Genomic DNA, 57,671 nt, shown 5'->3' with positions numbered 1-57,671 from the left:
AGTGGCTGCAGATTTCTCATTGTTGGCCATGCGGGGTAGCACTCCGTGGTCCGGACTTGCTCAAGCTCTAGCCCCTCCCCCTGGCGGGGGAGAGGGGCTTTAAGCATTACTGCTCGGTATCGTTAGCCGACGGCGCTTCCGGCTTCTTCGGGGTGTTGCCCAGAAAGCGCTGCAGCAGGTCACCGACGATCGGACTGGAGCCGGTCACGCCCTCGACCATCTTGCCCATGCCCATGCCGCGGGCCAGGCTGTTGAAGTAGTCGCCGCCGCCGGACACGATGTCGACCTTGGCCTTGCTGAGCGCGGCGGCCAGCACATCGGCCTGTTCGCGGGCGATCTTTTCGTTCGCCTCGATGCCGCGCACGGTCTGCTCGAAGGTCTTTTCCAGCTGCATGCGGAACTCTTCGTGGGCGCGCGCCTTGTCGCTGAGCGCTTCCAGCGAGCCGAACTTCTCCGCCAGACCCTTGGCCTCGGCTTCGAACTTGGCCAGCAGCACCGCCGCCTCGGCATTGCCGACCTCCTGGGTGGCCTTGGCCTTGGTCAGCGCGACCTGTTCCTCGCCCCGCGCCTGCGCGCTCAGCTTTTCTTCCAGCACCTTGGCCTCGGCCAGACCTTCCTTGCGCCGCGCTTCGGCCTGCGCCTCGATCACATTGGCCTGGGCCACACCTTTGTCCTGCTCGCCGCGCGCCTCGGCCGCCATTTGCTCGGCGATCACCTTGGCCTTGGCCAGACCTTCCTTTTCCATCGCCGCCGCGGTCACTTCGCGCACCCGCGCATCGGCCAGGCCCGGCGCGGCACGCTCGGCCTCGATACCTTCGGCCAGCTTGCGCTTGGCTTCGGCCTGTTTGCCGGCGGCTTCCAGTTCGGCCTGAGCCAGGATGGTGATCTCGACCGACTTGTGCTTGGCCTTGGCTTCGTCGGCTTCGGCCTGCTTGACCTGCTTAACCAGCTCTTCCTCTGCCTTGGCCTGGGCATCAAGAATGGTGACCTGCTTCAGGCGCTCGGCTTCGGAGATTTCGCGCACTTCCTTGATCCGCTCTTCTTCCACTGCCACCGATTTTTCGACCACCACCCGCTCGCGGATGACATTGGCAATTTCCTTGCGCTGCTCTTCCAGGGCGCGCTCTTTCTCGATCCGCTGCAGTTCGACTTCGCGTTCGCGGGCGACTTCTTCCAGTGCCTTGGCGCGGGCGACCTTTTCGATCTCGATCACCACGGCGCGCTGGCGGTTCTGCTCAGCCACTTCAACTTCACGCATCCGATTCTGCTCACGGATATCGAGCTGTTCCTGGGTGGCGATGCGCGCCTGTTCGGCCTTCAGCCGCTCTTCTTCCTGCACGCGCAGGGTCTCGGCCGATTCGCGCGCCTGGATGGTGGCGATCTCACGCTGCTGCTTGGCTTCGGCATCGGCCTGCTGACGCGCCAATGCCAGCATCGATTCCTTGGTCTCGACGTTCTTCTTCTGGATCGCCAGTTCCTTGTTGCGCTCCAACTCATTGGTCACCACGTTCTGGGTGGCGGTGAGCTCGGTGATCTTGCGAATGCCTTCGGCATCGAGAATATTGTTCGGATCCAGCGAGGACTTCGGCGTCTGCTCCAGATAATCGATCGCCACGTCTTCCAGGATGTAACCGTTCAAATCGTTGCCGATCACCTCGATGATGCGGTCACGGAATTCCTGCCGGTTCTCGAACAAGGCAACGAAGTCGATCTTCTTGCCGACCGTCTTCAGCGCCTCACTGAACTTGGCGTTGAACAGTTCATTGACCGCGTTCTTTTCCGAGGCGCGATCGACGCCGATGGCTTTGGCCACCTTCAGCACGTCCTGCTGGGTCTCATTCACCCGCAGATAGAAGGCAACGGTGATATCGGCGCGCATGTTGTCGCGGCAGATCAGGCCATCCTTGCCGCGCCGATCGACCTCCAGGGTGATCAAGGAGATCTTCATGAACTCCTTTTTGTGGATCACCGGCCAGACCAGGGCACCGGTGAAATGCACCTTCGGCGTGGCGGTCAGATCGTTGACGATCAGCGCGGTACCCTGCGGCACCTTGATGTAGAACATCTTCAGGATGGCAAAGAGACTCAACACGCCGGCAACGATCACGCCGCCGACGGTAATGATGAGCATCAAAGTGGTCATGTCCATGCTTGACTCCAATAAAGGGCCAGATTTGCCGGCCTGAAACTACTAAGAACGTTGAACGACAAGAAATTCGATCAGTGGTCCGTGGGGTCCAGCGATTGCTCGCCGATCACCCAATAGGCGTTGCTCGCCTCGATGTACTCAACCAGCACCACGCGCTGACCGCGCTCGAAGGTCTGATCACGACTGCGCACCTGAAGAATCAGGCCCGCACCGCCGTCATCCAGGTTGGCCATTCCTTGTTTGGCATCGACCAAGGGGCTACGCACGATGGCCAACTTGCCGAGCAAGGACACGCTGTCGATCACCGGCTGCTCGCGGAATACTGACTTCAGCGGAAACAGCAGCAGACCGGTCAGCGGCAATGACAGGAAGAATGCAATCACTACAGCCAGAACCATCCACAGCAGCCTGAAGTTGTCGGCTTCGACCTCTCGCAGGAACCAATAATCGGCCAGGAAGCTCAGAACGAAACCGATCAAACCAACGCCGAGCACGATCAACATCAGCGGCATGCCATCCAGGCCCAGCTTCATCAGCAAGGCCGACACGCCGCCGGCACCATCGCCGTCTGAGCCGATGTCGAAGTTCAGTCCCTCGATATCGACCATGCCCAGCATGGTCAACAGCATCAGGCAAAGCCCAACACCCAGAATCACCGTGAAGATCACCGTGGGAAACGACGTAACGATTTGCAAGAACAGGTCCATCGCTTCCCCCTCGCGCCTCGGCGCGCAAACCCTGAGTTAATGACAGGACGCCAGACACCGGCACCTGTGACTTCTGGCCTAGTCAGAATTCAGCCGTGGTTGGGCAGGCTCCCCGCTCCCCTGACTGCCGACGGCGGCAAACAACTTCACACTGGCTGCACAAGGATAGGCGGCCCGTCGCGTCGCGTCATTGGGCGACTGGGGGGACGGGCTTTCTAAACGCCAGCCAAACATGGCGGAATTCGCCCCTTCAGAGTCCGATTCGCCACTGCATGGCGATAATCGCCTGTAGCAATCTACTTCCGCCAACTGTTGGCGACCCGGAGAACCTAAGATGCGTACCGTGATTGCTTCCTTGATAACCGCCGCAACCCTGGCCCTGAGCCTGAGCAGCAGCACCGTGTCAGCTCAAGCCCCCGAATCCCTGCTGCCGCAATACGTGCCCGGCATCGACTACACCGCCTCGCTGGACGCACTCGATCAGCATTGGGAACTGCAGCCGCAGTTCGGCGAGTCGCGGGTGATTGCCGGCGATGCGTTCTGCCCGCGTGGCATCGAGCCGCCGGCTGGACTGTGGCTGATCGGCCGCGATAGCCAAGGCGAGCTGGAGCTGATTGCCCCCTCGGCCACCCTGCTTCCGACCGGTCACAGTGGTCGGGTTGCCTTGCGCAGCTGCGATGATCCGGAATTGCGCGATGGCCGAGTGCAGGCCTACGGCGTTCCTGCAGTCGTGTATCAGAGCCTGGCCAATGAGCACGGCAGTCTGCTGATTCACGAAGCTTTCGACGGCCCGCGTGCCGCACAGAATTGAGACCAGCCCGTCTACCTGCCGCACCGAAACAGGAGCACCATTGAGCACCATGAGCCAGATGCCCGCGCCGACTCGCAGCGAACGTCAATTCACCCTTGGCCTGTTGGCCCTGGACGGCGCCATGCTGTCGAGCCTGGCCGGGCCGACCGACATGCTGCGGGTGGCGCAGAAGCTGGCTGAGCTGCGCGACCCCGCCACCCCGCTGCGCTTTCGCACCTCGATCGTCACCGCCCGCGGCATGGACGCGCTGCGCTGCTCGGGCGGTCTGCGCATCGAAGGCGTGGTCTGCGAGCCGAGTGATCCGGATGTGCTGCTGGTGCCCGGCAGCATGCATGGCAGCGGCAGTGAGTTGATTTCCCGTATGCAGCAGCTGCAGCCCGAGATCGACCTGCTGAACGCCATGTTCCGCCGCGGGGTAAAGCTGGCCAGTTCCTGCAGTGGCGCCTTCCTGCTCGCCGAGGCCGGCCTGCTCGATGGCCGTCGTGCGACCACCGCCTGGTGGCTGGATGCGGTGTTCCGAGAGCGCTATCCGCGCGCCCAGCTCGATATCGAAAAGATGATCGTCGAGGATGGCCCGATTACCACCTGCGGCGCCACCTCCTCGGTGATGAGTTATGTGCTCAAGCTCATTGCCCGGGTCGGCGGCGAAGACCTGGCCCAGCAGACCGCGCGTATTCTGTTGATCGATCCCGATCGACAAAGTCAGGCGCCCTATATCAGTCAGGCGCTGAAGGAAAAACCGCGCCATTCGCTGGGTGAGCGGATCGAGCAGATACTTAACAAGAATCTGCACGAAAGCCTCAGCGTGGCACATCTGGCCGAACAGGTCGGGGTGAGCGAGCGCTCCCTGCTGCGCCACTTCAAGGCCCAGCTCGGCAGCACCCCGCTGGAACATATCCAGCACCTGCGGGTTGAACGCGCCAAGGCCCTGCTGGAAACCACCCACCTCAGCTTCGATGAGATTGTCGAACGCTGCGGCTATTCCGACTCATCCAGCTTTCGCAAGCTGTTCAAGCGCGCCACTACCCTGACCCCGGCCGACTACCGCGAGCGCTTCCGCCTGCGGCCGCATTAGGGTGCGCCTTGGGCGTACCGATGTCACATCAGCGCAGAGCGCCGACGACTCAACGCCTGTCTGCCTGGTTATCCGCGCGCGTTGCCGGCCCCGGTTCGGCACGCTTCGACTGCGCTCAGCGTACGCAATCCGACCTTGGCTGAGCCAGTCGAAGTGATGGCCTGAGCGTATCGAAGGCCAGCCCTGACGAGGCGCAGCCGAATCGGCTGCCCTTCCTTCCAAACCCGGCCACTGCCCGCGACACATTGAGTCTCGCCGCAGCCCACTCCAGAATGCGAGACGCTTCGCAGGGAATACAGCAATGCCCATCGCCACCCAAGGCCCCACCGCCACGGTCTACAACCAGTACCGCTCGCCGCTGCCGCCCAGCGAGTTGCCGGCGGCCACCGGGATAAGGCGGATCGCCGTGGTCGGCGGCGGCAGCGCCGGCTGGATGAGCGCGCTGTTGCTGGCCGATGCACTGAAGGGCAGCCCGGTGGAAGTGCATGTGCTGGAATCGCCAACCGTGGAAACAATCGGCGTCGGCGAAGGCTCGACGCCCTGGCTGCGTGGCTTCTTCGATCAGCTGGGTATCGAAGAGGCCGAGTGGATGCCGGCTTGTCATGCGACCTACAAGTGCGGGATCAGTTTCGAAGGCTGGTCACGCAAGCCGGGCTTCGAGCGCTATTTCCACCCATTCGCATCGATGCTGGACAACCTCACCCTGACCCAGTTCGTGCATAACGTGCACCAGCGCCTGCGTGGCGCCGATGTCTACGCCCACCCAGATCGCTTCTTCGTCGCCGCCCAGCTGGCCGAACAGGGCAAGGCACCGCGGCCGCGGCAGAGTTTTCCGTTCGATATCTGGTATGGCTACCATTTCGACGCGGTGCTGTTGGGCAAGTTTCTGCACCTAAAGGCGGTCGAACGCGGCGTGCAGTACCGACAATGCCATGTCGAGGCGGTGGAACGGCATGACACTGGGGATCTTGCCGCTCTGCTGATGAAAGACGGTCAACGCTTCGAAGCGGACCTCTTTGTCGACTGTACCGGCTTTGCCGCGGTACTGATCCAGAAGACCCTGAACACCCCGTTTATCAGCTTCAAGAACAACCTGTTCAATGATGCGGCGGTCGCCCTACCGACGCCGATCGGCGATCAGCTGCCCTCGCAGACCCGCTCGATCGCCATGCGTCATGGCTGGCGCTGGGAAATTCCGCTGACCCAGCGCTACGGCAACGGCTATGTCTACAGCTCGGCCTATTGCAGCGCCGAGCAGGCCGAGCGCGAACTACGTGAGAGCCTGGGCCTGCTCGATGACCCGACCGAGGCGCGCCATCTGAAGATGCGCATTGGCCGACTGAGCGAACACTGGAACCGCAATTGCCTGGCGGTCGGCTTATCGCAGGGTTTCATCGAGCCGCTGGAGGCCACTGCCCTGCTCTTCATTCAACGCACGGTGCAGATGTTCTGCGAGCAACTGCGCCGCGGCGACCTGTCGGAACAGGCGCGCACCGAGTTCAACCGGCGAAGCAATGAGCACTTTGAAGGCACTCGTGATTATATCGTCAGCCATTACAAGACCAACTCGCGCGGCGACACCCCTTACTGGCGCGACTGCGCCGCCAATGGCGAACTATCCGATGCGCTGAAAGAGCTGTACACGCTATGGTTGTCCGGCAAGGGGATTGCCGAGGAGGTCGGCAGTCAGCGTCTGGGCAAGGGCTATCCGGTGTTTTCCTGGTACTGCCTGCTGGCCGGCATGGGCTGTTTCCCGCCCGAGCTGCGCCCGGCCAATTCGAACGAGCAGTACTACGACCTGCGCGAGATCGACGATTTCGTCCGCCGCAGTGCAGAGAACTTTCCCAGCCAGCGCGAGCTACTGGCGGCGCCACCGCGGCGGCGTGTCGACCCCTCGTTGCAGATTTACTTCTGGTAGCCGCGGGGCATTGACGGGCTCAGGCTGCGTTGCGAAATGATCACCAGCCTGCTGTTAAGCTGCCAGGCTTTCCCCACCGCTCAATCCTATGGCCCTGGCCTACACCACCGTCAGCCGTGATCGCGAGATCGAGCAGATTCTGGCCCTGCAGGCGCTGAATCATCGCCATAGCGTCGACGCCGCCACCGCGATCAGTGACGGCTTTACCAGCGTGCGACATGATCCGGCGGTGCTGACGGCGATGAACCACGAGTATCCGTCGGTAATTGCCAAGTCCGGCGACGATCTGGCCGGCTACTGTCTGATGATGGCGCAGCGCTTCCGCGATCAGATTCCCATCCTGCAACCGATGTTTGCCATGCTCGATAGCTTGAGCTGGCGCGGCGAAGCCTTGGCCGATAACCCGCGCTGGTTTGTGATGGGCCAGGTCTGTGTGGCGCGCGAGTTTCGCGGCCAGGGCGTGTTTGACGGGATGTATCACACCCTGCGCGATGTCTACCGCGATCGCTTCGACTTCAGCGTGACCGAAATCTCGCAGCGCAATGCGCGTTCGCTGCGCGCCCATCGCCGGGTTGGCTTCGAGACTCTGCATGTGTACGAGGATGCGCAGGCCGATGATGTCTGGGAAGTGGTGGTGTGGGACTGGCGAGAATGAATCAACAGCAGATGCACGTATCACAACTGTTTATCCACCCGCTGAAATCCGCCGCCGGCCTGTCACTGGAATCGATGCTGATCGAGCCGCGCGGGCCGCAGCATGATCGGCGCTGGATGCTGATCGACGACAACGGCCGTTTTGTCTCCGGGCGCGAGCTCGGCGCGCTGGTGAAACTATCGGCGATCGGCACTACGCGGGGCCTGCAGCTGGCATGGCAGGGCGAGACGCTGCAGGTGCCCAGGCCGGCGAATGATGCGCCGCGCTACCGAGTCAGTTTGTGGAAGGATGAGATCAATGCCGCCCTGGCCGAGCCCGCCGCACATGGCTGGCTTAGCCAACGCCTGCAGCGCCCAGTGCGCCTGGTCTATATGGATGAGCAGGCGGCACGGCCGGCCGACCCGAAATACGCCGACCCCCGGCAGGAAGTGAGCTTTGCCGATGGCTTTCCCTTACTGCTGGTCAGCGAGGCGGCGGTAGAGGAGGTAAATCAGAAGGCCGGCGGAGGCATCGATGCGCGGCGCTTTCGGCCCAATATCGTGGTGTCGGGCTGCGCTGCCCATGCCGAAGACAGCTGGAAGCGGCTGCGGATCGGCGAACTCGAGTTCCACAACGTCAAACCCTGCGTGCGCTGTGTGTTTACCACGGTGGATGCCGACAGTGGCGAGCGCGACCCGCGCGGCGAACCCTTGCGTAGCTTGAAAGAGTATCGGCGCAGCGAGCGCGGCATCACCTTTGGGGTGAACCTGATCGCCGTTGGCGCAGGGCGCATAGCCTTGGGCAATAGGGTGACGGTGTTGGAGTAGCGGGCCCCGAGTAGCGGTGATCTCACTAACGGTGTTGCGGTGCGTCCAAGACGCACCCTATGCACATCGTTGCCCTGCACGGCGGCGCGCCAAGAAATCGTGTGTCCGCAGGGTGCGTCTTGGACGCACCGCCGGACCGCTTCTGCTGGTGATCAGCGAACCGCAGGCGCATTGCAGCAGGCGCTGGGCTTGCGCGCGCTCGGCAGGGTCACCAGCCAACGCATGTGTGCCGCTTTCTTCTCCATTCGCTCCACCGCGGCTTCGACTTCAGCCACCGCGATCGGCAGTTCGCTGGGCTGCGCCTCGACCACGACCAGCGCGGTGGCCGGTTGCTCGATCGGCTCGCCGAGGGCCACCACCGCCGAGACCGCGCTGGCAGCAAAGATGAGCGGCAGGGTGAAGTAGCGATTAAGACGGTTCATGGCGCTTGTCCTCTGATGGTCAGCTTGGCAGACACTGCAAGCCAGAGCAGGTTCCGTGCCAAGTCGACGAACCGAGACAAATCAACGCTTTAACGATGTCTCTGTCTTGTTCGTCTGTGTCCGGTTCGCAAATCGGACGTCCGGATCCGGATATCAGGACTACCCTTTGCCGACAATGTGACAGCTGGCCGGGCGCCGGTCGGTTTGTGCAATCGAATGCGGGCGGCTGGTTCTTTGACCCCGTGAGCGGCCACAATACGCGCTCGATCGTTCAACTTTGGTTCCGGGGAGGACTCATGGCCGCACTCAAGGAAGCCCGCGTGCCGGATATCGGCGACTACAGCGGCGTTCCGGTGATCGAACTGCTGGTATCGGTAGGCGACAGCATTCGGCGCGATCAAGGTCTCATCACCTTGGAGTCGGACAAGGCGACCATGGAAGTGCCCGCGCCGTTCGACGGCGTGGTGAAGGAACTCAAGGTCAAGATCGGCGACGAGGTGGCGGAAGGCAGTGCGGTGGCGATGATCGAAGTCGCCGACGATGACGCCAAGTCGGACGATAAGGCAAAGGCCGCCCAATCGACCGGCAAGGACTCGCCCAAGGACACATCCGACGACTCGACGAAGAAGTCTGAGCAGGCTGAGAAAGCAGAATCGCCACCGGCCAAGGAAAGCGCCAAGCCGGCCGAAGCCAGCAAGCAGGCGCCGGCGGTATCGGCGGGCCCACCGCGCAGCCCGCCGGTGAGCTTTGGCGCCGAATCGGTCGCCCCTGCTTCGGTGCCCTATGCCAGCCCGGCGGTGCGCCTGTTCGCCCGCGAGCTCGGAGTGGATCTTGGCAAGGTCAGCGGCTCAGCCCGCGCCGGCCGGATCACCAAGGAAGATGTTCAGCAGTTCGTCAAGTCGCTGATGCAAGGTGCTGCATCGGTGAGCGCAGCGGGTGGTGGAGCGGCCGGGCTCAGCCTGCTGCCCTGGCCGAAGATCGACTTCAGCAAGTTTGGCGAGATCGAGTCGAAACCGCTGTCGCGCATCAAGAAGATCTCCGGCGCCAATCTGGCCCGCAACTGGGCGATGATTCCGCACGTCACCCAACATGACGAAGCCGATATCACCGAAATGGAGGCCTTCCGTAAGGGCCTGGCAGCGGAAAGCAAGGATCTGAAGGTCACGCCCTTGGTGTTCATGATCAAGGCCGCGGTGGCAGCACTGAAGAAATTCCCCCACTTCAACGCCTCGCTGGACGAAACCGGCGAGAACCTGGTGCTGAAGAAATATTTCAACATCGGCATCGCCGTCGACACGCCGGATGGACTGGTGGTGCCGGTAATTCGCGACTGCGACAAGAAGGGCCTGCTGCAGCTGGCGGCCGAACTGGGCGAGATATCGAAGAAGGCGCGCGACAAGAAGCTCGGCCCGGCCGAGATGTCCGGCGGCTGCTTTTCGATCAGCTCGCTCGGTGGCATTGGCGGCACCGGCTTCACGCCGATCGTCAATGCACCCGAGGTGGCCATCCTCGGCGTGTCGAAATCCAGCATGAAGCCGGTGTGGAATGGTCAGGCGTTCGAACCCAGGCTGATGCTGCCGCTGTCGCTGTCCTACGATCACCGGGTGATTGACGGCGCCGATGCCGCCCGCTTCACCAGCTTCTTCGCCCAGCAGCTGACCGACCTGAGGCGCCTGCTGTTGTAAGCTTGCCGATATGAGCCCGAAGCCCGCCCCCACGGAGCCCGGACTGAGCGATCGCCTGCAGGATGCCGGCGAGGCGATTGGTTCGGGTGCGCGCTGGGCCTGGGACGTCGAGCTGCTGCAAGTCTCCGATGTGGTGCTGACGCCGGGCAAACTCACCCTGGCGGTGCTGATGTTCGTCGCCGCCTGGACCGTTTCGCGCTGGATTCAACGCGGGCTTGATAGGGTTGAACAGCGCAGCAGTGACGTCAATCGGCGCGCCGCGTTTTATGCCGTCGGCCGGGTTATCCACTACACCCTGCTGATCATCGGCGCGATGCTGGCGTTGGAGATGATCGGTATCCATGCCAGCCGCTTTGCCGTGCTGGCCGGCGCGATCGGCGTCGGGCTCGGATTTGGCCTGCAGGCGATCTTCAACAATTTCGTCTCCGGACTCATCCTGCTGTTTGATCGCAGCCTGAAGGTGGGCGATTTTGTCGAGCTGGAATCCGGCGTGCACGGCGAGGTGCGCGATATCAAGATTCGCGCCACCCGCATCGTCACCAATGACAATCTCGACATCCTGGTGCCAAACTCCGAGTTCGTCAGCGGCCGGGTGGTGAATTGGACCCACCGCGATGTATCTCGGCGCATGCGCATACCGTTTGGCGTGGCTTACGGCTCAGACAAGGAGCGGGTCAAGCAGGCGGCGCTGGAAGCGGCCGGCGAGGTGCCGTTCACCCTATCGATGGAAGGCCAGCGGGCGCCACAGGTCTGGCTGGCCGGGTTTGGCGACAGCAGCCTCGATTTTGAACTGGTGGTTTGGTTGACCGCCGAGGCCACCAAGCGACCCAGTGCGGTGCGCGCTGCTTACAATTGGGCGCTGGAAACCGCGCTGGCCAAACACGAACTGGTCATCCCGTTCCCACAGCGCGACTTACATGTGCGCAGTTGGCTGGGCAAGTCAGATGCGCCAGCCGCGACGGCGGCGGCCACCGACAGCGCTCCCCTGCTTAGCAGCGAACAGCGCGCCGAACTGGCGCGCAACGACGCGATCGACGAAGTCAAGGCGCCGCCCAGCGCGGATGAAGCACCCGGCGCCGAATCGGCGCCCGATCGCTAGCCGGCGCATCTATCAGGCGGCTGAGACTCATTTCAGCGGCCTGCTCGCGTATCGACAAGGAGCCTATCGTGGCAGAAAAACCCAGCCGTAGCACAGCCAAACTCTTGGTTCGGCAAGCCAAGCTCAGCGATGCCCAGGCAATCGTCGATCTATCGCGGCGGGTGTATGGCGATGACTACAGCTACACGCCGGAAATGGTTGCCGGCCAGCTGACCCATTTTCACCAGGGCCAGTTCGTCGCCATCTATGAGGATCTGATCGTTGGCTATTGCGCCACCTTTCGCATCGCCGAAGACATCGCGTTGAAGCCGCATACCTGGCGTCAGGTCACCGGCGCTGGCTATGGCAGCCGTCACGACGCCCATGGTGATTGGCTGTACGGCATGGAGGTATGCGTTGACCCCAAGCGGCGCGGGCTGCGCATCGGCCGCCGTCTGTACTCCGAGCGCAAGAAGCTCTGTGCCAAGCTGAACCTGAAGGGCATCGTATTTGGCGGGCGCCTGCCTGGGCTGGCGCGCAGAATCAAGCAATATGGCTCGCCCCAGGCCTACGTCGAAGCCGTACAGGCCGATCGACTACGCGATGGCACCCTGAGTTTCCAGCTGCGCAACGGTTTCGAACTGATTGGCGTGCTGCAGGGCTATCTGCCCTCGGACAAGGAGTCGCTGGGCTTTGCTGCACATCTGGTTTGGCGCAACCCCAATCGCGCCGAACATCCGGTGGTGGCGGAAGTGCAGCGCCGCGGCCATTTGCCCGATGTCGTTCGCGTGGCCACAGTGCAGTACCAGCAACGGCGAATCGCCGCCTACGAGGACTTCGCCACCCAGGTGGAGTATTTCGTCGACGTCGCCGCCGACTATGACGCCGATTTCGTCGTGTTTCCCGAGCTGTTCACCCTGCAGCTGCTCAGCGTGGAAAACAAGAAGCTGTCACCGGCCGACTCGATGCGTTCACTGACCAGCTATACCGAGCGTTTCTGCGAAACCCTGACCAAACTTGCCGTTCAGTACAACATCAATATCATCGGCGGCACCCATCCGACCCATATGCCGGAGGGCGATATTCACAACAACTGCTACGTCGCCCTGCGCGACGGCTCGCTGCATGTGCGGGAAAAGCTTCATCCAACGCCGAACGAGCGTCACTGGTGGAAGATTTCCGGCGGCGAAGGCGCACAGACCATCATGACCGACTGCGGACCAATCGGCATCATGATCTGCTACGACGCCCAGTTCCCCGAACTGGCCCGCCATCTCTGCGATCAGGGCGCGATGCTGCTGTTCGTGCCGTTCTGCACTGATGTGCGGCAGGGATTCCTTCGCGTACGCAACTGCAGCGCGGCGCGCGCGATCGAAAATCAGTGTTATGTGGTGCTGTCGGGCAATGTCGGCAACCTGCCCGGGGTGAACAACTTCGACATTCAATACGCCCAGAGCTGCATCCTCACCCCCTGCGATTTCCCATTCGCCACCGACGGCATCGCCGCCGATACCACACCGAATGTGGAAGCAGTGGCGTTCGCCGACCTACGCCTCGATGCCCTGCTGCAAGCTCGCGCCTCGGGCACGGTGCAGAACCTGAAGGATCGCCGCCACGATCTCTACCACGTCAACTGGCGGCGCTGATGGCCGACGCCGGGAAAATCCATTCGTTTGCAGACTGCGAGTTTGGCCGAGCTCGCGCTATCCTTTCGCATCGTCTACTGGAGGGAGATCGACGTGGCCAGCATTGAAGTCAAAGTGCCGGATATTGGTGATTATTCCGGCGTGCCGGTGATTGAACTGCTGGTCAAGGTCGGCGATAGCGTCAAGAAGGACCAGGGGCTGGTCACCTTGGAGTCGGACAAGGCCTCGATGGAGGTGCCGTCCAGCCATGCCGGAGTGGTGAAGGAGCTCAAGGTCAAGCTGGGCGATGAGGTGTCCGAGGGCAGTGTGATCGCCGTGCTGGACAGCGAAGCCGATGCTGCTGAGGACAAAGGCAAGGATTCGCGAACTGCTGAGCAATCTGCGAAGTCGGAGGAAAAGCGTTCCGAATCAGACGTTAAGGACACCCGGCCCTCACCCCAACCCGTTTCCCAGGGGGAGAGGGGCTCGACGCCGGCTGCCGAGGCGGCCAAGCCGTCGGGGCGCAAGGCCGATATCGAATGCCAGATGCTGGTGATCGGCGCCGGTCCGGGCGGCTATACCGCAGCATTTCGTGCTGCCGATCTCGGCCTCGACACCGTGCTGGTCGAGCGCTATGCCAGTCTCGGCGGGGTCTGCCTCAATGTCGGCTGTATTCCCAGCAAGGCCCTGCTGCACGCCGCCGTGGTGGTCGACGAGGCTGCCCACGCCAAGGATTACGGCATCAGCTTCGGCGCGCCGAAGATCGATCTCGATACCTTGCGCAGCTACAAGGACAAGGTGGTCGGTCAGTTGACCCGTGGCCTGGCCGGCATGGCCAAGCAACGCAAGGTGCGGGTGGCGGAAGGCCGGGCGCGCTTCGTATCGCCGCACGAAGTTGAAGTCGAGGGCAAGGACGGCACGCAGTTGATCCAGTTCGAACACTGCATCATCGCCGCCGGCTCGCAGCCGGTGAAGCTGCCCGGCTTCCCCTGGGACGATTCGCGGATAATGGATTCCACCGACGCGCTGATGCTGGCCGATGTGCCAAAGAAACTGCTGGTGGTGGGTGGCGGCATTATTGGCCTGGAAATGGCCACCGTCTATCGCGCCCTGGGCAGTGAGGTCACCGTGGTGGAACTGCTGGACCAGTTGATGCCGGGCGCCGACAAGGATCTGGTCAAGCCGCTGGCCGATCGGCTGAAGAAGCAGGGCGTGGCGATCCATCTGAAGGTCAAAGCGGCCGAAGTCAAGGCAGAAAAGAAGGGCATCAAGGTCAGTTTTGAGGGTGACAAGGCGCCCGAGCCGATGCTGTTCGATCGGGTACTGGTTTCGGTCGGGCGGGTGCCGAACGGCGCCAAGCTGGAGGCCGACAAGGCCGGCGTCGGTGTCACCGAGCGCGGCTATATTCCGGTCGATCGGCAGATGCGCACCAATGTGCCGCACATCTTCGCCATCGGCGATCTGATTGGTCAGCCGATGCTGGCGCATAAGGCCACCCACGAGGGCAAGCTAGCGGCCGAAGTCGCAGCCGGCGAAAAGAAGGAGTGGGTGGCGCGGGTGATTCCGTCGGTGGCCTATACCGATCCGGAAATCGCCTGGGTCGGGGTGACCGAAACCGAAGCCAAGCAGAAAGAGATGAAGATCGGCATCGGCAAGTTCCCCTGGGCCGCCTCTGGCCGCGCCATCGGCCTGGGCCGCACCGAAGGTTTCACCAAGCTGATCTTCGACGAGGACAGTCATCGGGTGATCGGTGCTGGCATCGTCGGCCCGCATGCCGGCGACCTGATTGCGGAGCTGGCACTGGCGATCGAAATGGGCTGTGAGGCAGCCGATATCGGCCACACCATCCACCCACATCCGACCCTTAGCGAATCGGTGGGCATGGCGGCCGAGGTCTATGAGGGCACTATCACCGACCTCTACATCCCGAAGAAGAAGTAGGCGCACCAAAAAAGAAAGCGCCCCGCCGGGGGCGCTTCTGGCCGTTTTACCTTGGCTTCTGTCGCGCTCTTTATCCGAGGCGTAAGGAAAGGGTCCAGCAAAGGGGCTGAGCCGGCGGCAGACGGGAGTGAGATCTGCCTGCTGTTCAGCCGCTGCCGACGCACAGGGCGACGATGGCCGTAGTGTCGGCTCTCGCCAAGCTTAAATCCAATCGATTGATTGGATTCTTGTCATTGATGCGATCAATAGACCCGACATCGAACCGCTATGGAGCGGCCTTTGACGCGGTGCGACTGGTTATACGACTGGCCACACCCGGAGCCGCCTGCCCCAACCAGACTTCGACGCGTCGGTTGCGCTGACGGCCCAGATCGTTGTCGTTCGAGGCCACCGGCGCCGCACCACCCAGCCCGCGGACCCGCGCCGGATCAATGCCGCGCTGAACCAATAGTTGCGCGACGAAATCCGCGCGATCACCGGAGATGCGCAGCGCCATGATCGGCAGCGTTTCATTGGCATCGGAAAAGCCCAGCAGGATCAGCGAGCGCCCGCGCTGCTCGGGCTGCTGCATGAAGCGCTCAAGGCGATCCAGGTCGCGCACGTTCTTGCCATCGAGCACGCTCATTCCGGTGCCGAAACGCAGGTTCAGCGACAAGCGCTCGGCCTGCTTCACCAATCGATGGTATTCCTCAGGCGCGTCCTGGCGCAGTCTGGGCTGATAGCGGCGAATCGCCTGAGAGACCAAGCCCACCGACTCCACCAGCGGCTGAGCCTGATCGCTGACGGCAAAGCGCAAAAAGCGATCGGCGATTGGGCTGCGCGGCTCCGGCGCGTACAAGTACAGGCGGCGAGACAAGGGGTAATCTTCGACCGCCACGTTCTCGACACTGGGCGCCAGGGCCTGCGCACCGTCCGATACCTCCAGCGCACGCACCCCGCGAACGCCGGACAGCCCGACGAAGCCAATCGCCAGCGGGTCAGCTGCCACCGCCTGAGCCAGCTTTTCTGTGCTTTCGTAGCGCAGGGCGCCCTCCAGCACGTCGGCATCGCCGAGCACCATGGCGCGGAACGAATCATAGGTACCGGAACGATCGTCGCGTGCATGCACGCGAATCCTGCCGCGCATATCCGCAGACAGCTGCGACCAATCGCTCAGCTGACCTGAAAATATCTGGCGAATCTGCCCTTTGCTGAGGCCACGCAGCGGGTTGCTGGGATGCACGATCAGCGCCAGGCCATCCATGGCCAGGACGATCTCCTGCTCCGCCCGGTCCAGCCCGGCAACCGCCTGCGATAGTGCACGGTCGGATGCCCTGACTGGACGGGAGGACATAGCGATGTCAGCACGTCCGGCGGCGACATCGACGAATCCGGTACTGGAGCCGTGAGCATGAATCTCAACCACGAGTTCGCTCGAACCGGCGCGTCCGATCAGCTCGATCTCTTCGAACGCAATCTCACGACGCTGAATCTGATCATAGCCTTCCGCACGCAGCCATCGCTCGACCATGGCTGGCGCCAGCGCTTCGCCGATGGTGTTTGATCCATGCAAGCGTAAGCGTTCCTGGCCACCCGCCGAGCTCACCAGCAACAGCATGCCCAACAGGCAAGTCAAGCGACGCATCACCAACCACTCCGGTGTTCAGGCATCAAAGTATGGTCAGGCATTGTGACAATTCATTGATGCCACGGCGCGGTCGCTACGTGGCTTCAGAACCGCAGTCAGAAAAGATTCACCATAACGACATGCGAAGTTGACCAAGCGCAGGCAGCCTGTTGCCAGGTGCGCAGGAGGTGCTGATGAAGCCGCTATACCGCTCGGTGTTCATCTCTGACATTCATCTAGGAACGCCGGAGTGTCGGGTAAACTACCTGTTGAGCTTCCTGCGTCAACTGAACTGCGAGCAGTTGTATCTGGTCGGCGACGTGATCGATCTGGAAGCAATGGAAAAACGTCACTATTGGCCGGCCGAACATACGCAGGTGATGCTGGAAGTACTGAGCCTTGCTCGCCGCGGCATCAAGGTTACTTACATTCCCGGCAACCACGACTGCCAGTTGCGCAGGCTCGCCGGGCAAACCTGGGGTGGCGTGGAGATCAAGCTTTGGGCCGAACACACGGCTGCTGACGGCCGTCGTTATCGAGTCAGTCACGGCGACGAATTCGATCCCGAAGCAATGGGCAAGCGCTGGCTGCTTTGGGTCGGCGAACATGCGCAGCGCTGGCTCAGCATGGCTAATCGAGCATTCAACCGATTGCGCCGCGGCCTGTCATTGCCCTACCTGCCGCTCAGCATCATTGCCAAATCGCGCGTCTCGGCTGCCCTGCACTACATTCAGCAATTTGAACATAGAGTTTCGCTTCACGCCCGTAACGAAGGGTACGATGGCCACATCTGCGGCCACATCCATTTTGGACACGTGCAGAGTTACGACGGCGTGCTGTACTTGAACGACGGCGACTGGGTGGAGCATTGCACGGCTCTCACCGAAGACCAGGACGGCCGAATGAATCTGCTGCACTGGAGTGATCACTGCACGGCAATTGCCACCGCCGACCAGGGACGTGTCGACCACTGGCAGCCCAACCCTCTGCCGTTGCGATCGCTGGCGCCGCGGCCGCTGGCAGGCTGAAACAAGCAATTCAGAAGCCTCATCGTGGCACGCCACACCGTTGATTCAGGCCTGACCGCGAAACAGAAAATACGGCACGCGCAACAGTGGCAGATACGGCAAGCGATGACGGCGCTCACTGAGCACACTCTCGCGACACGCGTCTTGCACCAGCGCCAGTCGCTCGGCGCCTAGCACTACACCGTCGTGGGCAAACCAGCGCGACCAGAACAGACGTTCGGCCAGCGAGTGCTGGGCGCGACCCGGCTCGGCCTTGGCACTCGACAGATAGAAATCAACCACCGCCAGCAGACCGCCAGGACGCAGCATGCGCATGGCATTGGCGACTACCAAGTCCGGCGCCGGCATCATGCTCAGTGAGTACGACATCAGCACCAGATCGACCGGTTGATCGGGCTGCCAGGTCACCGCGTCGCCTTCAATCAGCCTGACATTGGGCTTGTCCGCATGGGCGCGGCGCGCCTCAGCCAGCAATGGCCGGCACAGGTCGATCAATTCGAACTGACATTCGCGCTGCTGCATCGGACTGAACAGACCGACATTGCTACCGGTGCCAGCGCCCAACTCGACGACTCTTGCCCCAAGCGCAATCGGCAGTGAAGCGATCAGCTCAGAACGACCAGGCAAGAGCCGTTGTCGAAAGCGATCATAGTCAGCGGCTTGCTTGCTGTAGAAGTGTTCCAGGCGGCGCTGCTGCGGCCCGCTGTTCGGCATGCCGCGCAGCATGGCGCGCAGCACATCGAGATCAGCACGCCACCTGTTCAAGCAGGCGCATCGGCGATCACCAGTCCGGCATAGGTGTGCACGCGATCGCTGGACTGCCAGTCGTCAATGCCGTGCTCAGGAAACGCCAACAGGTCGCGCAACCGACGTTGTTCCGGGCCAACCACCACACGCTCCAGATAGCCCGGACAGGCCTGTGCACTGCGCAAGAGAATACGTGCCCCTGGAGTCGATCGACGCACGATCCATTCCCATTCTTCCTGCAAGGCTTGTGGGTGATGCAGGCCCATCCAGTCCATATGATCGAGCAGGACGAATCGCGAGATGCTGCCGCGGTGAGTGCTGAGGAAGCCGGTCACCGTGTCGGTGTGCCATTGCACCCGTTCCCACAGCCCCTGCTTGAGCCGCTCGGCATTGAGTGGTTTCAGGTATTCCGGACAGCACTCGGGCGTGTAACTGCCATGGAAATACACCCGCCAGAAATAGTTGTCGCGCAGACTCAGCTGACAGGCGACGTACTGCACAGCGTGCTGAATGAAGCCGGCCACCTTGCCGCCATGCTGCAATTCGACCAACTTGCGCTGCGCCTGCGGTACGCCCAACAGATTCATTACCCACTGCGAGCTCAACAACCGGTTGACCGGTCCGTTCCACAGCCGCGGCGCCACCTCGTGCTGATAGATCGCCGCTTGCTCTTGCAGATTCTCAGCGGCAAACATGGCATCAATGGCACAGCGCAAGGCTGGACGAAATCGGAAGTAGCGTCGGGCACCGAAGGCGGCAAAGCCGGAAAGCCCATGAAAGTAGAAGCTGCCGCGCGGCGAACTGAACCAGCGGATACGTTGGTCCCAGTAGTGCCGGGCGGGGTCACTCAAATCGCCACGCAGGGCCTGCCTGTAGACGCGCCCGGCCTTGCGATGATGACCGGCCCCGAACAACAACCAGAGGTCCTCGAACTCAAGGCGGCGCAAGGCAGTCAGTTTCAGCTCCAGCAGGGCGTTCTGCGCCGGATTCATATCCACTGCATGAATGCGCCGTGCGCCGGCCAAGGCATAGTCCAGCGCGTTGCAGCCGCCGCTGGTGATCACCAGCACCTCGTCCTGATCACTTAGCCCCAAGATGCGTCGATCGACTGCGGGGTCCTCCCAGCAGGCGTTGTAGATCAGACTGTTTCGGGTCAGCGCATTGAACACTCGCTGATCCAGTCGTTCACGCCACGCGGCCATCCGGTCGCCCTCGAATGCACGGATTCGAGACGCTAGGCCACGCCAGTGACTGCGCCGTGACCCACCGATGACCGGTGGATGACAGCAGCACATCGAATACCGGGTCAGATCAACAGCGTGCCCAGGGTGGTCACCGACAAGGCCAGCACCAAGCTGGCCGATAAGCCCGAGGCTAGCCGTGGCGGCACCTTGCGCGCCGCCCAGGCCGCTACCGGTGCGGCAAGGACGCCGCCCAGCAACAATCCACCGACGATCGGCAGCACCTGTGTACCGACCACCGGCCAGAGCAGGCTGGCGACGGTCAGGCTGACAAAGAATTCGGCTGCATTGACGCTGCCAATGGCGAAGCGCGGTGGCACGCCACGGGCCAACAGGGTGGTGACATTGATCGAACCCCAGCCGCCGCCGCCAACGGCGTCGAGGAAGCCGGCAATCAAGCCCTGCGGCGCCACTCGCGAATTGGACAGGCTGTCGGCCGATAGTGGCGTAACCGGACGCGGTCGAAAGGTGCGGTACAGCACTACGCTGCCGACCAGGGCAAGGTAGCCGGCCACCCAGGGCTTCAGCGCATGGCCGTCGATATTGCCGATTACCAGCGCGCCGATCGCGGCCCCCAACACGCCAGGCAACAGCAGGTTAAGAAACAAGCGCTTGCTGACATTGCCGAGGGCGGCGTGACTCAGGCCAGAGACCGCCGTGGTGCCGACCTCGGCGCTATGCACCGCGGCCGAAGCCAGCGCCGGCGGTGCCCCCATGGCCAGCAGCAGACCGGTGCAGGTGACGCCATAGGCCATGCCCAGCGCGCCGTCGACCAGTTGCGCGGCCAGACCGACCAGCACGAACAGCCAGAACTCCTCGCCCACGCCCATCGATGCCGCATCCAATCTTCGAGGGCCCCATGTTCTGCCCTCGCCGTATGGCGCGGAAATAACCTTTGGCTATGTTGGCCGGCTGGCCACTGACGGCGGAAACAGCCGCTGCAGCACCTGCTCGACGACCTCGTCCAGATCGTGCCAGGGCTCGACCACCAGGCTATGCTGATCACCGCGCGGCAAGCCCTGGCTGACGCGCGCGGAGGCGCGCAACACCTGGTGGAAGGCGGCCAACCTGCCTTCAAGGCGCGGCACGGGCAGGGTCAGCAGTTCGGCCTGCGTCGCAGCCGCCTCGCTGATCATGTTGACCGAGTCGGGGCTGACCCAGATCTGATCCGCCCAGGCCAGGGCCGGACCGTAGGGGTTGTCACCGTCATCGGCAGTCCACCACTGCAAGTCACTGGGCAAGGCCCGAAAGACCTCTCGCAGCCAGGTCGGCGTACGCCCCGAGCCGATGACCCAGCGACTACCGACCGGCGTGTCCGCCAGTTGCCGCAGCCATGACCCCGCCTCGTCCACGCCGTAGCGACACAGCCGGGTCGGCCCGCCAAGCAGGATCAGCTGCCGCGGTGCGTCTCGACTGCCCCATTCGGGGTGAGCCTGGCGTTGAGCGCCTAGCCAACTCAGGTTTACCGGATGCAGACTTCCCCGGGTCACCAGGGTGCGACTGTCACGATGGGGATCATGGTTCGGCTGAACACGCAGGTCCCACTCATCGCAGGAGAGACGCGGATCCAGAATCTGCACCGTCCGTGCCTGAACTCGCCGTTTCGCTATACGCGTGGCCAGAGCAGCCTGTCGACCGCAGCCGATCACCAGGCACGGACGCAGTGCATCTAGACGCTCAGCGAACGCGGGGTCAAACCCGGCCGCGCTGCCCCACAGCCAGCGCGGCGCCAACCATTTCCAAGGCAGCCGCGGGCGCAGCGTGTAATGCGACCAACCTGCACGCAGACGCTCGGCCAGGGCTTCGGCCAAGGCATCGGCCTGACGCTGATTGCCGCGACTGGGGTCTGACACCGACAGCAGCAGGCGCCGCTCAGAGGCTGTCATGCGGACCGTTCCACAGCCTTTGGCCGCGCGTTAGAGGCGCAACGCTGCGTTGCATCCATCGCCTTGGTCTCGGAGCCCATATTCAGTCACACTGCGCCCAGTATCACATGCAAACCATCTCGGCACGCCTTCGCGCACCGGTGATGGCCCACCCACGGAACCTTGCCAAGGTGCCGACACTCCGACACCTGCGTCTGCCCTGCCTGGAGAACCCAAACGATGAAAATGAAAGCCCTGTTTGCCGCCCTCAGTCTTGGACTGGCGTTTACTGCGCAGGCCGAGACCTACCAGATCGACCCCAACCACACCCAGGTGCGGTTTCAATACAGCCACTTTGGCCTGTCGACCATCGTCGGCCTGTTTACCGGCGTCAGTGGTGAAGTCAGCTACGATCCGGCTGACCCCAGCGCGGCCTCTGTCAAGGCCAGCATTCCGCTCGCCAAGGTCAACACCGGCGTGGCCGATCTTGACCAGCATCTGGGCTCAGCGGACTTCTTCGATACCGCCAAGTTTCCCAACGCAGAGTTCGCCAGCAGCAAGGTGGAGGCGGTTGGCGACAACCAACTGAAGGTAACCGGCACGCTGAAGCTGCGTGATGTCGAGCAGCAGGTGGTGCTCAATGTGCAGCTCAATGCGCTGAAAAACCACCCGATGAGCGGTCGCCCGGCGATCGGGTTCGATGCCAGCACCGAGCTCAAGCGCACTGAGCTCGGGGTCGGCAAGTACGCCCCCAATGTCAGCGACGAGGTCAAGATCGAGATCACCGTCGAGGCCACCGTGCCGAAGGCGTAGTTGAATGACGCGGCGCCCGACAGCGCTCGGGCGCCCGCTGCGCTGGCCATGTGCGGGCGAATCCACAACCCACCGCTGAGCTCGGTGTAAACTTGCGCCTGCTCTTGAAGCTAGACCGCCTGCATGACCACCGCATCCGCCGACTTGCGCCCCGCCAACGCTGAGACCATCTACCGGATCGGCCGTAGCGACTTGCCGCTGTCCTGTCCAATGCCAGACATGGCCCTGTGGAACTCTCACCCAAAGGTGTACCTGCCGATCGAGACCAGCGGCAAGGCGACCTGCCCCTACTGCGGCGCGCGCTTTGAGCTGACCGACTGACGCTGGCGGTGGCTGCACTGCGCGTCCTGCAACTACTGCCGGCGCTGGAATCGGGCGGAGTTGAGAAATCGACACTGGAGATTGCCGAGGCGCTCGCCGAGCACGGTTGCGCTTCGTTTGTTGCTTCGGCCGGCGGCCGCCTGGTGGAACCTCTGCTGGCCACGGGCAGCACCCACATCGCGCTGGACATCGGCCGCAAGTCGCCTTGGACGCTGCGCCATATCGTCAGTCTGCGGCGCCTGATCGAACAGCTGCAGCCGGACATCGTGCATGCGCGTTCGCGCTTGCCGGCCTGGATCGCCTGGTGGGCACTGAACGGCCTGCGCGGCAGGCGCCCACATTTCATCACCACCGTGCACGGCCTGAACTCACCTGGGCACTACAGCGCCATCATGACCCGCGGCGAGCGCGTAATCTGCGTGTCGGACACGGTGCGTGAGTATCTTCAGAAGCACTATCCCGCGATCGACTCGAGTCGACTGATCACCATTCCTCGCGGCGTTGATAGCAACGCGTTTCCATTCGGCTATGTGGCGGATGAGGGCTGGAAGCAAGCCTTCTTCGCCGAGTTTCCGCAACTGTTGGGCGGCCCGATGATGTGTCTGCCGGGTCGCGGCACGCGACTGAAGGGCCACGCCGACGCCATCGAATTGCTGGCTCGGCTGCATGCTGCTGGCTGTGACGCCCGCCTGTTGCTGCTCGGCGCCGACGAGCACGGGCGCTCTGCCTACCTGGAAGAGTTGCGCGAGCAAGCGCGTCGGCTGGGGGTGGCCGAGGCTCTGGCGATTTCCGCACCACGCCACGATATCCGCGAGGTGATGTCGATCAGCCGCCTGGTACTGCAGCTCTCCAACAAGCCCGAGGCGTTTGGCCGCACGGTGGTCGAAGCGCTTAGCCTGGGTCGCCCGGTGCTTGGCTTTGATCACGGCGGCGTCGGCGAATCACTGCGTCGCTACTTTCCGCAGGGCGCAGTGCCGATTGAACAACCAAGCCATCTGGCGGTGCGGGCGATTGAGATGATGCGCTTTCCGCCCAAGCTGAGCCCGATCGAGGCGCCCAGCAAACAGGCCATGCAGCTCGCCACGCTGCAGTTGTACCAGACCCTGTGCTGCCCGTTTCTGCCGGAGAGCGGCGGGTGAACGCGCTGCCGGTCTGGCTGCTCTGGGCTGCGGTCGCCGTGCTGCCGTTCGGCCGGATTGCCGAGTTGCCGATGGCATTGGCCGCACTTCTCGGACTGATGATCTGTCTGCGCACACCGGGTCGCCTGCGCAGCCGCCCCGCAGCCATGACCTTGCTGCTGTTTCTCGGTTACTGGCTGCCCGAGTTGCTGTCGGCCGTTGATTCGCTATCAGCTCAGCGTAGCTGGCTCGAGGTCGCGGTTGATCTGCGCTACCTGCCGATGCTGCTGTACTTCACCCTCGAGCTCAGTCAGGGGCAGCGCGCCGAGCGCTGCGCGCAAGGACTGGGATGGATCGTTCTGTTATGGGGCGGCGATGCCCTGCTACAGGCCAGCACCGGCCTCAGCCTGGGCGGGCAGAGCAGTCAGGACCGACTCAGCGGCATCTTCGGCGCGGAGGACCTCAAGCTGGGCCCGATGCTGGTGGCGCTTTGCCCCTTCCTGCTGGTCTCCGCCTGGCGACGCCATCCTGGCTGGGCGCTGGCCGCCCTGACCCTGGTCGGCACTGCCGTGTTATTGGCCGGCACCCGCTCGGCCTGGATCATGCTGGCGGTCGTTGTCGGAAGCCTTTGTTATGTTGAGCTGGGCGCGCGACGCAGCGCACAAGCCCTGCTCGGTATGCTGGCTGCCGGGCTACTGCTCGGCACCCTGGCCTATCAGACCTCAACCAGCTTCGCCTCGCGGATCGACCGCAGCCTGGCCGTGTTGAGCGCCGATCGCGAAGGGCTGGATCATGCCCTGGCGTTTCGCTTGCCGATCTGGGAGAACGCGGCGCGCATGGCCGTGGCGCACCCGATCAATGGTGTCGGCGTGCGCGCCTACCGCGATGTCTACGCCGACTTCGCATCGCCGGGTGATCCCTGGGTCGACTTCGCTGCCGGCAAGGGCGCCGCCCACGCCCATAACATCGTGCTTGAGTTGCTGTCAGAAACCGGTCTGCTGGGGCTGCTGCTATGGCTGGTGGCTATCGGGCTGCTGCTGCGGCAGTCACGGCAGTGCGCGCTGGCGCGGAGCAGCTACCGCAGCGCCTGGGCAACGGCGCTGATCGCCATGCTGTTTCCACTTAACACACACTATGCAGTGTATGCCAGCGAATGGGGCGGCCTGCTGTTGGTGCTGGCGGCCGGCTGGCTGGCGAGCTGGGCCGGACAGAGCCGCAGGCAACTGCCGAATCCTTCTTGATTCGGCCACTTGAAGCTTGAACATCCTGTTCAACTCCAAGTCCCGCGCGTCCGGTAAATTTGCTGGCGCGCAGGCGATTCACAGCGACTACGTCGTCGGCACGAGCAGCCCATCGATTAGCCGCTCCGCTAATACAGACTAGACTCGCCGGCCGGTCGACGCTTGAAGCGCTTGTGCACCCACAAATATTGCTCAGGCGCTTCGCGCACCATGGCCTCGATGCAGGCATTAACCCTGGCCGTGTCGGCGGTAGCGTCATCGCTGGGGAAGTCCGGCAACGGCGGCTCGACCCGCAGCACATAGCGGTCACCTTCGCGGCGATGAAAGAACGGCACCACCGCCGCGCCGGTCAAGCGCGCCAACTGATGGGTGGCGGTAATGCTGGCCGCCGGAATGCCGAAGAACGGCGCGAACACCGTGTCCTTGCCACGCATGTCCTGATCCGGTGCGTACCACAGGATGCCGCCGTGCTTGAGATGACGAATCGCGCCGCGCAGCTCATCGCGAGTAAACATGGCGGCCGCATAGCGCAGGCGTCCCCTCAGCACTTCGAACTCCATCCAGCGCTGGTCATGGGCACGATACATGCCCGCCAGTGGGGCGTGATCGCAGAGCAATCGTCCGCACAGCTCCAGGGTGAGGAAATGACCCGAGATCAGCAAGATTCCGCGCTTTTCGGCGATCAGCGCCTGCAGCACCGGCAAGCCCTCGATACGGGTCACCGCGCGCAACCGGTCGATATCACCCCACCACGCGCGCAGAAACTCAAATACCCCAACGCCCAGTGCGGCGAAGCTGTCGCGCACCCGCCGCTTGCGCTCGGCGGCGCTGAGATCAGGAAAGCACAACTCGATGTTGCGTTGCGCCGCCCGGCGGCGAGACGGCAGCAGGCCAGCGAGCAAGAATCCGAGTACGCGCCCGAGGCGCAGCTGCCACGACCAAGGCAGTCGGGCCAGCCCCTTGCCGATGAGGATGGCGCAGCGCACCGGCCAATCGGCCAGCCGGGTCGGGGGTGGTGAACTAAGCGTCGGCATGGCCGGCAAGTGTAGCTGCTTGCCCGCCGCGGGTCTGTGCTGGCTACCGTCGTGAGATTCGGCCGAGCACGCCAGTGAACACGCCTTCCGGTATCCTTCGCAGATGCGCTCTCGCTCCTGGCGCCGCCGATTCATGCGCGCGCTTTACACCCTCACCATGTACCTGGTAACGCCGGTCATCCTGTATCGCCTGGCGGCGCGCGGCTTGCGTCTGCGCGGCTACTTTTCGCGCTGGCTGGAGCGCTTCGGCTTTTTTCCACCTCCGGGATTCGACCATGCCATCTGGGTGCACGCGGTGTCGGTTGGCGAGGTCAACGCCGCAGCACCGCTGATCGATGCGCTGCGCATTCGCTACGCCAACCGCCCCATGGTGGTCACCACGGTCACTCCGACCGGCTCCGATCGGGTGCGGCAACTGTGGAAGGATCAGGTTTTTCATGTCTATCTGCCCTACGATCTGCCGGCAGCCGTCAAGCGCTTCTTGCGACGGATTCGACCCAGCATCGCTGTGGTGATGGAAACCGAGATCTGGCCCAATCTGTATTTCGAGTGCGATCGACGCAATATCCCCATCGTGTTGGCCAATGCACGGCTGTCGGAAAAATCCCTGCGCGGCTACGGGCCGGTGCGCCCCCTGGCTCGCTGGGCGGCGCAATGTGTCGAGATCGTGGCCGCTCAGTCACAGGGCGATGCCGAGCGCTTTCTGTCGCTGGGCGTGCGCCCGCAGCAGCTGCAGATCGTCGGCAACCTGAAGTTCGACATGCGGGTACCGGCAGAGATCACTGGCCAGGCCGCTGAACGCCGCAAGCACTGGGGTGAACGCCGCCCGGTGTGGATTGCGGCTAGTACCCACGAAGGCGAGGAATGGCCGGTGGTGGATGCTCATGCGCGCATCCTGCGTCGCTTTCCTGATGCCCTCTTGCTGGTCGCGCCGCGCCATCCCGAGCGTTTCAAGCCGATGTCGCAGCTGTGTCGCGGCCATGGTTTCAACACCGCCACCCGCAGCGAACAGCGCATGCCCAGTGCGCATACTCAGTGCTTCATCATCGACACATTGGGCGAGTTGGTGCCCTTCTTGGCCTGCGCCGATGTCGCCTTCGTCGCCGGAAGCTTCGACCCGATTGGCGGCCACAACGTATTGGAGCCGGCCGCTCTCGGTGTACCCGTGCTGGTCGGGCCGCACACCTTCAATTTCACTGAAGTGACTGATTTGCTGCTCGATCGCGGCGCCGCGCTTCGGGTTGCCAATGCCGAGCAACTGGCGCAGGAAGTACAGACCCTGTTTGCCGACCAGAACCTGCGCCAGCGCATGGGCGAGGCCGCCAGCAGCAGCGTGGCCGGGGCACGCGGCGCGGTGGAGCGGACCGTACACGAGATCGACGCGGTGTTGAAGCGCAGCGCGCCCCTTGGCACGGAAGCGGCGGCAGTCTAACCTTCGCGCCCTGCTGTTCAAATCTGCTTGAAAGCCCCATGAGCCTGCAAACTCAAGACAACGCCCGCCGAGGCATTCTGGCCGACCTTATTTTCGGCTCGCGCTGGATGCAGCTGCCCCTGTATCTCGGCTTGATTCTGGCCCAGGCCGTGTATGTAGTGCTGTTCGTCAAGGAGCTCTGGCACCTGATCACCGACGGGCTGGCGCTGGGCGAGCAACAGATCATGCTGATCGTGCTGGGCCTGATCGACGTGGTGATGATCAGCAATCTGCTGGTGATGGTAATCGTTGGCGGCTATGAGACCTTTGTCTCGCGGCTACGACTGCAAGGCCATCCTGACCAGCCTGAGTGGCTGAGTCACGTCAATGCCGGCGTACTGAAGGTCAAGCTGGCCACCGCCATTATCGGTATATCCTCGATCCATCTGCTGAAGACCTTCATCGCCGCCGGTTCGATCGGCGCACTACCGGTGTGCGGCAGCTTGGAGGCATACCAGGCCACCGCGGCGATACACGAGATCATGCGCGCAGCCGACGCTGCGGCCAATTTGGCTAACGTCAAAGCAGCCTGCAGCCATTTGAGCGAAGCAGGCGTTCTTTGGCAAACCATCATCCACAGCGCCTTTATCCTCTCGGCACTGGGTATCGCCTGGACCGATCGAGTGATGCATCAGTCGGGCAACGGCAAAGCAAAAGCCCAGGCGGCACACTGATTGGAACTGCGCTAAGGCGGCATCGTCGCTAGACTGGGCGGATGGATTCCTCGCTGTTGCTTGATGGGCTGAACGACGCCCAGCGCGAAGCGGTTTGTGCGCCGCTAGGACATCACCTGATTCTTGCCGGTGCAGGTTCGGGCAAGACTCGCGTGCTGGTGCACCGGATCGGCTGGTTGATGGCAGTCGAACAGGTGCCTCCACACAGCATTCTCGCCGTCACCTTTACCAACAAGGCGGCCGCCGAAATGCGCGGGCGAATCGGCCAATTAAGCGGACACGAGCACCGAGGCATGTGGATCGGCACCTTTCACAGTGTCGCCCATCGCTTGCTGCGGCTGCATTGGCGCGACGCTGGACTTCCGGAAGGTTTCCAGATCATCGATAGCGATGATCAGCTGCGCCTGGTCAAGCAGGCCATCAACAACCTGCAGCTCGACGACAAACTGTATCCGCCGCGCCAGCTCTGCTGGTACATCAACCAGCAGAAGGACGAGGGCCGCCGTGCCCGCCACCTGCAGGCCCGGGACGCACAGGACAGGCGCTGGATCGATATCTACAGCGACTACGAGGCGGCCTGCCAACGCGGCGGACTGGTCGACTTTGCCGAGTTACTGTTGCGCGCACATGAGCTGCTGCGCGAGCATCCGGCCCTCCTCGAGCACTATCAACAACGCTTTCGCGAAATTCTGGTTGATGAGTTTCAGGATACCAATGCCATTCAGTATGCCTTCGTGCAGCTACTGACCGGGACGCGTGGGCATTGCCTGGCCGTCGGCGATGACGATCAGGCCATCTACGGTTGGCGCGGCGCCAAGGTTGAAAATGTACATCGCTTCTTGCGCGATTACCCCGGCGCGCAGCAGCATCGACTGGAGCAGAACTACCGCTCAACCGGGACCATCTTGCGCGCTGCCAATGCGGTGATCGCGCGTAACGATGGAAGGCTGGGCAAGAACCTCTGGACTGAAAGTGGCGATGGCGAACCGATCCTGCTGTTTGCCGCCTACAATGAAATCGACGAGGCACGGTTTGTCGCCGAGCGCATCCGCGCCTGGATCGAGGCCGGCGGCGCGGCCAGTGACTGCGCCGTGCTGTATCGCTCCAACGCTCAGTCCCGAGCGCTGGAAGAGGCTTTGATTGCGGTCGGCCTGCCGTATCGAATCCATGGCGGGCTGCGCTTTTTCGAGCGAGCCGAGATCAAGGATGCCCTGGCCTATCTGCGACTGATCACCAATCGCCACGACGACCCTGCGTTTGAGCGCGCGGTCAATACGCCTTCGCGCGGCATTGGCTCGCGCACCTTGGAGTTGATTCGCAGCGCCGCTTTCCAGCATGGTGTTTCACTCTGGGAGGCCTGCCTTTCGCTACTGCAGGCAGGCGGACTTAGCGGCCGGGCGCGTAGCGCAGTTCATGGTTTCTGTGAGTTGATCGAGTCGATCGCCGGCGCCGTCTCTGACAAGCTGCTGGCGGAGCAGATTGACCTGGTGCTCAAGCAAAGCGGATTGCTTGCGCACTACTCAGCGGAGTCTCGCGGCACCCTGGAAGCACGGGAGGACAATCTCAACGAGCTGGTAACCGTGGCCAGCCGATTCGTCATGCCGGTCGATGAGGTGGAGCTACCCGAGCTGTTGGCATTCCTGAGCTATGCAGCGCTTGAGGCGGGCGAATCTCAGGCTGAGGCGCATGAGGATTGCGTACAGTTGATGACCCTGCACTCGGCCAAGGGACTGGAATTTCCGCAGGTGTTTGTCACTGGCCTGGAGGAAGGCCTGTTTCCCAGTCATCGCAGCGTTGAGAACGACGAACGACTCGCTGAAGAGCGACGCCTGGCCTATGTCGGCATCACGCGTGCCGAACAACGTCTGGTGCTCAGCTATGCCGAATGTCGACGACTTCATGGCAGCGACACCTTCAATCTACCCTCGCGGTTTCTGAGCGAAATACCCGGCGATCTCTACATTGCCGTGCGCGCAAAACCGCAGGTTGAGCGCCCTCAATACAGTGCACCGGCCTCTCGATTCAAAGCGATGGTCAGCAATAAGATCGGTGGCTTCTGGCAGCTCGGCGATCGTGTCCGACACATGAATTTTGGCAGCGGCACCATCATCGGCGCCGAGGGCGAAGGCGCGCATACGCGGGTACAGGTCAACTTCGATCAGGGCGGAAGCAAGTGGCTGGTACTTTCTTTTGCCAGGCTGGAAAAAGAGCCGGGCACGGCGTTGGGCTAGCTAGCCCGGAGTTCGCCATCTCGTGCAACGCCTCGAAACGCGGATCAGACGACCATGCGCTGACGCCAAAAACACAAAACCCCGCGCAAGGCGAGGTTGTGCGGCTGGCTGCTTAGGCAGCTGGATCTGTTGGTGGCTATGGGTGGACTCGAACCACCGACCCCGGCATTATGAGTGCCGTGCTCTAACCGGCTGAGCTACATAGCCAACAGAGCCGCGTATGTTTACACAAGCCTGCATCGCCGTCAATCAGTTGATGGCTGGGCACCGTGTCGACTGCTGGGGCGAATCAGCGGCAAGATTCGGGCTTTGTGTGCTGTGCACGGCGTTGACCACCCGCTTGGCATTGGCAGGATTGCTGTGTTGAACTCGCCCGGCAGCGGTATTGCACGTGCCATCGAATACCCGCGCCATGAGACTCAGCGGATTGGTGGGCCCACCAGGATTCGAACCTGGAACCAAAGGATTATGAGTTCGCTTGGAAATCAGTAAGGTACTGAAAAACAAGCGAAGGTGAGCGAAGGGAGCGGAAGCCGAAAGTAGTTTGAAATCAGAAGCTTAGCGAAGGTTGGCCGAACCGGGTCGAACTGAGCTGTGTACCGCTGCTGCACCGCCACCAACCGCGTCTCGCCCGAATCAAGTTGCCGCAGCGGTTGCGCTTGGCGCGAGGCGATTGAGCGCAACGCTCAGCGCCCGTTCGTTGAACAACCTAACCTTACGTTCCGCTGCCTCCGGATCACCACTCCAATCTCGCAAGCCCGAACTGACCGCAGAGACGGTCGGTGATACCCCCTCCTTTAATAGCCAATCCACTGTCGCAAGCAACTCCAAACCAAAAGGAGACTCGAAGCCATCAATCAGTGTTGAAGTGGCCTCCAATGCTGCAGCGTATTCCTTTGCCTCGCTCTTGAGATAGGCCTGGACCACCGCCTTGCGCGCGTCATCGAACCAGATAACGTCTTGAGGATCGGCATCCCCTACTCGTTTGTCGCAGTGCAAGTAGCTCCCATCCAGCCCGTTCAACAAATGGCGCAGCCGATCGGCGTAGGGACCATACTTGTGGGGCACGAAGCGCAGATCAAGCGGCTGGAGCCCCATTCGCTCAATATTGCGTTCCAGAAACCAAGCCAGCTTCTGGATCTCCAGCATGCTGCAATCGATGCCGAGCACCCAGTATCGACGCACCACTTCAGCGATTAGCGCGCGCGCCGGGGTCAGCTTCTCTACGCCCGCTCGTTTGGCCACGTTTTGGTACTTTTGCGTCGGCTCAAATACGAGAATCTCGCTATCCAAGCCAGCAAGCACTTCCTCGATCTGGGCTCTGACTTCGGCCCATTCCAATCCGCCGTTTCCCGCGCCCAGTGGAGGAATGGCAATGGACTTGATCTGACTACTCGTCACGAATTGCCGGAGATCCTGCAAACCCTCAATGATCCATTCAATCTTGGAATCACCACGCCAATGTTGTTTGGTCGGAAAATTAACAATCCACCGCGGGCCGTCCAATTCACTGACAGGAGTGATGAACATTTTTCCAACCTGCACCTCGTTGGCTTTGCAGGCTGCAGCGTAGAGGCGAAAGTTCTCAGCGAATCGCTCCTTGAACATGAGCGCTATGCCCTTGCCCATCACGCCGACAGTGTTGACGGTATTGACCAGCGCCTCGACGCGGGCCTCCAGCAGATTGCCTTGGGTGAATGTAATCATCGGAAGTACCATCCGGCGCGAGCATGGACAGGCAGGCTTAGGTTTCTTCGCCCGAGCTGATCCTCAACAGCGCGCTTTACCTGATCGGTGTAGCACACAATGCCAAGCAGGCCACTAATCGGCAAGTGCCGATATACCAAGGCCTCCGCCTGATAACGCTCGAACTTGGCGGGATCATCCGGATCACGTCGAAAATCCCGCGCCTGCAGCAGAGGCCAATCGACTTTGTCCAAATCTGTCAGTTCTGAGTAGAAATTGGCCCACAGGTAATAGGCGTGACTGTCCGTAAATAGGAACGGCCACCCTTGCTCTGCAACGTGGCGCAAGCTTGAAACAAGAATCAATATCTCGTCGTTGGGCCGCTTCTGAACTCCGCCCCATCCGGTGTTGATGTTGCGCAGCATCGGAGAGAACGGGGTGAAATAGAAGGGCACATAATCATTAAGGCAGCCACCGGGAGGCACCGGCACGGGGTGGTTGGCGCGCTTATCAATCAGCTCTGGATTCCCGATGCTCACCCACCCTGGCGCGACCACACCGCCGTTGCCACAGTGCAAGCCGTTATCGAGTATCCATGAGAGATTGTCAGCATGGACAATACGCCAAATCAGTGCTTTGTCCGGATTCAGGCTGGCATAGTGGTTAGCCATGCACCACCTCGGCCGTCATCTGAGCCAAGTCAACAAGCCAAGGTCGGAAGTCGCTATTTAATGCCGACATTCGCAACACCCTGACGATATGTTAAGTCCATCTGCGGATGTGAGGAGAGGACGCGATTGAGTAGACCGTCTGTAGTTGCGCCGCCATAGCGGTCTGCCAGCACAGTCCGCAGTCGAAGCAGTCGAGCGTTTGCCGTGTCCACCAACCAGGCGAATGTGGCAGCTCGGACCCGACCATATTCTGGATTGCCGAGCCGTTTATCGCGCTCTACGCCCGCCCCGATCGTCTGCCCCACTACCCAAGCACAAACGTGCGGCGCGCCTGACATCGCACCAGATTGAGCAATGTCTTGCACGTAACCGTCAGCTTGGTTCACTTCCTTGCGCGTTAGCTCGAATCCGCCCTTCTTGAGCTCAATAACAAGTACGTTCTGAATCTGCGTGAGCGTTGGATCTGCAGGATTGAAGGATTCGATGCCCGTCATCTGCCACGTGGTCTTGTCAGGCAGCACAACAATGTCGGGACGCTGTCGTTCATTGATGAACTGAGCTTCAGTGCTCTTGAAAAGCTCGCGCGCCACCGACTTCAACGTGACGTTCGAACAATATTCATGCGACTCGAATTCAGGCCCAAACAACCATCGCGAGCGAAGAATCAGTGGGTGCAGCGTATGAAGCTCGTCGGTGTGCGGGTCATCAGCCAAGCGCTGAATGGTTTCAATCACACTGATTCGACTGTCGATCTCGTCGAGAACACGAAGCGCGTCCTTGATCGACCACTCGGTGAGTAGGCGATCGAGCCCGTCGACGTCGTCAGGCGGCAATGAAGACAGCTTCTGCAGCAACGCCGCGCCGCTCTTGGTTCGTTCCAGATTGATAACGGCCTTGACGGCGGTAGCCAGAAAGTCGGGCGAAATCGTTGGGTGTTCTTGGGCGACGACCTTGGTGAATTCGGCGACTTCAAGCCGGGCGCCTTGCCCAAGTGAGGCGAGCTCCGCTCGGTTTTGTGTTAGCGCGTCCTCGGATGCCGCCTCGACAACAAATGATGCGAGGTCCTGCGCCACTTTGCCGATATGCTCAGCGGTCGCTCGATGCAGGTCTCGAACATCCTCCGTTGCACGAAACGCCGTCCAATCCTGCTCAACGTCGGACTCGAACCCTTGAGTGTCGACGATGACCTTGTAGCGGCGCGCAAAACGTGTTCGTCCATCGAAGCTTGCGACCTGCCCGATGGTCCAAGATGGCGAGCCGACCAGTCGTCCCTGCACCCAGAAAGCGATACCCTGGTGCACCGACGAGTGATTCACGTGGGTCGAGTCGATCACGGTTACCTTGGCGGTCCGGCCGTGGCCTAGCACCAACGTTTCCTCGCTGACTCGGCCTTCAATCTCGTTGAAAGACCTCTGGGCGCCATTGACGCGAATCTCGAACTCTTGATCGTGAACGAAGCGAGCGGCCAGTACGGTCAAGATTTCGTAGGCATCGGGTAGGTTGCGCGTCACGCTGACCGAGAGCCGCGTACCGCTTCCTTCGCATCGCCCGAGGGTTTCGCTTCTCAGAACAAAAGGGCTCGGCCCCGACTCTGTGCCGACGACAAAGGTAGCTAACACACCGTCACGCCAGGTTTCCACCTGGTACTCGTCGGCGAAGCACAACAAGCCATGTCGTCCTACGCCGTTGCGGCCGTATGACCGACGTGGCCGCGCATTCCGACCACGCGGAAACTCGACGTTAGCGCCCTGATGGCGGAGGCGGTCATAGCGCAACGTCATCCAGCGCTTCTTGAATTGCTCCGGTGTCATACCGTGCCCGTCGTCGGTCACGGTCAGAGTTCCGTCGAGGTGATCGGGCAGAATCAGGTCGACCTTGGATGCCCCTGCGTCCCATGCGTTGGCGACCAACTCGGTGAGTGCAACCTGCGGCACATGCGCGACTTGCCCGAGCTCGCGCAGAAGATAGTCTTCCTCGAACAGGGAGTTTTGGATGGGCTGGTCAGTCACAATCACGCCGCCTCGCGCAACAGATTTCGCAGCCGGGCCAAGGCATCGCTGACCAACCTACCGTGCGATTCGATGCTGTCGATGATTTCCGCCGGCGTTCGCTTGTCCACGGTCGCTACCGTGTTCGGATTGACGGCTTTCAGATCGAACACCGCTGCATCGATGGCAGCAGCTTGTGATTCAAGTTCACGCGCCGCTTTGTCCTTCTCGCGGATCTTTGCATCGTGCGCTTCCAGCACGTCATCGGCAGCCTTCTCCTTCTTCAGGCGCTTCAACTGCTCCTTGAGGTCCACCACCTCGGCCTTGAGCTTGGCGGCGTCATCGAGCAGGGGCTGCATCTCCTCGCTCGCCTTGGCGCGGCGGGCGGCGAAGTCGACCGTCCAGGACCAGCGGCTGTCGGCCTCCGGCGTGCCGCGCCGCGCCAGCTGGCGGGCGTAGCTCGGGAAGGGCTTGCCTTTGTTGGCTTCATCGGCCTGCCAGTCAGCGACCAGCGCGGCGGGCAGCGCGGCATCGTTCAGCACCGAGCCATCCGGGGCGAAGCCGAAATGCGCCAGGGTCAGCGGCGTCTTCTTGCCCACCTTTACCTGCGACAGGTCGTAGTACCAGATGCGCTCGGTCTTGCGGCCTTTGGTGAAGAACAGCAGGTTGGTCTTGACGCCCGCGCCGGCGGTGGAGAACACGCCGCCCGGCAAGCTGAGGATGGCCCACAGCTCGCACTCGTCCACCAGCTTGCGCTTGGTCTCAACGAAGGCACTCTCGTTGGTGCGGAACAGCAGGCCCTCGTCCAGCACGATGGCGCAGGTGCCGCCCGGCGCCAGTTCGGCGAGGATGTCCTGCACGAACAGCACCTGCGTGGCGCTGGTCTCGAACGCGAAGTTCTTCTGCGCGTCCTTGCCTTCTTTGCCGCCGAAGGGCGGGTTGGTCAGGATCACGTCGAACAGCTTGGGGGCCTTGTCGAACAGCGCGCCGTAGGTGGCACGCCGCGTCAGCGAATTACCGTGCCACAGGTTGGGCTGGTCGATGCCGTGCAGCACCAGGTTGGCTAGCGCGATGGGGAACACCAGGTTCTCCTTCTCGCGGCCGAAGAAGGTATCGTGCTTGAGCGCGTCAATGTCGGTGCTGCGGGCCTGCGTCCCCAGCTTGCGATTGATGTGCTCGTAAGCGATGGCGAGGAAACCGCCGGTGCCGCAGCAGGGGTCGTACACCGTCTGCCCGAGCTGGGGGTCCACCGTGTGCACCATCGCGCGGATCACCTCGCGCGGGGTAAAGAACTGGCCACCGTCGGAGTTCTTCTCGCCCATCTTCAGCAGCAGGTCCTCGTATACCTGCGACAGCGTGAAGAAGTGCTGGTCGTCGATGTGGTCGACGCTGATCTCGTGCACCTTGTCGAGGATGTCGCGTAGGTTGGTCTCGGAGTCCACACGCACGCGCTCCACCGCTGTCATCGTGCGGCCGATGATGCGCTGCTTCGGCGTGGCGCCGGGCATAGGCAGGTTGGTGCGCGGGTCCACGTCCAGGCTGTGCAGGTGGGGCAGCAGTTCCTTGTTGATGAAGTCGAACAGCTTGCCGTCGCCGGCCGCAAACAGTTCCTGCCGCTTCCAGCCGAAGGGCTTGCCCTCAGGTGTCTTCGGGTGCCCGGGCTTGTCGGATTCATTCTTCGGCGGGGGCGCCGCCCAGTCCTGCCAGCGGTACGGCGCGCGCAGTGCTGGCATGAAAGTCGCGCCCACGGCTTCGGCCTTCTCCTGGTCGCGCACCTCCTGCGCGTCGAGGATGCGCAGGAACAAGATCCAGGTCAGCTCCGGCACGTACTGCAGCGCACTCGCGCAGTTCGAGCGGCGCATCACGTCGCAGATGCTCTTGACGAAGGCCGAGAGCGATTGGGTGCTGGCGATGGCCTTGGGGGCTTTGTCGGTCTTCTTGGGTCGGGCCATGTTTAGTTCTCGAAGGCTTGGGCGAGCAGGCGTTGGGGCAGCTTCGCTAGTTCTGCCTGCTGTGCATCCAGCGCAGCGCGTAGGGCTGATGCCTCCTCCAAGCGCTGCTTGAGGCCGCGGACGATGCGGCGCTGGGCGTCGATATCGGGCGCGCAGACGCGGAAGGATTCCAGCGTCGGCATGTAGATCGTCTTGTGCGTCGCGCCAGTGGCGAGGTCACGCAGTTCCTTGCGGGCACGGATGAGCGCGTGCATCAGGAACTCCGGGTCGAGGGCATCGCCACACACCCAGTTTGCGAAGTCCTGACTCGTTGCCATGGGCTTGGCCATGATGACCACGAAGCCCACGGATGCCGTGCGCGAGTAGCACACCGTCCCACGCGGCAGGATTCGCGCTGCCGAATTGGCGATACCCGCTGCGTTGGTACGCAGTTGCGTGCTTTCGACCCACTGGCCATCCAGGGCACGAATTTCGGTCAGCGAGATCCACGACACATCACCGCCCCACCAGTCTGATCGCGACCGGCTCGGGGTATGGCCACTTTCGAGTCGTGCCACGTCGGTGAGTTTGCGCCACTGCCACCCGGGTGGCGGTTCGTCAAACGCCGGCGGTACAGCCACGGGCACCACTTGCGCGAAGGCTTCGCGGTAGATCGCGGCCACAAGGGCCTCGGCAGACTCGCGTTGCGCCTGAGCAGCTCGTCGAACGGTTTCCGCGTCGGCAAGCTGGGCATGAAGGCGAGCAGCGATTCGGAGCTGTTCTTCCCTCTCAACCCACGGCACTTCGAGGTTGCCCAGGATTTCGCTGTTCAAGTTCGCCTGGTTTCCGCCCCTCCCTTCCGACGACTGACGAAGCGTCGAGTACGAGAATTGGAACCAGTACTGAAGGTATTCAGGTGCGAACGCTTCAGTCGGCAAAACCGCGAAGCACGCTTGGTTTGTTGTTGCTTCGATCTCAAGAACAGCAGATTGGCCTCGCGTTTTGCCTTGACCGTACATCGCCACCAGCACGGTGCCCGGCGGGAGAAGCGGTAGCGAGCACTCGTCGAGTGCGATTCTTGATACGGCTTCTTCTGTCCTTCGAATCGGGGCGAAGTGGATTTCCCCGGTCTTTACCCACGGGATCTCTGCGGGCTTCCAGTAGCGACTCTGATCCCTCGACGGAGTCGTCCCGCTGGCAGTCGCGGCCACGTCCGAGATTCGGACAAGCCTACGCGGGAATGGAGGCGTCGATGTTGCTTCGTTCATACCCCGAACAACCTTCCCTTCGCCTCGCGCATCACGTCCATGGGCTTGCCGAGCCCACGCAGCGCATCCAGGCCACCGGCCATCATGATCTCCGGCACCTCCCAAAGCGCCGGCGTTTCCAGCGCATCGGTGCCGCCCGCCGCGAACTGGTGGCCCAGGCCCCTCAGCACGATGGCGGCCTTGGGGTCCATGCCGTCGAACCATGGCTGTTGACTACGGATGAACAGATCCCCACGCTCGGGGCGCCGCAGGGCGCGGGCGTGGTAGCCGTGGTGGCCGAAGAAGTCATAGAGGTCGAAGTCGGTCATCTGGTCAATCTCGCGAATCACCTCGGGGCTGAAGTTGTCACCCAGCAGGTGGTCGATGAGGCTGCGACGCTTCTGGGTTTCGATCCACAGCGCGCGGAACTCGTCGAGGTTGTGCGCTTCGGCAATCACGCGCTGAATCACCTCGCGCCGGTATTCGTCCACCGGGATCGGCGTGTCGCGCCCATCGCGGCGGCTGAGGATGAAGTGCCCCTGGGCGTTCACCGTTACGTACTGGCCGCTGATCTCAGCGACTCGCGGACCATTGTCTTCTTCACCGCCGGTTCCACCACCACCTTCTCCGTTGCCGCTGCCGCCACTTCCGGGCCGCGGAGGCTTGGTGATGAAGTCGGTACCGAAGAGGCTCGTGACGTCGGTGTAGTCATAGAGCCAGAACTTGTACTTCTGCGTCTCTTCGTGAATGCGCGTGCCGCGCCCGACCATCTGGTAGAACTTGATCGAGGATTGCAGGTAGCGGAAGAACACCACGGCGTTCAGCCGCTCGATGTCGACGCCGGCCTCCAACAGGTCCACGGTGCACGCGATGAAGGCGCGCTCGCCCGAGCCGCGCATCGGCTCGATCATGTTGGCGCCGTTGTTAGCGCCGCCCATGCACTTGAAGGCGTAGTGGTCCTTGGGCGTGTGGCCCCGCTCCTTGCACCAGCGCACGTACAGGTTGTTCATGTGCTGAGCGACGCGGTCAGCATGAATCTCGCGGGTGCAGAAGATGATGACCTTCTGTTCCGGCCCGCCGTTCTCGCGCAGCAGCTCGAACAGGTCGGCGCACATCTTGGGTGTGCGCAGCTCGATGAAGAGCTCGTCGTCGAAGTCCTTGCCGGTGTATTCGTCCTTGGCCAGGTCTTCTTCGGTTAGCGGCATGCCTGTCTTGATGTCCTTGACGCCAGCGGCCAGGATCTCCTTCTTCGTGAAGGTGGCGCTATCGATGCTCGCCTTTCGTTTCACGATCTCGCAGGCGGCCAGGTAACCGTCCTCCTGGGCCTGGATCAGGGTGTACTCGTACACCGGCTCGCCGAAGTACTGCCGGTTGTTGGCCGTGATCTCCTGGTCTTCCTTCGAGGCCTTGTCGGACTCCTCCAGCTTGCGCGGCGTGGCGGTCAGGCCGATGTGGATGGCACTGGGGTTGCGCCGCAGCACCTCAGACCATCGGCCCCAGGCCGAACGGTGGCACTCGTCGATGATGATGACGCTGAAAGCGTCTTCCCCGTAGTGCTCGGTCAGGAAGCTGGCGAAGCCTTCTTCATCGTCCAAGCCCAGCGTTTGGTAGGTGGCGATGTGGATGCGGGCGTTGGCCGCCGCATTGCCGCCGCGCTCGCTGCGCACGATGCGGGCGTTGTCGCCGAATGCGGCCTTGAGCTTGGTGTAGGCTTGCCCTCGCAACTCATCACGATCGCAAAGGAACAAAGCGGGTTTGGGCAACTGTCCGGCCTGGGATAGCCGCCAAAGCAAGTTGGTGGCGATAATGGTCTTGCCGGCGCCAGTGGCTAGCGAGAGCAGCGCCCGCGGCGCCTTGCCGGCCTGGCCGTCACTAATGATCTTCTCGAACGCGGCGCGGATCGCGGCATCTTGGTAGTAGCGACTTTCGGCCCACGCGGGGCTGTCGGCCTGAAACAGCATGGCGGACGCCGATCGACCCAGGTCAATACCCGTGTCCTGGCAGTAGCGTGCGGTCAGATCCGGATGCGAGGGGAAATCGCAAAACGGAGACGGGCCGTTAATCAGTTGAGTGAACCGATCATATTCGCCATATCGGTGTCCGTTGGTCGAGAACACGTACTTGACGTCAAAGCGCAGCGTATCCGCATAGCCTCTGGCCTGCTGCATGCCCTTCAAGGGGTCTTCGGCTTCCTTCTTGGCTTCCAGCACGGCAACCGGCATGGGCCTCGGTGCATCGCCGACTTGCACGCACAACAAGTAGTCGGTGCGGCCCGGTCCATTGCGGCGGCGTCCCTTGGGGCCACTCGGTTCTACAGGCGGAGGCGTGAGCACCGTTTCCAGCGTAATGCGGTCGCGGCTGACGTAACCCTTCTCGCGCAACACCGGATCAATGAGGTGGTAGCGAGTATCCGCCTCGTTCATGCTCATGCAGCGCCCCGCTCCCTGGCCCTTGTTCTTGTCGGCGCCGCAGTTGCGCCATCTGCTTTAGCAATCTTGCCCTCGCAACCCCGCGGCTTTTTGCCTACGAGGCGAATACATCGCCCTCCAAGGCACGGTAAATCGCCATGTTGATGATTCCCGCGCGGCCCTGGCCAGTTCGCTTCGCGACCTCGTCCACCTTCCGAAGCAACTCAGGCGCAATCGTCAGGGAGATTTGCCGTTTGTTCCCCTTCCGAATGCCCTTGCTGTAGGTCGCCGGGATCTCGCTCGCATCAGGCGCGCCGGCGATGAACTCCTCCGCCTTCGCATCCGTGACCCTTGGTTTACGTTGAATCGACATCGGCCTTACCTTGCGAAGGCTATCGTTTGGATATTAAAAACAGATTCCGCAAGCGTGGTCAATTCGACACAGGCTTTGGGGTCGCGCGGGGTGAGTTCGTGGACGGAGCAGCCCTGGCCACCGGCGTTGGAGAAGGCTTTCCGCCGGCGGATCGGCTGGGGCAAGTAGACGAACTGGGGCACGTCGGCAACGGCCGCGGCGGCTTCTTCGTTGTCGGCGGACAGCTCGCCGGGGTCGGCGAGGTTCAGTACAGCAAACGCCTGCAGGCCGTCGCGCAGGCTGCGGGCTTCTTCGACCAGGGCGGCGATGTCGTCTAAGGCCCAGACATCGTAACTGCGCGGGGCAAAGGGGACTACCAGCACGTCGGTCAGCGTGAGGGCGGCGCGGAGGGCGGTACTGTCGCGGCCGCCGGCGTCGATCACGATGTCGTCCCACTTGCCGCGCTGCTGCTGCACCTGGGTGCGCAGGATGCTGCCGTCGGGGTATTGGGCGCAGGCGATGCCGGGCGCCCGGCCGTTCTCGGCCCGGGCGGCGATGGCGACGGTTGCGGTGCCCTGGCGGTCGCCGTCGATCAGCCACACCTCGCGGCCGGCCAGGGCGCGAGTTATTGCGAGCTGTACCGCCAGGGTGGTCTTGCCGACGCCGCCCTTCGTATTGCCTATCGTAAGAATCATATTGTGGCTCCTATTGATATGTTTTTAATATTCTTTCCGGATGCATTGGCAGTGCTGACCGGCGCGACACTGGGCGTCATCCTGCCTGTCGCATCGCGTGCTGAAGCAATCCCAGCCAGCCGCCCGGATACATGCTTGGGGCGAGATATCGGAAGAAGTCATCACACATAGCCTCCATTCCAAGGCGGGCATCTTCGTTCTCGTTATCGATGTAGAACCGTCCCAATCGACGCAGCTCTTCGAGCAATCGTTGCCTCTGCGCAAAGCGGGCTTCCCGGGCTGCCGCCCGCCCCTCGTCCAGCGAAGTGCTCGTCATCGCTCCAGCCCCGCGCCGCGATTCCAGGCCTCGACAAAACGTGCGTTGGCTTGCTTACGGCGAGCCTGTTCGGCGCGAGCCCGACGAGCTGCCCGCACGGCGCCCGATACGATTCGCTTGGCTTCCTCCGGCGGCATCGAGCGTGCTGCCTCTGAAAATGCCTTGCGTGCCTGTGCCGGCGTCATGTTGCGGGTCGATTCGGTCTTGCTCATATCTTTGCTCCTTTGAATGGCCACGTGGCCGTTAACGAGAGAGGCCGCCGCGATCACGGCCGCGGAGCCGAAGCTCGAGTTCCTTGCGAATTTCGGCGCCGCGTTGCTTCAACTGTTCGGCCCGACTCTCTTGCATTCGTTGCCACAGCACTGAGTGCTCACGTTTGGTCTTTGCCTCTGCCAACCGACGCGCCTCGAATTGCCCGCTGGCCACTTCGGCGGCAACCTTCAATCGCCGCTGGATATCCATTTGCCGACGCGTTATCTGCTCGCGCTGTTCCTCCCAGGAATCCACGCGCCTGTTGTATTGCGCTCTTGCGCCAGGCTTCAGCGCAGCCACGCCGCGTGGCTCCTGAGGACGCGCGAGCTGGTGAGCGCGATTGGTTTGGCGCAAGGCATCTCGCCGAGATTCGAGCGCTTTTGCGGTCCGCACCGCACGGACTCGCAGCGCGGCCTCGCGCTCTCTCAACAGTCGCTTGAAAGCTTCTTCATCCGGCTGGCGCTGCGGTTCCAAGCTGTCCCAACCGCCTGCTCCCAGGGCGTGGCCAAGTGCCAACCGTGCCCGCTTGGCCAGCTCGCCAAGCTTGGTCCGGCTCCGCCCAATCCACCGCTGAAGCACACTTTCGCCGTCAAAACCCCGCCTCGCAGCAAAGTCGAGCGTGGTCTCCTTGGGGCGTTCGCGCCCCAGCGTGCGCAACAACCGCGCTCGGGCCTCTGTCGTGGTTCTTCTTCCGAAGTCTTCTACGGCCGCGAACATCGTTGCGCTTTCGCGATGTCGGGTCATGCCGACATAGGCCAAACTGCGATCCATGCCTGGCGTGGCGAGCAAGTAGGTGTGCTCAACCGTCAGCCCTTGCGCCTTATGAATCGTGACGGCGTAGCCGTAATCCACTGCCGCATATTGCGCCGCGTTCACCTGACGGGACTCGCCGCTGTCAAGGCGAACCGAAAGAAGGTCATGCTGAGCATGCTCGATTGTTCCGAGCGTGCCGTTCTTAACGCCAAGCTCGCGATCATTTCGCAAGAACACGATGCGGTCGCCACTGGCAAACTCGCGACCACCGCACTCTGCGGCAAAGCGAGCCGCGCCAGCCAGTTCGCCTCGTTCTTGCCGCACTTCTCGTATTGAGGAATTGAGCGCCAGAACTTCGCGCTTGCTGTGTGCAAGCACTATCTGACTGCCTTCGCCGCGGTCACCAGCGTAGGCTACGGCTAACGCTCTCCTTGCTGCTTCACGAGTTGCGAGCATTTGGACGTGACCACGTTCGTCATAGGCCCGCAGTCCTTCTGCGGTTGAGCCGCGCGCCAAGGATTGCCCGGCGTCTCGCGCCCACGCATGACGCTGTCGGCGAACTTCGGTGATATGCGCTGCGCCGACATGCTGCTCAATCGCGCGAAATGCAGCGCCTGCCTCAAGGGCTGCGAGCTGTTTGTGGTCTCCGAGCAGAACGACCTTTGCGCCCGCCATCTCCACGGCTTTGAGTACACGGCCGAGCTGCCGACTACCGATCATGCCCGCTTCGTCGATTACCAATACTTCGTTGCGACTGAGCCTGTCTCGACCTTCTTTCCAGGCGTACTCCAGCGAGGCCAACGTTCGGCTTGGAATTCCGCTTCCCGCCTGTAGTTCATCGGCCGCCTTTCCCGCCAGGGCGGCGCCGCGCACGTTGAATCCTTGCGCTTCCCAGGCCTCACGAGCGACCTTCATGGAGAACGACTTACCGGTCCCGGCATCGCCGACGATCACGGCCAGGCTGCCCGCCTTAGTGGCATGGCGAACCGCCGCTTGTTGCTCTTCGGTCAACGTCGCCGAGGCGCCGATAACGGCTTGGCATTTCGCCGGGGAAACGCCGTGTGCAGTGGTGGCGGAAAGCCGCTGCGCCGTGTCTGCCATCCGACGCTCCGTTTCAACCATCTCAATCGTCGAATAGCGTGCCGGCTCTCGAGTCGTCGCTGGCTCGAGCTCAATCAACCGCGGTGAGGATTCAAGCTTGGCGAGCAAGCTCTGAAACTGTGTGGCGTCATCGATGTATCTGTTCAATTCGGCTGCGATATCGCGGCGCTCGAATACTGCCTTGGTCGCCGTCAGCTTTTCGAATATCAGCTCCGGGCGCTCGATGATCTGCTGAGCCTGCTCTTGGCGGTCGATGCTGTGAAGCTCGATCCGCTCTGCATGAGCCCCGCGACGGTCCATGGCGACGGCGTTGCCGCCAATATGGCGCGTCGCCGTGAACGCGATCCCTTGCTCGTTATAGCTTCTGTCGTCGATCCGTTCGCTTCGGCCCGCACGCCCCAGCGCCTCATTCGCCAGCTCCGCCCATTCTCGGCGCAATTCGCGAATGTCCATCTGCGTGGTGCCAGTGATCCCCGCCTTCTGTCGGTCCTTATTCGCGAGTTCGATTGCGGCTTTCGCGCCTAGTTTTCCATCGGCGCCGATGCAGCGCGTGGTCGCCAGCATGTGCGCGTGAAAGTTGCGGTCATCACCTGCCTGGTCGGGAGCGTGAATGCAAACGTCCACCGCAACTCCGTAGCGGTCTGCGATTCTTTGCGCCATGCGTTGGGCCAACGTGATGCGCTCGTCTTCGTCCAGCTCATGCGGCAAGGCGATGCGCCATTCACGCGCGGTGCGAGCATCCTTCCTATTTTCGGCAGCCTCCGCCGCGTTCCAAAGCGCCTCGCGGCTTGGTTTCGGAACGCCTTGTGGAGTGATGATATCGGCCGATAGCACACCGCCCTTTCGCGTGAAGTCGTGAGCCTCGCCAGTGCGTTCATCCATCAACCGGGAACCCGAGCGATAGGCCGCGGCAGCAACTGCGCTGTGACCAGTTGCACGCGACATCGTGTAGGTAGTGAGGTGGTAGATCGCCACGATTTCCTCTTGCGTATTGCCGGTGATCGGCGCCGGGGCCTCCAGGCCAGCACAGGGTTAGCGCCAGCCAACCCGTAAGTGCGCCCTTGCTGTCGCTCGGGACTTTCAGCTGCGGCGTCTTTTCGGTCAACGGAGTTTCCGCACGTCTTAAGGATTTCCCGACGAAGGTGTCAGGAACTACAAAGCTCAGGCCGCGAAACTGGCTCCACACCACATGGAGGCAGTCGCATGGCACGAAAAAGCTTGGCCGAACGCCGGTCAGAAAAACTGGGAGAACTCGAACGCATCAAGAACGACTTGGCCCGACTGGAAAGCCAAGCAGCAGAGCGGATCGGCAAACTCGCAATTCGCGCAGGCCTTGCTGACCTCGAACTGAGCGATGAACTGCTTTCAAAGGAGTTCGCGGCCGTGGCCGCCAAGTTTCAACCTGGCGCCGGGGGCAAAGGGAAGCCTGCTGCAGCGAGTGCGCGCTCGTCTGGCGAGAGCTGAGCGAGAGTTCTCACGCATGCAAACAGACGCCAGGAAACAAGATACCCGCCGCAAGATCGAACTAGGCGGATTGGTCATCAAGTCCGGACTTGGACAAGAACCCAACGCGGTGATGCTGGGTGCAATGACGCTCGCAGCCAGGGCGCTAGCAGGCCCGCACTCGGCTGCCGTCCGTGCGCGGTTTCAGTCAGCCGGTGACTCCCTATTCAAGGATATCCATGAACCCAAGTAGCCGACGCGCTCAAGCACTTTCAATCGCACTTCTCGGATGCACCATTGCAGCCAACTGCGAAGCGCTGCCGAGCTCGATTCTGCCCCAGCATTTCAACCCAAACACCTGCGAACAGGAACAAGCGAAGACGTTGAATGGCGAGCGGGGATCGGACTATCGCTACGAGACGTACTCATGCGATCAGCTGCGGAAGGCATACCAGTGGGAACCGCTTCAACGTGCTGTTCTCGTTGCGCAGAATGGCATTCCGAACCCCGAGGCCAATCTCAATGATTCGGCCGCTCGGCGTCGCACCGACGCGGCACTGGCATCACTTGCCGAGTCGGCATCAAGGATTACCAACGACTTCGAGCGGCCACCCCAGGAAAAACGCGATTTGCTGGGCGAATACTTGAACTGGTCGCAGAAGCTCTATGCCGAGCGAGGCTGGGATGTACCGCAATCCATTCCGGAGGTGTTCACTGCGCTGAGAGCTCGGCTGTCGAAGCCGTATGTTGACCCGACGGAACAGAGGAAGATCCTGTTGACCGCATCCGAGCGCGCGTCCGCATTATTCCTGCTCACGAACGAAGCGGCGCGGGTATCCATCGTTGATTCTGGGGCCCCAGCCACCCATCGCGCTTACGCGGCGGCCAAACAGGCTGAGACCAGCGCCATCGCATCCGAAAGCCATTTCGACGGCGTGAAACGACGCGCGGAGAAGATACAAGGTGTGGGCAAGCTGTTGCTAGAAACGGCGCTCATGGTCGGCCTCGTAGTGCTCATCTTTCGACGAGCCCTGCCGACCAATCGAGCTAGGTTGATCGCTTTTTGCGCCGGCACTTGCAGCGTTTTCTTGGCCCAGTTGAGCGGCGGCATCGTTCAGGTTCTAACCGGCATCCCGACCTGGGCCACATTTGCCTTGGCGCTGGTGATATTTGGTGTGTTGTATGTGTTGTTCCGCGACAAGCTGCAGGGCTACTTTGGCGGCGTTTCTCAGCTGGCCACACACGGCTCAGCCGCTTGGTCACGTTTACATGATGCATTGAATGCCAATCGCATCTTTCGACGCGGCTTCGTCTCGGCTGATTCGTACGGATTCGCCCTCGGCCGATTTCCAGGCGCGACCTCCGACCTCGACCCGCGGCTACGCTACATGGGTCATGTCTTAACTTGCGCTCCGACCGGCTGCGGCAAGGGCGTCGGTGCAGTGATACCAGCCTTACTTGAGTACCCAGGGTCAGCGCTGGTCTTAGATATCAAAGGGGAGAACTACGCGGTAACCGCGAGCGCCCGCAGCGCGATGGGCCATGCCGTGCATCTAGTAGATCCGTTCGGTGTCATTGCTGGTGGCGGTTCAGCCTCGTTTAATCCCCTGGATGCGCTCGACTTGGCGAAACCGGATGTAGTCGGTCAAGTCTCGGCCTTGGTGGATACTCTGGTCGTGGTTGGCGCGAATCAGGATGATAATTCGGCGCACTTCAATGACTCTGCCAGAGAGCTGGTCAAGGGCTTGATCGTGTATGTCAGGAGCTTGCCGGAACCAGAACGGCGAACCCTCGGCGAAGTGCGTCGGCTGCTCACTTTACCGCTGACCACTCCTGCGGAAAGCGACCGCGAATCATTGCTGGCTCACCTCTCTGACATGTCGGCCGACGATGCACTTGCGTTCGGTGTGCCGGCGCGCTGCGCGAACGGCTTCCTGTCCAAAGAACCGAAGGAAGCCAGTGGCGTCCTTTCGACGGCTTTGCGACATACCGCGTTTCTTGATGACCCACGTGTCGCCGCCGCGCTGTCGCGTTCGGATTTCGAGTTTGCGGACCTCAAGCGACAGCCGATGACCGTGTACGTTGTGATGCCTCCTGATCGGCTGACCGCCCAGTCGCGCTTTCTGCGCGCACTGGTCGGGGCGGCCCTATCGGCGATCACCGCCAACAGCGACAGGCCGCAATACAACGTGCTGTTCCTGCTTGATGAGTTTGCCCAGCTCGGTCGAATGCAGTCCATCGAGGATGCAATCTCGTTGGTGCGTGGTTACGGCGCCCGTTTCTGGTTGTTGGTCCAGGATTTGTCGCAGCTCAAGGGCGTCTACCCGAAGTGGCAGACCTTTCTTGCCAACAGCGCCAAACAATTCTTCGGCACCGCCGACTATGAAACCGCCAAGTACGTGTCCGACATGTTGGGCCAATCCACGATTGAGTTTCGCACGCTCGGGGATTCCTCAACGGCCTCGCTTCAAGGTGGCAGCTCCGGCAATAGCACCAGCCAACAGCTCACTGCGCGCTCGCTGCTCACGCCAGATGAGGTGATGCGGCTCGGGGCGGAACGGCCGATCGTATTGGTCCAAGGCGAGCGGCCCTACAGCCTTGAGCGGATCAACTACTTGTCAGACGACGAGTATGCCGGCCTGGCCGACACCAACCCGTTCCATCAATAGGGTGGAGCTTGTGTTCGCTCTCGCTTTGCTCGCTGGCATGACCATATTCGTGCTCGCCCTGCTGGTGCGGCTTTCCATCCGTCTGGGCGAGTGGTTCTGGCGATTCCGCCGTCAACTCAAATACAGAAGGAAGTAGACCGATGGATGCCTTCCTCATCGCACTGATGCGATTAGTCGCCCAAGTCGCTGGGCTGATGGGTGCTTGGTCCATTCGCCTTGGAGAACACTTGAGAACATCGCAACAACGACATAGGACCGCAAGCAGCCCATCCGGCGCGCGAAGCGCGCCCGGCGTTCCGGCGGCCACCATTCCGCGTTTGGACGAGCGGCCGATGGCTCCTCAGCAGGTCTGCAGAGGGACGCGCGCGCAAGAGATCAACCCAAACGAAAGCGCCCCAAGGAAACGCCCCCTAGATGGTGTGGTTCAACCAAGTCTGTTGAACTCTCAATCCGATGAACTCGACTGGGCCGGCTCCTTGAGCCACGCCGCCGTTGCCAGCTCACACTTGGGCAGCGTGGTGGAGATGATCCATGCCGGCTGGCTCGTCTCCGACGAGTCGCGAGTGCTAGAGGTTGCCGCCGAATTGGAGGCGATTCAGGCGTTTCAGGAACGCACCGACATCGCGTTGGCGCCGTTTCTCCAGGCCATGACGGAACAACAGCAAGTCGATTTCTTCGGCGACTTCCAAGCAGATTTTCCGCCAGACTTTCCGGATCTCAATGAGACGCAGTGACCGGGACGGCAGGCTCTGGTGAGTCAGCCGCAACCTACAACCACTCAGTTGCCAGCGTGAACAATCGGGCATACGATGAAAACAGATGAGCATCTGCACATCCGCTTGATATTGCAGTGATCATGAACCAGAAGAACAACAGATCCGCGAATCGATCCCGCAAGTGTCGTCTTAGCGACGAAGAGCTGCTTGCGGGCGTTGAGCGAACCCACGCTCGTGATGCCGAGCGCGTTCGCACGGGCGAGATTTCCCCCAGCGATTTGTTTGCTTTTAGCGGCTTGGCGCGCAATTGTGTTGTTCAGTGGGACTGGGAGAAAGTTGTGAACTTTGAGGGATTCTCTGAACCAGGACCAGATGAATTCGGAAATCGAGACCCCGATTGACCACACTGCCAGATGAACTTGTGTTCTCAGCAGCCATGTTTGGACTGCTTGCCGCTTTCCACGCATTCGCGAGGTAGAAATGGACCCGAATGACGAAACAATCGACTTGGCGGAAGCTGCTAGCTACTTGAACGTTTCTGAACACTATGTTCAGCTGCAAATTGACCAGGGATTGATAGTAGCCCGGCGCGAAGACTCGGGGCTTCAAGTCGTCCTGAGCTCCATCGAGTCGTTCCGAAAGCACTCTGACCAAAAACGGCAGGTGGCAGTCGACGAACTGACCAGAGGGGGGCAAGAACTCGGCCTCTGGACTTAACCTGCCTAGCCCTCGCTAATTTCCAGGATGAGGACGACGTCCTTCGAGACACTGCGTGCCCAGCATCCAGCAGTCAGGCGCCTCTTCATCAATTCCCTTTCACCTGAGACCCCTTCGCAGTGGCAGTCGTCTCTGTTCACCCGTTAGATCTCTTAAATGGTTAATCCGCGCGCGCGCGTTACAGAGTGCTCAAACCCTTTTGTGATGCGGGTTCTAGGCTGAGCTGCGCATCCGAAACCACGTGCCGAGACGCATCCGATACCACGCGGCAACCCACAGATGTCTGCACCCGAAACCACGTATCCATCCACAGCCATGGGCGACTTGTCCACATGCACCGCGACCGGCGGACGCCAGGCGCCTGGCTTCGCGTCTTGATCTCGCCCCACTTTCATGGGGCTAGCAAATCCGCTTAAGCCCACGTCGCGCCGCGAGCAGTTCGACATCTTTCGGATTCACTGTACGTCGAAGGTTTTGCAGCACTTTCCGTTGAGTCTCCGGCGTCCAGAAGATTCGCAGACGCTCACGCGCTCGAGTAATAGCGGTGTAGAAGATGCTGTGCGTCAGATCCTCCTCATTCGCGTCGGTCACGACGATCTTGACCGAATCGTATTCGAGCCCTTGCGCCTTGTGGATTGAGACCGCATAAGCAACCTGAAACGGAACCAACGTGTGCAGTGCATCGTCGTCTTCGTCGCTAGCATCGTGATCGAAAACGGTAAACCGTACAGTCGACTCTTTCACGAACTCCAAGTCAGTACCCATAACGTCGAACTCGCTGAGAGAGCGGTCCACTTCGACTTCAAAGCTCAGCGAGTCTAAGCCCTGAACGATCGCCACGATGCGCCCCTTCAGATTGTTATACAGCACCGAACGGAACCGCTCAGACTCATTGAACAGTATCGGGTCCCCCACCTTGTATGTCGCCTCTCGCCAGATCACGGCGGGGCTGGGGTTGCTGCTCTGTAGAAAGCGATTGACGTTGTTGATGCCGTATAGGCCATCGTAGTTCAGGCACAGAATTATTTCGTCGTCTCTAACGTGCTGAAAGAGGGTTCGGTCCAGAACGCTAGAATATCCGTTCTTTGCAATCACTTCGTCGATGTCTTCCTCGATGTTGCGAACCCTGTCCCAGAATCGCAGCAGTGCCGGATTCTTCGTCCTGTATGGCGTCGTCAGCTCGAAGACCGCACTGGGAGCAAGAAACGAACGGATTATCGAGAACCAGTTTCCGAATTGGATCGATTCAATCTGGAACACGATCGTCTGGCTCGCGCTCTGAATCTGCTCAGCAACCGAAGCCATGGCGGGGCCCAACATTCGAACCAGATGTAAAGGCATGTGCAGAAGGCACCAACGACAAGACTCCCGCACTTCCGCGGCTGAAAGCAGTCACTGCCCAACTGTAGCCGTCTGCGGCCTGTCTTGATTGAGGCGCCCTTGCCACTGCGGTCTCCTCGCGTTGTATCGTACGATCCAATCCCAGACCGGGGGGGTAGGGAGATCGCTTTGAAGGGAACTGGCTTCTCGTTCTTGGCAAACCGTGTTTTACAGGCGCATGGCACACATGCTCTTCGGCAATGACTAGCTTTCGAAGTTGCTAGAGCGCTCCAGCCCCCCCCCCTTCCTAAGCTGATGCTCGTCGATATGCCTGACTCAAACCAAGCGCAAGGATGCCCAGAACCATGATGAGTTTGGTCGGCAAACCGTGCGCGGGGATGATTTCAGGTCTCGCACGGACAACGATACCGAGCACTGCACTATTGTTGTCTGGGTTCGTATCATCTGGAGATACAGACATTCCAAAACTCTGATCGATTCGATCTGGCGAATCAAAGAAGGTTTGAAGAGACACTCGGCAAGTTATGGCCTCCCCCGCGAGCAAAGTCCCGGCCGGAGGCCTGATCGTAGCGACGTAGGGGACGGGATTCCCGGGGACAGGGGAGAACGAAGTGATCCCCACGGTGCAAGGGGCTGTCTCCGGCGTCACTGCGATCCCAATAGTGCTCCGGAGCGCCCCTTGAAAGTAGAGCGTTCCGACCGTCTGCGTCGGCGCGGGATCTGGGCCCAAGTTGCGGATTGTGACGTCCAAGGGCGCGTCAGTTTCTGGCGGCACGAGCTGGCCGAGAGGCAAGTCAACCTCGACCTCAAGATCAAACGCGGCCACTGCTGCGGAACTTAGACCAAGCAGCAACACGGCGAAAAAGAACTTCATTCGAGCGGCAACGACTCAAATCCAGCGCCGAAAACCAAGTCCTGATACTGCGGATCTCGAAATTCTCCCACGAAGCCTGCTAACGCGGCGCCTGTCCTTGCGTTCCACTCGAGTGCCGTTCCGGACGGCAGGCTTGTACCCAGGAAGTTCACATTTGGGTTGGAGTATTGCAACGATCGAGGCATCACGACATCCACCCCCATCAATGATTGCGCAACGCCGCCAACCACTCGACCAAAGGACCAGTTGTAGGAAGCGACTGTGGAGCCAAACGGACGGTTATGTTCCATTCCCAGCTGATGTCCGTTTTCATGAGCAAAAACCTGGAAGGAAGTAGCAAATAGGGTACTTACCACGGAGTACCCAAAGTCGTTGAAAGCGGCCCCGACATCGCATCCTGGAGTGTTCTCCCCAATGTAGTCCTCTTCCGCACAATTGGGATGCTGAATGTAAGCGACGCCAGCCGCTGCCTCCACATCGGCAACAAACATGACGACAAGGTCGGCATTGGTAGCGTCCCTCAGATTCTGCGCGAATACGCTTCGACGCAGCCAATTTCGATGGCCGGCGTACCGGCATAGTTCGACTGATACTTCTGGACTACAGACATTGCTGTTCTGCTCGTTGTACGCAATCTGGGTGCTCAAGTTCGCACCGCTCGCAACATTTTCCAATCGATAGCTCACGATACCGCTATTCGAAATTGACTGATTTGTCTGATCGATCGATTCTGCCACCAGCGCATTGAGTTGCGCCTGGCTACCCACATCGGCGAGCGCAGCAGGCGTGTGTAGAACCAACACTCTTACTACGCTGTAGGGAATGAAGGACGTCGAAGGCACACCGAGTGAGGGCTCCGCCCAGGTCAAACTTCGCCGATTGTTGGCAAGCTCGTGAAACGGCTCATCGGTTAGTACCTGCGACGAATCATACTGGCGCAGCACCAACTGCGTTCCTCGACGCGTGATTGACGCATGACCGGTCAGGCCAATCAGGGTCCCAGAGATATGTCCACGGCGGACCGAGAAGCTAAGGGACTGACGGCCCGAGGTACCAAACCAACTATAGCTGATCGCCGAGTTTGGGAGATTAGGATCCGGAATCGCATCTAGACCACCGCTGATAAATCCTTCAACAGGAGTTAGGTGACCAGAGAAAACATGCGAACTCCCATCAGGGAGGAGCACACGTAGCGACCTGGGAGATTGCGCTATTGTGCGAATGTTGACGGACACAGGGAACTCAGCGCTAACGGCGCGAGTGCCGGAAGATGGCAACGGACTCGTCCCAGGGTAGAAGCTAAACAGATCTGTTTGCGCCAGAGCGGCAGTCGAAGTCAGTGGCAACACCGAGAAAAAGAATAGCTGAATCCACTTCCGCATCGCCGACCTCTTACGATTCTTTTGATGGCACGCACAGTCAAACTGCGAGTAGAGGATGAGACTCGCTATCGGTTGGCCGGTCAAGCGAAATAGTTCACTCAAGATCACATAGCTATCCATTTGGCTGCCATTGAGGCCAAACGACAACAAGAGCCAAGCATATCCGTGATTGTAGATAGAGCTCTTCACCCGGCCTTGCGAGAGGCGGTGCGCAGGGTGGCTCGCGAGGCACCGCAGTATGTGCGCAGCGGCCGTCGTCTAGGACCGCCAGACTGAATCATGCTAGCGAGGTAGAGGGACTAACGATTTCAGTCAACCAGCCCGTCCGCCCATGGGTTCGCCGAATCAAGCGCAGCCTATGACTACTACTTGGGTGGTCGCCCCAAGAGGTCGACGATTCGCGCCTGCATGCCCTTAGGGCCCCGTGCGTAAAAGGTAACGACGTCCGCAGCGACATCAAGCATGATTTGGTAGTCGGGCAGATCGTTGCTATTCGCCAGCCTTTTAACATCGACCCGGAAGTTGCGCATCGGAGAAGTACTTCCGCTTTTTTCGTGTAGGACGCTCAAGCTCACTCGCCACTTCGGTTGTGCGCCGCAGTGCTTGCGCGCCAACTCGTAGATGCGCCTGTGGGTAGGCTTGCGCAGCTTGAAGTAGGCTGGATTCAGAGTCAGCACGCGGCGTGCCTCTACCGAGCGCCACAGCCAGTCTGGCAGTGTCACCTCGATCGCTACCATGCGGCCGTCCTGTTCGCGTTGAACCACGCGCCACGAATCTAGCAAGCCGAAGCCTGCACGTTCTCGCCTGCCGTTGGTTTCGATGTTGGTCTCGATTCGGGTACCTGCGAGGCGCCGAAGAGTGTCGATCATGCGTTGGTAGCTTTCGCCGTCTCGGCGGCGCGCAGTCGTGCGGAAGAAGTCGTGGGTCGTGAATTGCACCACGCGACCGACGCGCTCACGTCCACGGTTGATTGCTTCCATCAACTGACTGATGCAGTAGATCCATACATCCTTGTCATGGATGGTCGCGCATCCGTACGGACCTGGCATTATCTTCACCATTACGCCATTGCGTTCGTACGTACGAACCCGCATGTCTCCTACTCCGAGGGCGAACAACGGATGCTCCATGCTCGCCAGATCGTCTTTCGGGGCAGCATCAATGATGTCTGCGACGAACAAGTTTAGTTGGAGGGGAGATTGTCCATGCGAACCACCCCGCCGTAGCGAATCGACTGTTTCCCGCTCCAATACGGGAACTGGCAAGGCCATTGGCGTCAATGCCCGTGCCTATCAGTCGCTGCCCTGCAGAATCTCCGCCACTTCGGGCGTGCGGAAGTAAATACGCCGACCAATGCGAACTTTCGCCGCATTCAGCCGCTCGGCATACGTCGTGGGCTCACGTAGCGCCATACGCATGCCGTCGGGAGAGCGATGAAGCATCTGTGCCAACTGGACCAGGGTCAGCAGAGGCCCGTAGCGGTCAAACATTGACTGACTGAGCGAAGCTTGAGGTACATTCATCGATAGATCCGCCAACGGTGGGAGGTTGGCGTTCAACTTAGTTACCCTTCGGCTGTGTGTACTGACGCGATGTCTGAAAATCCTTCAGGCTTGGAGCCTGGAAAGAGGGGACGAGGCCTATCGAGTGTCGACTGGCCTGAACTGGCGGCAGACTGCGATCCCAATATCGCGGAGGCGGTCAATACCCTCCTTGGCTCAATCCGCGTGAATGACGCGCTCCTGCGAATTTCCCGAACCATCGGGGCGCGCCGTCGCCGAGCAAAGGAGCAAGGCTCAGGCCACACCTGGTGGCCGAAACTCAATCAGGATCTCCGTCGCGAACATATCGATCCACTTCGCGAAGACTTGTTTCATTTGGCGATGCGCGACCGCTATGCCTCGTTTATCGTCGAGAACGCGCTGAACGAATTGCAATCGTTCCTGAAGCAAGAGGATGCCCCCGGGTCAGCTCCTGGGCATAAATCAGACTTGCGTCTCGTCGACGAATTCTTGCAGCCCATCTTCGAGTCGCTACGGGCACTGGTTACGCCAGCCTTCATTGGCGAATCGCCAGCGGACACCGATGGCGGCGAGGCGATTATCCGCGAGCTGGAGCGCATGACGTTGCGCCAGTGGTTCGAGCTTGATGCCGGCGCGAGCCTGGAGCGCCTGTTGCAGCACCTAGTTTTGGCGGAGTGCTACTCGGCCAGCTGCGTTGAGGACGGGAGGAGCCTATTTGAGCGTTTCGGACCAGGACACGGCGCTTCGCGGATTCGCTGGAACGAATCAGGAATCGACGCGCTACTTGTCGCGGTTGCATTTGTGCGTGAGCGTTTCGAGAGCCGGCTGCATCGTAGGCGCAGCGCAGAGAATGGCGGGCGCACGTATTTTTGCGAGCTATGCGACGAGCTCACCCAGTGGATGTCCAATGAGCGCGACGCATCAGCCGCAGGAAGTGGTAGTAAACGCTACTGCGAGCGACATGCGAGCACTGACCGGCAGCTGTACCAGAGTGACGTGCTCAAGCGACGAGAGTTCGAATGGATTTATTCGATGGTATTGCTCGAAGCTAAGGGGGACGCGGGCTACAAGGAACGATTCTTACAAGCCACGGGGTCGCGTCGATTGGACCTTATTGAACATACGGAGTCCTGCCGGTTTTGTTCAGGTCGCCCTTTTGAAACCGAGTGCTTCGATCCATCGAAAGACGACTTCCCCAGTCTGATGGCCTTTCATGCCAACGCGCGAAAGGTGGCCTACTCACTAGCTCAAAGCCTGCATGACGGCAGGGCCTTCTTGATCGATGAAGCGGTGCAACGAGGGGAAGACGTGAGGCAGTGCGCAACTGGGTATCGGCTCGACACCGGCAAGGCCCTTGGGCAACGTTGCGGACTAGCCTTGGCGCACCTCATGCTTCAAGGCAAGAGGGGTTCCGAGATTGCTGAACATCTGAGAATCTCAGCGAGCGCGGTGTCTCAGCGAAAGACTGGCCTGCGAGGATCGTTCGATTTCAACCCGGAGCGTCAACTGGAGCTCGTGTGGTGGCCGTTCGACGACATTGCTGGACCCGACATAGTGAAGTTTCCATCCCGGCCCATGGGCTGGGATTGGCGCCATTCCGAGGACGAATATCACCACCTCGTTCGGCCCGTCCGTAACTCGCAAGCCACAGCTCAACGCCGCACTGTCGACAGTTCGTCGAGCCGTCCAACCAAGTCCTCCGCCCGCAAATGCGTATAACGCTTCAACATCTGCATCGACTTGTGCCCACTGATTGCAGCGACTTCCTGATCGCTAAGCCCCGCTTCCACCAGCCGGCTGACGGCTTCATGACGCAGGTCATGAAAGCGTAGGTCGGCGATGCCGATGCTGTGCTTGATGTCGTTCCAGGCCTTGTTGAAGTTGTAGGGCCGGCGCCTTTCGTCGCGGCCGGGTTCGCCGAAGAACACCAGGTCGCAATCCTTCGGGCGCAGCGGGTTGGCCAGCGCCTGTTCGAACAGGGCCTGCGCGGCGAGCGTCATGGGAACGGTGCGGGCCGAGTCGTTCTTGGTATCGGCCAGGCGCACAATGCGGCGATTGATGTCGACCTGTCGCAGGCGCAGGCCGGTGATTTCGCTGGAGCGCATGCCGGTTTCCAACGCGATGCGCACGATCCAACTCAACATTGGATTCGAGTAGGCATCGACGGCCGCAAGCACGCGCGTTTCTTCATCGCCATGCAGGCGGCGATCACGGCCTTCTCCGGCGGAAGGCTTGCGGATGTTGTGCACCGGGTTCTGAACCAGGCCGATGCGCCATTCCTTGATCGCGGTCGTGAAGACGTGGCCGAGCAAGGCCAACTCCAGGCGCACGGTTGCCGGGCGCAAGGGCGTGGCCTTGCCGGTGGATTTGTTCTTGCGCTGACTGGCGGTCGAGAGGCGCTTGTCGCGGTAGCTCGCTACCAAGTCGACGCCGATGGCGGCCAGCGCGTAGCCGCCGAAGAATTTTCGCAGCGGCTTGGATTTCAGTTTCTCGGCTCGCTGGGTCGCCAGCTTCTTGGTCGGGGTGACCTCGCGCAAGTAGCGGTCGAGCGCGTCGTCGAAGCTCATTCGCTCGGCGCTGCCTCGCTGGATGTATACGCCGCGCACCATGTCGTCTTCGGTGCGGCGTGACCAGTCTTCGGCATCGCGTTTGGTGCGGAAGGTCTTGGCTGTGGTCGGCCAACCCTGTTTGCGGATGACCGCTTTCCAGGTGCCCGAGGGGGTCTTGACGATGGTCGCCACGGCTGCGCTCCGTCCTGCTGACGATGAGCACTGTACCGAAATTGTACCTCGATGCCAATTTGGTGGGCCCAGCAGGACTCGAACCTGCAACCAATGGATTATGAGTCCACTGCTCTAACCGATTGAGCTATAGGCCCTTTTTTGACTTTTTCAGCTCCGCCTAGCGCTCGATCCTACCTACTTCAGCGGTGTCACACAAAGTAATTATGAGTCCTCTGCTCTAACCGTTGAGCTATAGGCCCTATGCCTTGTCTCGGCGCGACTTCAGCGCGCCATTCTAGCCGTTCAAAGCGCGCCCGACGAGCGGGATCTGCGGACCGCAGAATGGGCCCGACTTCAGCATGGACGGTGTTCTGAACATGTTGTTCAAGTACAACGGAGGCAAGTCAGTTTTGGCGTGCTAGCCGATTGCAGAAAGCCGTGCCGCGCGCCGCGCGGCAAAAGGAAAACCCCGGCACCTTCGGAACCGGGGTTTTGGATAAAGCCCCTGTCGCTGACCAAGTCTGCGACGACGCTTTGTTCTTCGCGATCACGGTGCGCTTGCTGAGGGTTTCAGCAGTGAGCGTTTCTCGCGGACCACAAAGAAGAAACCCCCAGCGTTAG

Annotated in this window: 48 protein-coding genes and 2 tRNA genes (1 of these 50 running past the window's edge); 23 read left to right on the top strand and 27 right to left on the bottom strand. The window is 61.3% G+C overall.

What is annotated here, in order from left to right; all coding sequences use genetic code 11:
- The 3 genes from IFO71_RS11005 to IFO71_RS10995 all read right to left on the bottom strand — a co-directional run.
- On the bottom strand, window positions 1-30 hold the 5' end (the start) of the coding sequence (locus IFO71_RS11005; protein WP_192029680.1) for a DNA repair ATPase. It extends 5,157 nt beyond the left edge of the window; 30 of the gene's 5,187 nt are visible here — the first part of the coding sequence; the start codon lies at window positions 28-30; its stop codon lies off the left edge, out of view.
- A 76-nt stretch (window positions 31-106) separates the two neighbouring features.
- Window positions 107-2,149, bottom strand: a complete 2,043-nt coding sequence (locus tag IFO71_RS11000) for a flotillin family protein (RefSeq protein ID WP_192029679.1) — start codon at window positions 2,147-2,149, stop codon at window positions 107-109.
- 71 nt (window positions 2,150-2,220) lie between these two features.
- Window positions 2,221-2,856, bottom strand: coding sequence for an OB-fold-containig protein (locus IFO71_RS10995; protein ID WP_192029678.1), 636 nt, complete (start codon window positions 2,854-2,856; stop codon window positions 2,221-2,223).
- Between the two features lie 334 nt (window positions 2,857-3,190).
- Between IFO71_RS10995 and IFO71_RS10990 the strand changes: the two genes are divergently transcribed.
- The 5 genes from IFO71_RS10990 to IFO71_RS10970 all read left to right on the top strand — a co-directional run bounded on the left by IFO71_RS10990 (window position 3,191) and on the right by IFO71_RS10970 (window position 8,121).
- Window positions 3,191-3,667 (top strand): hypothetical protein, encoded by a 477-nt coding sequence (locus tag IFO71_RS10990; RefSeq protein WP_192029677.1) that lies wholly within the window; start codon window positions 3,191-3,193, stop codon window positions 3,665-3,667.
- A 49-nt stretch (window positions 3,668-3,716) separates the two neighbouring features.
- Window positions 3,717-4,742, top strand: a complete 1,026-nt coding sequence (locus tag IFO71_RS10985) for a GlxA family transcriptional regulator (protein ID WP_192029676.1) — start codon at window positions 3,717-3,719, stop codon at window positions 4,740-4,742.
- A gap of 301 nt (window positions 4,743-5,043) precedes the next feature.
- Window positions 5,044-6,660: a tryptophan halogenase family protein gene (locus tag IFO71_RS10980; protein ID WP_192029675.1), complete on the top strand. Its 1,617-nt coding sequence runs from the start codon at window positions 5,044-5,046 to the stop codon at window positions 6,658-6,660.
- 88 nt (window positions 6,661-6,748) lie between these two features.
- Window positions 6,749-7,315: a GNAT family N-acetyltransferase gene (locus IFO71_RS10975; protein ID WP_192029674.1), complete on the top strand. Its 567-nt coding sequence runs from the start codon at window positions 6,749-6,751 to the stop codon at window positions 7,313-7,315.
- Between the two features lie 11 nt (window positions 7,316-7,326).
- Entirely contained in the window at window positions 7,327-8,121 is a 795-nt protein-coding gene (locus IFO71_RS10970) for an MOSC domain-containing protein (RefSeq protein ID WP_192029673.1), read from the top strand.
- Window positions 8,122-8,273: 152 nt separating this feature from the next.
- Here IFO71_RS10970 and IFO71_RS10965 read toward each other — a convergent pair whose 3' ends face one another.
- Entirely contained in the window at window positions 8,274-8,543 is a 270-nt protein-coding gene (locus IFO71_RS10965) for a hypothetical protein (RefSeq protein ID WP_192029672.1), read from the bottom strand.
- A gap of 296 nt (window positions 8,544-8,839) precedes the next feature.
- On the opposite strand from IFO71_RS10965, the gene IFO71_RS10960 reads away from it, so the two are divergent.
- The 4 genes from IFO71_RS10960 to lpdA all read left to right on the top strand — a co-directional run bounded on the left by IFO71_RS10960 (window position 8,840) and on the right by lpdA (window position 14,872).
- Window positions 8,840-10,228 carry a dihydrolipoyllysine-residue acetyltransferase gene (locus tag IFO71_RS10960; RefSeq protein ID WP_192029671.1) on the top strand — a complete coding sequence of 463 codons (1,389 nt, stop codon included), beginning with the start codon at window positions 8,840-8,842 and terminating at the stop codon, window positions 10,226-10,228.
- A 10-nt stretch (window positions 10,229-10,238) separates the two neighbouring features.
- The gene (locus IFO71_RS10955) at window positions 10,239-11,327 is read left to right on the top strand and encodes a mechanosensitive ion channel family protein (RefSeq protein WP_225444553.1); all 1,089 of its coding nucleotides are present in this window, start codon (window positions 10,239-10,241) and stop codon (window positions 11,325-11,327) included.
- A gap of 68 nt (window positions 11,328-11,395) precedes the next feature.
- Window positions 11,396-12,952, top strand: a complete 1,557-nt coding sequence (locus tag IFO71_RS10950; RefSeq protein ID WP_192029670.1) for a carbon-nitrogen hydrolase family protein — start codon at window positions 11,396-11,398, stop codon at window positions 12,950-12,952.
- A gap of 93 nt (window positions 12,953-13,045) precedes the next feature.
- Window positions 13,046-14,872: a dihydrolipoyl dehydrogenase gene (gene lpdA / locus IFO71_RS10945; RefSeq protein ID WP_192029669.1), complete on the top strand. Its 1,827-nt coding sequence runs from the start codon at window positions 13,046-13,048 to the stop codon at window positions 14,870-14,872.
- A 265-nt stretch (window positions 14,873-15,137) separates the two neighbouring features.
- Here the strand turns inward: lpdA and IFO71_RS10940 are convergent, their stop codons facing one another.
- Complete coding sequence (locus tag IFO71_RS10940; protein ID WP_192029668.1) at window positions 15,138-16,496, bottom strand: substrate-binding domain-containing protein; 1,359 nt, start codon at window positions 16,494-16,496, stop codon at window positions 15,138-15,140.
- Window positions 16,497-16,672: 176 nt separating this feature from the next.
- On the opposite strand from IFO71_RS10940, the gene IFO71_RS10935 reads away from it, so the two are divergent.
- Complete coding sequence (locus IFO71_RS10935; RefSeq protein ID WP_192029667.1) at window positions 16,673-17,506, top strand: UDP-2,3-diacylglucosamine diphosphatase; 834 nt, start codon at window positions 16,673-16,675, stop codon at window positions 17,504-17,506.
- Window positions 17,507-17,551: 45 nt separating this feature from the next.
- On the opposite strand, the gene IFO71_RS10930 is transcribed toward IFO71_RS10935, so the two are convergent.
- From IFO71_RS10930 to IFO71_RS10915, 4 genes are all read right to left on the bottom strand, one after another.
- On the bottom strand, window positions 17,552-18,271 hold the full coding sequence (locus tag IFO71_RS10930; protein ID WP_225444552.1) for a class I SAM-dependent methyltransferase: 720 nt from the start codon (window positions 18,269-18,271) through the stop codon (window positions 17,552-17,554).
- Window positions 18,268-19,455: a BtaA family protein gene (locus IFO71_RS10925; RefSeq protein WP_192029666.1), complete on the bottom strand. Its 1,188-nt coding sequence runs from the start codon at window positions 19,453-19,455 to the stop codon at window positions 18,268-18,270. The genes IFO71_RS10930 and IFO71_RS10925 overlap by 4 nt, the downstream gene beginning before the upstream one ends.
- A gap of 104 nt (window positions 19,456-19,559) precedes the next feature.
- Entirely contained in the window at window positions 19,560-20,324 is a 765-nt protein-coding gene (locus IFO71_RS10920; protein ID WP_225444551.1) for a sulfite exporter TauE/SafE family protein, read from the bottom strand.
- Between the two features lie 69 nt (window positions 20,325-20,393).
- Window positions 20,394-21,380 carry a mitochondrial fission ELM1 family protein gene (locus IFO71_RS10915; protein ID WP_192029665.1) on the bottom strand — a complete coding sequence of 329 codons (987 nt, stop codon included), beginning with the start codon at window positions 21,378-21,380 and terminating at the stop codon, window positions 20,394-20,396.
- 219 nt (window positions 21,381-21,599) lie between these two features.
- On the opposite strand from IFO71_RS10915, the gene IFO71_RS10910 reads away from it, so the two are divergent.
- From IFO71_RS10910 to IFO71_RS10895, 4 genes are all read left to right on the top strand, one after another.
- On the top strand, window positions 21,600-22,172 hold the full coding sequence (locus tag IFO71_RS10910) for a YceI family protein (RefSeq protein ID WP_225444550.1): 573 nt from the start codon (window positions 21,600-21,602) through the stop codon (window positions 22,170-22,172).
- 123 nt (window positions 22,173-22,295) lie between these two features.
- Window positions 22,296-22,493 (top strand): zinc-finger domain-containing protein, encoded by a 198-nt coding sequence (locus tag IFO71_RS10905; protein ID WP_192029664.1) that lies wholly within the window; start codon window positions 22,296-22,298, stop codon window positions 22,491-22,493.
- A gap of 8 nt (window positions 22,494-22,501) precedes the next feature.
- The gene (locus IFO71_RS10900; protein ID WP_192029663.1) at window positions 22,502-23,632 is read left to right on the top strand and encodes a glycosyltransferase; all 1,131 of its coding nucleotides are present in this window, start codon (window positions 22,502-22,504) and stop codon (window positions 23,630-23,632) included.
- Complete coding sequence (locus IFO71_RS10895; protein WP_192029662.1) at window positions 23,629-24,852, top strand: O-antigen ligase family protein; 1,224 nt, start codon at window positions 23,629-23,631, stop codon at window positions 24,850-24,852. The genes IFO71_RS10900 and IFO71_RS10895 overlap by 4 nt, the downstream gene beginning before the upstream one ends.
- Window positions 24,853-24,980: 128 nt before the next feature.
- On the opposite strand, the gene lpxL is transcribed toward IFO71_RS10895, so the two are convergent.
- Complete coding sequence (gene lpxL / locus IFO71_RS10890) at window positions 24,981-25,886, bottom strand: LpxL/LpxP family Kdo(2)-lipid IV(A) lauroyl/palmitoleoyl acyltransferase (RefSeq protein WP_192029693.1); 906 nt, start codon at window positions 25,884-25,886, stop codon at window positions 24,981-24,983.
- Window positions 25,887-26,019: 133 nt separating this feature from the next.
- On the opposite strand from lpxL, the gene waaA reads away from it, so the two are divergent.
- The 3 genes from waaA to uvrD are packed head-to-tail and all read left to right on the top strand — an operon-like array spanning window position 26,020 to window position 30,262.
- The gene (gene waaA, locus IFO71_RS10885; RefSeq protein WP_192029661.1) at window positions 26,020-27,318 is read left to right on the top strand and encodes a lipid IV(A) 3-deoxy-D-manno-octulosonic acid transferase; all 1,299 of its coding nucleotides are present in this window, start codon (window positions 26,020-26,022) and stop codon (window positions 27,316-27,318) included.
- 38 nt (window positions 27,319-27,356) lie between these two features.
- Window positions 27,357-28,031 carry a TIGR00645 family protein gene (locus IFO71_RS10880; RefSeq protein WP_192029660.1) on the top strand — a complete coding sequence of 225 codons (675 nt, stop codon included), beginning with the start codon at window positions 27,357-27,359 and terminating at the stop codon, window positions 28,029-28,031.
- Window positions 28,032-28,072: 41 nt separating this feature from the next.
- Complete coding sequence (gene uvrD, locus IFO71_RS10875) at window positions 28,073-30,262, top strand: DNA helicase II (protein ID WP_192029659.1); 2,190 nt, start codon at window positions 28,073-28,075, stop codon at window positions 30,260-30,262.
- A gap of 130 nt (window positions 30,263-30,392) precedes the next feature.
- Here the strand turns inward: uvrD and IFO71_RS10870 are convergent.
- The 11 genes from IFO71_RS10870 to traA all read right to left on the bottom strand — a co-directional run bounded on the left by IFO71_RS10870 (window position 30,393) and on the right by traA (window position 44,637).
- Window positions 30,393-30,469, bottom strand: a tRNA-Met gene (locus tag IFO71_RS10870).
- Window positions 30,470-30,898: 429 nt separating this feature from the next.
- Window positions 30,899-31,969: a type II toxin-antitoxin system antitoxin DNA ADP-ribosyl glycohydrolase DarG gene (gene darG / locus IFO71_RS10865; protein WP_192029658.1), complete on the bottom strand. Its 1,071-nt coding sequence runs from the start codon at window positions 31,967-31,969 to the stop codon at window positions 30,899-30,901.
- Window positions 31,966-32,619, bottom strand: a complete 654-nt coding sequence (gene darT / locus IFO71_RS10860) for a type II toxin-antitoxin system toxin DNA ADP-ribosyl transferase DarT (protein WP_192029657.1) — start codon at window positions 32,617-32,619, stop codon at window positions 31,966-31,968. The genes darG and darT overlap by 4 nt, the downstream gene beginning before the upstream one ends.
- 53 nt (window positions 32,620-32,672) lie before the next feature.
- The gene (locus tag IFO71_RS10855) at window positions 32,673-34,634 is read right to left on the bottom strand and encodes an ATP-binding protein (protein WP_332309362.1); all 1,962 of its coding nucleotides are present in this window, start codon (window positions 34,632-34,634) and stop codon (window positions 32,673-32,675) included.
- The gene (locus tag IFO71_RS10850) at window positions 34,631-36,559 is read right to left on the bottom strand and encodes an N-6 DNA methylase (RefSeq protein ID WP_192029656.1); all 1,929 of its coding nucleotides are present in this window, start codon (window positions 36,557-36,559) and stop codon (window positions 34,631-34,633) included. The genes IFO71_RS10855 and IFO71_RS10850 overlap by 4 nt, the downstream gene beginning before the upstream one ends.
- A gap of 2 nt (window positions 36,560-36,561) precedes the next feature.
- On the bottom strand, window positions 36,562-37,806 hold the full coding sequence (locus tag IFO71_RS10845; RefSeq protein WP_192029655.1) for a restriction endonuclease subunit S: 1,245 nt from the start codon (window positions 37,804-37,806) through the stop codon (window positions 36,562-36,564).
- Window positions 37,803-40,214 carry a DEAD/DEAH box helicase family protein gene (locus tag IFO71_RS10840; protein WP_192029654.1) on the bottom strand — a complete coding sequence of 804 codons (2,412 nt, stop codon included), beginning with the start codon at window positions 40,212-40,214 and terminating at the stop codon, window positions 37,803-37,805. Before IFO71_RS10840 ends, IFO71_RS10845 begins: the two co-directional genes overlap by 4 nt.
- Window positions 40,215-40,308: 94 nt before the next feature.
- Entirely contained in the window at window positions 40,309-40,566 is a 258-nt protein-coding gene (locus IFO71_RS10835) for a CopG family transcriptional regulator (protein WP_192029653.1), read from the bottom strand.
- A 5-nt stretch (window positions 40,567-40,571) separates the two neighbouring features.
- Window positions 40,572-41,240, bottom strand: a complete 669-nt coding sequence (locus tag IFO71_RS10830) for an AAA family ATPase (RefSeq protein ID WP_192029652.1) — start codon at window positions 41,238-41,240, stop codon at window positions 40,572-40,574.
- Between the two features lie 312 nt (window positions 41,241-41,552).
- Window positions 41,553-41,768: a hypothetical protein gene (locus IFO71_RS10825; protein ID WP_192029651.1), complete on the bottom strand. Its 216-nt coding sequence runs from the start codon at window positions 41,766-41,768 to the stop codon at window positions 41,553-41,555.
- Between the two features lie 31 nt (window positions 41,769-41,799).
- Window positions 41,800-44,637: a Ti-type conjugative transfer relaxase TraA gene (traA, locus tag IFO71_RS10820; protein ID WP_192029650.1), complete on the bottom strand. Its 2,838-nt coding sequence runs from the start codon at window positions 44,635-44,637 to the stop codon at window positions 41,800-41,802.
- A 243-nt stretch (window positions 44,638-44,880) separates the two neighbouring features.
- Between traA and IFO71_RS10815 the strand changes: the two genes are divergently transcribed.
- The 5 genes from IFO71_RS10815 to IFO71_RS10795 all read left to right on the top strand — a co-directional run bounded on the left by IFO71_RS10815 (window position 44,881) and on the right by IFO71_RS10795 (window position 48,891).
- On the top strand, window positions 44,881-45,126 hold the full coding sequence (locus IFO71_RS10815) for a TraC family protein (RefSeq protein WP_225444549.1): 246 nt from the start codon (window positions 44,881-44,883) through the stop codon (window positions 45,124-45,126).
- A complete protein-coding gene (gene traD, locus IFO71_RS22480; protein WP_332309361.1) occupies window positions 45,017-45,358 on the top strand; it encodes a conjugal transfer protein TraD in 342 nt (113 codons plus the stop codon). The genes IFO71_RS10815 and traD overlap by 110 nt, the downstream gene beginning before the upstream one ends.
- The gene (locus IFO71_RS21840) at window positions 45,345-47,774 is read left to right on the top strand and encodes a type IV secretory system conjugative DNA transfer family protein (protein ID WP_225444548.1); all 2,430 of its coding nucleotides are present in this window, start codon (window positions 45,345-45,347) and stop codon (window positions 47,772-47,774) included. The genes traD and IFO71_RS21840 overlap by 14 nt, the downstream gene beginning before the upstream one ends.
- A 140-nt stretch (window positions 47,775-47,914) precedes the next feature.
- Window positions 47,915-48,508: a hypothetical protein gene (locus IFO71_RS10800; RefSeq protein WP_192029647.1), complete on the top strand. Its 594-nt coding sequence runs from the start codon at window positions 47,915-47,917 to the stop codon at window positions 48,506-48,508.
- 122 nt (window positions 48,509-48,630) lie between these two features.
- Window positions 48,631-48,891 carry a hypothetical protein gene (locus IFO71_RS10795; RefSeq protein ID WP_192029646.1) on the top strand — a complete coding sequence of 87 codons (261 nt, stop codon included), beginning with the start codon at window positions 48,631-48,633 and terminating at the stop codon, window positions 48,889-48,891.
- Between the two features lie 715 nt (window positions 48,892-49,606).
- On the opposite strand, the gene IFO71_RS10790 is transcribed toward IFO71_RS10795, so the two are convergent.
- From IFO71_RS10790 to IFO71_RS10775, 4 genes are all read right to left on the bottom strand, one after another.
- Window positions 49,607-50,512, bottom strand: a complete 906-nt coding sequence (locus IFO71_RS10790; RefSeq protein WP_225444547.1) for an ATP-binding domain-containing protein — start codon at window positions 50,510-50,512, stop codon at window positions 49,607-49,609.
- A 906-nt stretch (window positions 50,513-51,418) separates the two neighbouring features.
- A complete protein-coding gene (locus IFO71_RS10785; RefSeq protein ID WP_192029644.1) occupies window positions 51,419-52,366 on the bottom strand; it encodes a M12 family metallo-peptidase in 948 nt (315 codons plus the stop codon).
- 803 nt (window positions 52,367-53,169) lie between these two features.
- Complete coding sequence (locus IFO71_RS10780; protein WP_225444546.1) at window positions 53,170-53,985, bottom strand: replication initiator protein A; 816 nt, start codon at window positions 53,983-53,985, stop codon at window positions 53,170-53,172.
- 111 nt (window positions 53,986-54,096) lie between these two features.
- Window positions 54,097-54,327, bottom strand: a complete 231-nt coding sequence (locus IFO71_RS10775; protein ID WP_192029642.1) for a DNA-binding protein — start codon at window positions 54,325-54,327, stop codon at window positions 54,097-54,099.
- Between the two features lie 69 nt (window positions 54,328-54,396).
- Between IFO71_RS10775 and IFO71_RS10770 the strand changes: the two genes are divergently transcribed.
- The gene (locus tag IFO71_RS10770) at window positions 54,397-56,046 is read left to right on the top strand and encodes a hypothetical protein (protein ID WP_192029641.1); all 1,650 of its coding nucleotides are present in this window, start codon (window positions 54,397-54,399) and stop codon (window positions 56,044-56,046) included.
- On the opposite strand, the gene IFO71_RS10765 is transcribed toward IFO71_RS10770, so the two are convergent.
- Both IFO71_RS10765 and IFO71_RS10760 read right to left on the bottom strand, forming a co-directional pair.
- Window positions 55,980-56,894, bottom strand: coding sequence for a site-specific integrase (locus tag IFO71_RS10765; protein WP_225444545.1), 915 nt, complete (start codon window positions 56,892-56,894; stop codon window positions 55,980-55,982). The genes IFO71_RS10770 and IFO71_RS10765 overlap by 67 nt on opposite strands.
- Window positions 56,895-57,128: 234 nt before the next feature.
- Window positions 57,129-57,205: transfer RNA gene (locus IFO71_RS10760), tRNA-Ile, on the bottom strand.
- Window positions 57,206-57,671: the final 466 nt, after the last annotated feature.

It is taken from the genome of Pseudomarimonas arenosa, assembly GCF_014841215.1.
Lineage (GTDB): Bacteria > Pseudomonadota > Gammaproteobacteria > Xanthomonadales > Xanthomonadaceae > Pseudomarimonas > Pseudomarimonas arenosa.
The sequence above is the reverse complement of the archived record's forward strand: the minus strand, read 5'-3'. Positions and strand labels throughout refer to the sequence as shown.

Excerpts from the sequence above, each read along its gene's own strand:
- IFO71_RS11000 (WP_192029679.1), bottom strand. The coding sequence starts at position 2,149 with ATGGACATGACCACTTTGATGCTCATCATTACCGTCGGCGGCGTGATC.
- IFO71_RS10995 (WP_192029678.1), bottom strand. The coding sequence starts at position 2,856 with ATGGACCTGTTCTTGCAAATCGTTACGTCGTTTCCCACGGTGATCTTC.
- IFO71_RS10990 (WP_192029677.1), top strand. The coding sequence starts at position 3,191 with ATGCGTACCGTGATTGCTTCCTTGATAACCGCCGCAACCCTGGCCCTG.
- IFO71_RS10985 (WP_192029676.1), top strand. The coding sequence starts at position 3,717 with ATGAGCCAGATGCCCGCGCCGACTCGCAGCGAACGTCAATTCACCCTT.
- IFO71_RS10980 (WP_192029675.1), top strand. The coding sequence starts at position 5,044 with ATGCCCATCGCCACCCAAGGCCCCACCGCCACGGTCTACAACCAGTAC.
- IFO71_RS10975 (WP_192029674.1), top strand. The coding sequence starts at position 6,749 with ATGGCCCTGGCCTACACCACCGTCAGCCGTGATCGCGAGATCGAGCAG.
- IFO71_RS10970 (WP_192029673.1), top strand. The coding sequence starts at position 7,327 with ATGCACGTATCACAACTGTTTATCCACCCGCTGAAATCCGCCGCCGGC.
- IFO71_RS10965 (WP_192029672.1), bottom strand. The coding sequence starts at position 8,543 with ATGAACCGTCTTAATCGCTACTTCACCCTGCCGCTCATCTTTGCTGCC.
- IFO71_RS10960 (WP_192029671.1), top strand. The coding sequence starts at position 8,840 with ATGGCCGCACTCAAGGAAGCCCGCGTGCCGGATATCGGCGACTACAGC.
- IFO71_RS10955 (WP_225444553.1), top strand. The coding sequence starts at position 10,239 with ATGAGCCCGAAGCCCGCCCCCACGGAGCCCGGACTGAGCGATCGCCTG.
- IFO71_RS10940 (WP_192029668.1), bottom strand. The coding sequence starts at position 16,496 with ATGCGTCGCTTGACTTGCCTGTTGGGCATGCTGTTGCTGGTGAGCTCG.
- IFO71_RS10935 (WP_192029667.1), top strand. The coding sequence starts at position 16,673 with ATGAAGCCGCTATACCGCTCGGTGTTCATCTCTGACATTCATCTAGGA.
- IFO71_RS10925 (WP_192029666.1), bottom strand. The coding sequence starts at position 19,455 with ATGGCCGCGTGGCGTGAACGACTGGATCAGCGAGTGTTCAATGCGCTG.
- IFO71_RS10920 (WP_225444551.1), bottom strand. The coding sequence starts at position 20,324 with ATGGGCGTGGGCGAGGAGTTCTGGCTGTTCGTGCTGGTCGGTCTGGCC.
- IFO71_RS10915 (WP_192029665.1), bottom strand. The coding sequence starts at position 21,380 with ATGACAGCCTCTGAGCGGCGCCTGCTGCTGTCGGTGTCAGACCCCAGT.
- IFO71_RS10910 (WP_225444550.1), top strand. The coding sequence starts at position 21,600 with ATGAAAATGAAAGCCCTGTTTGCCGCCCTCAGTCTTGGACTGGCGTTT.
- IFO71_RS10905 (WP_192029664.1), top strand. The coding sequence starts at position 22,296 with ATGACCACCGCATCCGCCGACTTGCGCCCCGCCAACGCTGAGACCATC.
- lpxL (WP_192029693.1), bottom strand. The coding sequence starts at position 25,886 with ATGCCGACGCTTAGTTCACCACCCCCGACCCGGCTGGCCGATTGGCCG.
- waaA (WP_192029661.1), top strand. The coding sequence starts at position 26,020 with ATGCGCGCGCTTTACACCCTCACCATGTACCTGGTAACGCCGGTCATC.
- IFO71_RS10880 (WP_192029660.1), top strand. The coding sequence starts at position 27,357 with ATGAGCCTGCAAACTCAAGACAACGCCCGCCGAGGCATTCTGGCCGAC.
- uvrD (WP_192029659.1), top strand. The coding sequence starts at position 28,073 with ATGGATTCCTCGCTGTTGCTTGATGGGCTGAACGACGCCCAGCGCGAA.
- darG (WP_192029658.1), bottom strand. The coding sequence starts at position 31,969 with ATGATTACATTCACCCAAGGCAATCTGCTGGAGGCCCGCGTCGAGGCG.
- darT (WP_192029657.1), bottom strand. The coding sequence starts at position 32,619 with ATGGCTAACCACTATGCCAGCCTGAATCCGGACAAAGCACTGATTTGG.
- IFO71_RS10850 (WP_192029656.1), bottom strand. The coding sequence starts at position 36,559 with ATGGCCCGACCCAAGAAGACCGACAAAGCCCCCAAGGCCATCGCCAGC.
- IFO71_RS10845 (WP_192029655.1), bottom strand. The coding sequence starts at position 37,806 with ATGAACGAAGCAACATCGACGCCTCCATTCCCGCGTAGGCTTGTCCGA.
- IFO71_RS10840 (WP_192029654.1), bottom strand. The coding sequence starts at position 40,214 with ATGAGCATGAACGAGGCGGATACTCGCTACCACCTCATTGATCCGGTG.
- IFO71_RS10835 (WP_192029653.1), bottom strand. The coding sequence starts at position 40,566 with ATGTCGATTCAACGTAAACCAAGGGTCACGGATGCGAAGGCGGAGGAG.
- IFO71_RS10830 (WP_192029652.1), bottom strand. The coding sequence starts at position 41,240 with ATGATTCTTACGATAGGCAATACGAAGGGCGGCGTCGGCAAGACCACC.
- IFO71_RS10825 (WP_192029651.1), bottom strand. The coding sequence starts at position 41,768 with ATGAGCAAGACCGAATCGACCCGCAACATGACGCCGGCACAGGCACGC.
- traD (WP_332309361.1), top strand. The coding sequence starts at position 45,017 with ATGAACTGCTTTCAAAGGAGTTCGCGGCCGTGGCCGCCAAGTTTCAAC.
- IFO71_RS21840 (WP_225444548.1), top strand. The coding sequence starts at position 45,345 with ATGAACCCAAGTAGCCGACGCGCTCAAGCACTTTCAATCGCACTTCTC.
- IFO71_RS10800 (WP_192029647.1), top strand. The coding sequence starts at position 47,915 with ATGGATGCCTTCCTCATCGCACTGATGCGATTAGTCGCCCAAGTCGCT.
- IFO71_RS10795 (WP_192029646.1), top strand. The coding sequence starts at position 48,631 with ATGAACCAGAAGAACAACAGATCCGCGAATCGATCCCGCAAGTGTCGT.
- IFO71_RS10790 (WP_225444547.1), bottom strand. The coding sequence starts at position 50,512 with ATGGCTTCGGTTGCTGAGCAGATTCAGAGCGCGAGCCAGACGATCGTG.
- IFO71_RS10775 (WP_192029642.1), bottom strand. The coding sequence starts at position 54,327 with ATGAATGTACCTCAAGCTTCGCTCAGTCAGTCAATGTTTGACCGCTAC.
- IFO71_RS10770 (WP_192029641.1), top strand. The coding sequence starts at position 54,397 with ATGTCTGAAAATCCTTCAGGCTTGGAGCCTGGAAAGAGGGGACGAGGC.
- IFO71_RS10765 (WP_225444545.1), bottom strand. The coding sequence starts at position 56,894 with ATGAGCTTCGACGACGCGCTCGACCGCTACTTGCGCGAGGTCACCCCG.